54 protein-coding genes and 3 tRNA genes (1 of these 57 only partly in view) are annotated in these 54,619 nt (G+C 68.3%); 25 read left to right on the top strand and 32 right to left on the bottom strand.

The features are described from left to right. The 3 genes in view from dacB to trmB are tightly spaced (at most 58 nt apart) and all read right to left on the bottom strand, a layout consistent with a single transcriptional unit that may run on beyond the window. Positions 1-998, bottom strand: partial view of a D-alanyl-D-alanine carboxypeptidase/D-alanyl-D-alanine endopeptidase gene (dacB, locus tag CR157_RS19585; RefSeq protein WP_110285227.1) — the 5' portion only. The gene continues 442 nt to the left of window position 1, outside the view; 998 of the gene's 1,440 nt are visible here — the first part of the coding sequence; its start codon is at positions 996-998; the stop codon falls past the left edge of the window. A gap of 58 nt (positions 999-1,056) precedes the next feature. Continuing rightward, on the bottom strand, positions 1,057-1,386 hold the full coding sequence (locus tag CR157_RS19580) for a DMT family transporter (protein WP_110285226.1): 330 nt from the start codon (positions 1,384-1,386) through the stop codon (positions 1,057-1,059). Then, positions 1,386-2,120: a tRNA (guanine(46)-N(7))-methyltransferase TrmB gene (gene trmB, locus CR157_RS19575; RefSeq protein ID WP_110285225.1), complete on the bottom strand. Its 735-nt coding sequence runs from the start codon at positions 2,118-2,120 to the stop codon at positions 1,386-1,388. Before trmB ends, CR157_RS19580 begins: the two co-directional genes overlap by 1 nt. Before the next feature lie 329 nt (positions 2,121-2,449). Here trmB and CR157_RS19570 point away from each other — a divergent pair, with 329 nt between their 5' ends. The 3 genes from CR157_RS19570 to CR157_RS19560 are packed head-to-tail and all read left to right on the top strand — an operon-like array spanning position 2,450 to position 5,110. Then, positions 2,450-4,342 carry a beta-ketoacyl synthase gene (locus CR157_RS19570; RefSeq protein WP_110285300.1) on the top strand — a complete coding sequence of 631 codons (1,893 nt, stop codon included), beginning with the start codon at positions 2,450-2,452 and terminating at the stop codon, positions 4,340-4,342. Next, positions 4,339-4,818: a pantetheine-phosphate adenylyltransferase gene (gene coaD / locus CR157_RS19565; RefSeq protein WP_110285224.1), complete on the top strand. Its 480-nt coding sequence runs from the start codon at positions 4,339-4,341 to the stop codon at positions 4,816-4,818. The genes CR157_RS19570 and coaD overlap by 4 nt, the downstream gene beginning before the upstream one ends. Positions 4,819-4,861: 43 nt before the next feature. After that, positions 4,862-5,110, top strand: coding sequence for a YfhL family 4Fe-4S dicluster ferredoxin (locus tag CR157_RS19560; protein WP_110285223.1), 249 nt, complete (start codon positions 4,862-4,864; stop codon positions 5,108-5,110). A 110-nt stretch (positions 5,111-5,220) separates the two neighbouring features. Here CR157_RS19560 and CR157_RS19555 read toward each other — a convergent pair whose 3' ends face one another. Next, positions 5,221-5,535 carry a hypothetical protein gene (locus tag CR157_RS19555; protein WP_181422121.1) on the bottom strand — a complete coding sequence of 105 codons (315 nt, stop codon included), beginning with the start codon at positions 5,533-5,535 and terminating at the stop codon, positions 5,221-5,223. Between the two features lie 232 nt (positions 5,536-5,767). On the opposite strand from CR157_RS19555, the gene CR157_RS19550 reads away from it, so the two are divergent. The 4 genes from CR157_RS19550 to CR157_RS19535 all read left to right on the top strand — a co-directional run bounded on the left by CR157_RS19550 (position 5,768) and on the right by CR157_RS19535 (position 10,267). Beyond that, a complete protein-coding gene (locus CR157_RS19550) occupies positions 5,768-7,123 on the top strand; it encodes an MATE family efflux transporter (protein ID WP_110285222.1) in 1,356 nt (451 codons plus the stop codon). Positions 7,124-7,231: 108 nt separating this feature from the next. Continuing rightward, the gene (locus tag CR157_RS19545; RefSeq protein ID WP_110285221.1) at positions 7,232-8,542 is read left to right on the top strand and encodes a short-chain fatty acid transporter; all 1,311 of its coding nucleotides are present in this window, start codon (positions 7,232-7,234) and stop codon (positions 8,540-8,542) included. Positions 8,543-8,645: 103 nt separating this feature from the next. Next, positions 8,646-9,194: an acyl-CoA thioesterase gene (locus tag CR157_RS19540; protein ID WP_110285220.1), complete on the top strand. Its 549-nt coding sequence runs from the start codon at positions 8,646-8,648 to the stop codon at positions 9,192-9,194. Positions 9,195-9,259: 65 nt separating this feature from the next. Continuing rightward, positions 9,260-10,267, top strand: a complete 1,008-nt coding sequence (locus tag CR157_RS19535; protein ID WP_110285219.1) for an ion transporter — start codon at positions 9,260-9,262, stop codon at positions 10,265-10,267. A 17-nt stretch (positions 10,268-10,284) separates the two neighbouring features. On the opposite strand, the gene CR157_RS19530 is transcribed toward CR157_RS19535, so the two are convergent. The 3 genes from CR157_RS19530 to CR157_RS19520 form a co-directional block, all read right to left on the bottom strand. Then, positions 10,285-10,608, bottom strand: a complete 324-nt coding sequence (locus CR157_RS19530; protein WP_258364239.1) for an I78 family peptidase inhibitor — start codon at positions 10,606-10,608, stop codon at positions 10,285-10,287. Positions 10,609-10,670: 62 nt separating this feature from the next. Further along, complete coding sequence (locus tag CR157_RS19525; protein ID WP_110285218.1) at positions 10,671-10,802, bottom strand: entericidin A/B family lipoprotein; 132 nt, start codon at positions 10,800-10,802, stop codon at positions 10,671-10,673. Between the two features lie 89 nt (positions 10,803-10,891). Next, positions 10,892-11,638, bottom strand: coding sequence for a sulfite exporter TauE/SafE family protein (locus tag CR157_RS19520; protein ID WP_110285217.1), 747 nt, complete (start codon positions 11,636-11,638; stop codon positions 10,892-10,894). Positions 11,639-11,785: 147 nt separating this feature from the next. Between CR157_RS19520 and CR157_RS19515 the strand changes: the two genes are divergently transcribed. After that, positions 11,786-12,208 carry an HIT family protein gene (locus CR157_RS19515; RefSeq protein WP_110285216.1) on the top strand — a complete coding sequence of 141 codons (423 nt, stop codon included), beginning with the start codon at positions 11,786-11,788 and terminating at the stop codon, positions 12,206-12,208. 3 nt (positions 12,209-12,211) lie between these two features. On the opposite strand, the gene CR157_RS19510 is transcribed toward CR157_RS19515, so the two are convergent. Genes CR157_RS19510 through CR157_RS19495 form a run of 4 tightly spaced genes read right to left on the bottom strand, consistent with a single transcriptional unit; the run spans position 12,212 to position 14,854 of the window. Further along, the gene (locus CR157_RS19510; RefSeq protein ID WP_110285215.1) at positions 12,212-13,237 is read right to left on the bottom strand and encodes a nickel/cobalt transporter; all 1,026 of its coding nucleotides are present in this window, start codon (positions 13,235-13,237) and stop codon (positions 12,212-12,214) included. Next, a complete protein-coding gene (locus CR157_RS19505) occupies positions 13,228-13,914 on the bottom strand; it encodes a DUF1007 family protein (RefSeq protein WP_373681029.1) in 687 nt (228 codons plus the stop codon). Before CR157_RS19505 ends, CR157_RS19510 begins: the two co-directional genes overlap by 10 nt. A 29-nt stretch (positions 13,915-13,943) precedes the next feature. Further along, on the bottom strand, positions 13,944-14,303 hold the full coding sequence (locus CR157_RS19500) for a hypothetical protein (protein WP_110285213.1): 360 nt from the start codon (positions 14,301-14,303) through the stop codon (positions 13,944-13,946). Continuing rightward, positions 14,300-14,854, bottom strand: coding sequence for a hypothetical protein (locus CR157_RS19495; RefSeq protein WP_110285212.1), 555 nt, complete (start codon positions 14,852-14,854; stop codon positions 14,300-14,302). Before CR157_RS19495 ends, CR157_RS19500 begins: the two co-directional genes overlap by 4 nt. 128 nt (positions 14,855-14,982) lie before the next feature. Between CR157_RS19495 and CR157_RS19490 the strand changes: the two genes are divergently transcribed. Beyond that, the gene (locus tag CR157_RS19490; protein ID WP_110285211.1) at positions 14,983-16,122 is read left to right on the top strand and encodes a glycerate kinase; all 1,140 of its coding nucleotides are present in this window, start codon (positions 14,983-14,985) and stop codon (positions 16,120-16,122) included. A gap of 44 nt (positions 16,123-16,166) precedes the next feature. Here CR157_RS19490 and rmuC read toward each other — a convergent pair whose 3' ends face one another. Next, positions 16,167-17,558, bottom strand: coding sequence for a DNA recombination protein RmuC (rmuC, locus tag CR157_RS19485; RefSeq protein WP_110285210.1), 1,392 nt, complete (start codon positions 17,556-17,558; stop codon positions 16,167-16,169). A gap of 147 nt (positions 17,559-17,705) precedes the next feature. On the opposite strand from rmuC, the gene CR157_RS19480 reads away from it, so the two are divergent. After that, positions 17,706-18,041: a hypothetical protein gene (locus tag CR157_RS19480; RefSeq protein ID WP_110285209.1), complete on the top strand. Its 336-nt coding sequence runs from the start codon at positions 17,706-17,708 to the stop codon at positions 18,039-18,041. A 48-nt stretch (positions 18,042-18,089) separates the two neighbouring features. Here CR157_RS19480 and CR157_RS19475 read toward each other — a convergent pair whose 3' ends face one another. Continuing rightward, positions 18,090-19,559 (bottom strand): aminoacyl-histidine dipeptidase, encoded by a 1,470-nt coding sequence (locus tag CR157_RS19475; RefSeq protein WP_110285208.1) that lies wholly within the window; start codon positions 19,557-19,559, stop codon positions 18,090-18,092. 61 nt (positions 19,560-19,620) lie between these two features. Continuing rightward, entirely contained in the window at positions 19,621-21,777 is a 2,157-nt protein-coding gene (locus tag CR157_RS19470) for a tRNA(Met) cytidine acetyltransferase TmcA (RefSeq protein ID WP_110285207.1), read from the bottom strand. 355 nt (positions 21,778-22,132) lie between these two features. Between CR157_RS19470 and dctP the strand changes: the two genes are divergently transcribed. From dctP to CR157_RS19450, 4 genes are all read left to right on the top strand, one after another. Further along, entirely contained in the window at positions 22,133-23,236 is a 1,104-nt protein-coding gene (dctP, locus tag CR157_RS19465) for a TRAP transporter substrate-binding protein DctP (RefSeq protein ID WP_110285206.1), read from the top strand. Between the two features lie 132 nt (positions 23,237-23,368). Next, entirely contained in the window at positions 23,369-23,872 is a 504-nt protein-coding gene (locus CR157_RS19460) for a TRAP transporter small permease subunit (RefSeq protein ID WP_110285205.1), read from the top strand. Then, complete coding sequence (locus CR157_RS19455) at positions 23,869-25,197, top strand: TRAP transporter large permease (protein WP_110285204.1); 1,329 nt, start codon at positions 23,869-23,871, stop codon at positions 25,195-25,197. The genes CR157_RS19460 and CR157_RS19455 overlap by 4 nt, the downstream gene beginning before the upstream one ends. 169 nt (positions 25,198-25,366) lie before the next feature. Beyond that, positions 25,367-27,076 carry an ABC transporter permease gene (locus CR157_RS19450; RefSeq protein ID WP_110285203.1) on the top strand — a complete coding sequence of 570 codons (1,710 nt, stop codon included), beginning with the start codon at positions 25,367-25,369 and terminating at the stop codon, positions 27,074-27,076. Here CR157_RS19450 and CR157_RS19445 read toward each other — a convergent pair. After that, positions 26,966-28,159: an ABC transporter ATP-binding protein gene (locus CR157_RS19445; protein WP_110285202.1), complete on the bottom strand. Its 1,194-nt coding sequence runs from the start codon at positions 28,157-28,159 to the stop codon at positions 26,966-26,968. The two genes, CR157_RS19450 and CR157_RS19445, sit on opposite strands and share 111 nt — an antisense overlap. A 268-nt stretch (positions 28,160-28,427) precedes the next feature. Between CR157_RS19445 and CR157_RS19440 the strand changes: the two genes are divergently transcribed. Continuing rightward, positions 28,428-29,456, top strand: a complete 1,029-nt coding sequence (locus tag CR157_RS19440; RefSeq protein ID WP_110285201.1) for a Fe(3+) ABC transporter substrate-binding protein — start codon at positions 28,428-28,430, stop codon at positions 29,454-29,456. Positions 29,457-29,639: 183 nt separating this feature from the next. Here the strand turns inward: CR157_RS19440 and polA are convergent, their stop codons facing one another. Next, positions 29,640-32,408, bottom strand: a complete 2,769-nt coding sequence (gene polA, locus CR157_RS19435; protein WP_110285200.1) for a DNA polymerase I — start codon at positions 32,406-32,408, stop codon at positions 29,640-29,642. Positions 32,409-32,567: 159 nt separating this feature from the next. Here polA and CR157_RS19430 point away from each other — a divergent pair, with 159 nt between their 5' ends. From CR157_RS19430 to speA, 3 genes are all read left to right on the top strand, one after another. Then, positions 32,568-32,864, top strand: a complete 297-nt coding sequence (locus CR157_RS19430; RefSeq protein WP_110285199.1) for a DUF2782 domain-containing protein — start codon at positions 32,568-32,570, stop codon at positions 32,862-32,864. 130 nt (positions 32,865-32,994) lie between these two features. After that, positions 32,995-33,954: a homoserine kinase gene (locus tag CR157_RS19425; protein WP_110285198.1), complete on the top strand. Its 960-nt coding sequence runs from the start codon at positions 32,995-32,997 to the stop codon at positions 33,952-33,954. Next, positions 33,951-35,873, top strand: a complete 1,923-nt coding sequence (gene speA / locus CR157_RS19420; RefSeq protein ID WP_110285197.1) for a biosynthetic arginine decarboxylase — start codon at positions 33,951-33,953, stop codon at positions 35,871-35,873. The genes CR157_RS19425 and speA overlap by 4 nt, the downstream gene beginning before the upstream one ends. A 78-nt stretch (positions 35,874-35,951) precedes the next feature. Here speA and CR157_RS19415 read toward each other — a convergent pair whose 3' ends face one another. The 9 genes from CR157_RS19415 to CR157_RS19375 form a co-directional block, all read right to left on the bottom strand. After that, positions 35,952-36,617 (bottom strand): fumarylacetoacetate hydrolase family protein, encoded by a 666-nt coding sequence (locus CR157_RS19415; RefSeq protein ID WP_110285196.1) that lies wholly within the window; start codon positions 36,615-36,617, stop codon positions 35,952-35,954. Positions 36,618-36,722: 105 nt separating this feature from the next. After that, positions 36,723-37,709, bottom strand: a complete 987-nt coding sequence (gene thpD, locus CR157_RS19410) for an ectoine hydroxylase (protein WP_110285195.1) — start codon at positions 37,707-37,709, stop codon at positions 36,723-36,725. 228 nt (positions 37,710-37,937) lie between these two features. After that, positions 37,938-38,013: transfer RNA gene (locus CR157_RS19405), tRNA-Thr, on the bottom strand. Between the two features lie 45 nt (positions 38,014-38,058). Continuing rightward, positions 38,059-38,133: transfer RNA gene (locus tag CR157_RS19400), tRNA-Gln, on the bottom strand. 6 nt (positions 38,134-38,139) lie between these two features. Beyond that, positions 38,140-38,215: transfer RNA gene (locus CR157_RS19395), tRNA-Phe, on the bottom strand. Positions 38,216-38,307: 92 nt separating this feature from the next. Further along, positions 38,308-38,580, bottom strand: coding sequence for an oxidative damage protection protein (locus CR157_RS19390; protein WP_102629661.1), 273 nt, complete (start codon positions 38,578-38,580; stop codon positions 38,308-38,310). A 41-nt stretch (positions 38,581-38,621) separates the two neighbouring features. After that, positions 38,622-39,710: an A/G-specific adenine glycosylase gene (mutY, locus tag CR157_RS19385; protein ID WP_110285194.1), complete on the bottom strand. Its 1,089-nt coding sequence runs from the start codon at positions 39,708-39,710 to the stop codon at positions 38,622-38,624. An 82-nt stretch (positions 39,711-39,792) separates the two neighbouring features. Then, a complete protein-coding gene (locus CR157_RS19380) occupies positions 39,793-42,171 on the bottom strand; it encodes an AsmA family protein (protein WP_110285193.1) in 2,379 nt (792 codons plus the stop codon). After that, positions 42,168-42,620, bottom strand: coding sequence for an acetyl-CoA sensor PanZ family protein (locus CR157_RS19375; RefSeq protein WP_110285192.1), 453 nt, complete (start codon positions 42,618-42,620; stop codon positions 42,168-42,170). Before CR157_RS19375 ends, CR157_RS19380 begins: the two co-directional genes overlap by 4 nt. Before the next feature lie 195 nt (positions 42,621-42,815). On the opposite strand from CR157_RS19375, the gene hisB reads away from it, so the two are divergent. From hisB to CR157_RS19350, 5 genes are all read left to right on the top strand, one after another. Next, positions 42,816-43,409 (top strand): imidazoleglycerol-phosphate dehydratase HisB, encoded by a 594-nt coding sequence (gene hisB / locus CR157_RS19370; protein ID WP_110285191.1) that lies wholly within the window; start codon positions 42,816-42,818, stop codon positions 43,407-43,409. A gap of 31 nt (positions 43,410-43,440) precedes the next feature. Continuing rightward, on the top strand, positions 43,441-44,082 hold the full coding sequence (hisH, locus tag CR157_RS19365; protein WP_110285190.1) for an imidazole glycerol phosphate synthase subunit HisH: 642 nt from the start codon (positions 43,441-43,443) through the stop codon (positions 44,080-44,082). Positions 44,083-44,177: 95 nt separating this feature from the next. Further along, positions 44,178-44,936 carry a 1-(5-phosphoribosyl)-5-[(5-phosphoribosylamino)methylideneamino]imidazole-4-carboxamide isomerase gene (gene hisA, locus CR157_RS19360; RefSeq protein WP_110285189.1) on the top strand — a complete coding sequence of 253 codons (759 nt, stop codon included), beginning with the start codon at positions 44,178-44,180 and terminating at the stop codon, positions 44,934-44,936. Positions 44,937-44,939: 3 nt separating this feature from the next. Then, entirely contained in the window at positions 44,940-45,713 is a 774-nt protein-coding gene (gene hisF, locus CR157_RS19355; protein ID WP_110285188.1) for an imidazole glycerol phosphate synthase subunit HisF, read from the top strand. 25 nt (positions 45,714-45,738) lie between these two features. Beyond that, positions 45,739-46,257 (top strand): hypothetical protein, encoded by a 519-nt coding sequence (locus tag CR157_RS19350; protein ID WP_258364238.1) that lies wholly within the window; start codon positions 45,739-45,741, stop codon positions 46,255-46,257. 3 nt (positions 46,258-46,260) lie between these two features. On the opposite strand, the gene CR157_RS19345 is transcribed toward CR157_RS19350, so the two are convergent. Together CR157_RS19345 and CR157_RS19340 are read right to left on the bottom strand one after the other, a co-directional pair. After that, positions 46,261-46,839: a YjaG family protein gene (locus tag CR157_RS19345; protein ID WP_110285186.1), complete on the bottom strand. Its 579-nt coding sequence runs from the start codon at positions 46,837-46,839 to the stop codon at positions 46,261-46,263. A gap of 203 nt (positions 46,840-47,042) precedes the next feature. Then, positions 47,043-47,336: an MGMT family protein gene (locus CR157_RS19340; RefSeq protein ID WP_110285185.1), complete on the bottom strand. Its 294-nt coding sequence runs from the start codon at positions 47,334-47,336 to the stop codon at positions 47,043-47,045. Between the two features lie 47 nt (positions 47,337-47,383). Here CR157_RS19340 and CR157_RS19335 point away from each other — a divergent pair, with 47 nt between their 5' ends. Continuing rightward, on the top strand, positions 47,384-48,079 hold the full coding sequence (locus tag CR157_RS19335) for a type 1 glutamine amidotransferase (protein WP_110285184.1): 696 nt from the start codon (positions 47,384-47,386) through the stop codon (positions 48,077-48,079). Positions 48,080-48,092: 13 nt separating this feature from the next. On the opposite strand, the gene mnmH is transcribed toward CR157_RS19335, so the two are convergent. The 5 genes from mnmH to CR157_RS19310 all read right to left on the bottom strand — a co-directional run bounded on the left by mnmH (position 48,093) and on the right by CR157_RS19310 (position 53,228). After that, positions 48,093-49,208, bottom strand: coding sequence for a tRNA 2-selenouridine(34) synthase MnmH (gene mnmH / locus CR157_RS19330; RefSeq protein WP_110285183.1), 1,116 nt, complete (start codon positions 49,206-49,208; stop codon positions 48,093-48,095). Next, the gene (gene selD / locus CR157_RS19325; protein ID WP_110285182.1) at positions 49,205-50,242 is read right to left on the bottom strand and encodes a selenide, water dikinase SelD; all 1,038 of its coding nucleotides are present in this window, start codon (positions 50,240-50,242) and stop codon (positions 49,205-49,207) included. The genes mnmH and selD overlap by 4 nt, the downstream gene beginning before the upstream one ends. Positions 50,243-50,307: 65 nt before the next feature. After that, positions 50,308-51,684, bottom strand: a complete 1,377-nt coding sequence (gene radA / locus CR157_RS19320; RefSeq protein ID WP_110285181.1) for a DNA repair protein RadA — start codon at positions 51,682-51,684, stop codon at positions 50,308-50,310. An 85-nt stretch (positions 51,685-51,769) separates the two neighbouring features. Then, positions 51,770-52,222, bottom strand: a complete 453-nt coding sequence (locus tag CR157_RS19315; RefSeq protein ID WP_110285180.1) for a copper resistance protein NlpE N-terminal domain-containing protein — start codon at positions 52,220-52,222, stop codon at positions 51,770-51,772. 109 nt (positions 52,223-52,331) lie between these two features. Then, on the bottom strand, positions 52,332-53,228 hold the full coding sequence (locus CR157_RS19310) for an AEC family transporter (protein WP_110285179.1): 897 nt from the start codon (positions 53,226-53,228) through the stop codon (positions 52,332-52,334). Between the two features lie 129 nt (positions 53,229-53,357). On the opposite strand from CR157_RS19310, the gene hisC reads away from it, so the two are divergent. Next, positions 53,358-54,413, top strand: coding sequence for a histidinol-phosphate transaminase (gene hisC, locus CR157_RS19305; protein ID WP_110285178.1), 1,056 nt, complete (start codon positions 53,358-53,360; stop codon positions 54,411-54,413). Positions 54,414-54,619: the final 206 nt, after the last annotated feature.

Here is a 54,619-nt window from a genome sequence, read left to right as displayed (position 1 = left end):
TCGGCCCGGGGCGTCTCCACCAGGTTGAGGGCGAGCTGGTCGGCCATGAAGTTGTTGGAGTGGTGCATGGTGCGCAGCAGCAGCTCCTGGAGCGGCAGGCCCTCCACCTCGGCGAGCCGCCGCGCCGTGGCCGGCGGTTCGGCGATGCTGGTCGTGGCCCCCTTGCGCACCCTGACGCCGGCCTGCTCGAGCATGGCTAGCAGGGTGCGGGCGGTCTGCAGCGCCGGGTCCGAACTGGCGCGGTAGATATCCCGCGGGGTGGCGTTGAGCGAGATCTGGCCGCTCACCACCATGACGTCGCCTTCGCTGCGCAGGACACGCTCGGCGTTGAGCCGGGTGCCGCTGTCGTCGGCCCGGGTCGCGACCCGGTTGTCGATGCCGACGATCGCCGCCTGACTGTCACAGCTGGTGACCCGTGCCGGCTCGCCAGCGGCGGGGCCCGGGGCCACGGTGACGCACCAGCTGCCATGGTTCACCCCCGCCGAGGAGAGCAGTGCACTGTAGGCGTTGGCCACCCGGGAGTGGGCCTGGCAGCGGTCGGTGGTGATGCACTCCACCGGCCCGAACCGCCATTGACTGACGACCAGTTGGCCGTCGACGCTGCGCACCCCGCGCTGGTGGAGCCGCTGGGTGAGTCGCCACAGGTCCTCGGTGGAGAGCGCCGGATCACCGCCGCCGTCCAGCACAAGATCGCCATGCAGGACGCCGTGCGCGTCGAGCTCGGCATCACTGACCAGGCGCGTGGTGAAGCGGTGCTGGGGGCCCCAGTGGTCCAGTGCCGCCGCCGCCAGGTAGGCCTTGGTCACCGAGGCCGGCGACAGCTGGCGCTGCGGCTCGATGGCGCCGAGCACTTCACGGCTGTCGAGCAAGCGGGCCTCGGCACCGATCAGAAACCCCCGCTCGCCCAGTTCGGCCAGGCGCGCGAAGCCGTCGGCCTGCAGCAGCGGCGACACTGGCAGCAAGCAAAGCAATGAGATGGAAAGCAGTCGTCGGAGCATCACGGACGGTCATCATCGAGAAAAGGAATGGCGACGTGCGCCGCTCACGGGGTTCAGCTTAATGGGCCGAGACCGAGGAGAAAACCTGGATCACCACCACACCGCCAACGATCATGGCGAGACCCAGCAGGGCCGGCGGGTCCGGTCGCTCGCCGTAGACCACCAGCCCCACCAGGGTGATCAGCACGATGCCCAGCCCCGCCCAGAAGGCATAGGCGATACCCACCGGCACACTGCGCAGCACCAGGGCGAGCAGATAGAAGGCCAGGCCGTAACCGACCACCACGGTGACGCTGGGCCACAGGCGGGTGAAGCCATCCGACGCCTTGAGCGCGCTGGTGGCGATCACCTCGGCGATGATCGCCAGGGCCAGGTAGACGAACGCCATCACTCCCCCTCCCCGGCCGGCCGGACCGGGCCGGCCGGCACCAGGACGGCGTCAGGGGGCAGCCCGACCACCAGCCGCCAGAGGGGCTGGCCGCTGGCATGGTACTTCTGCTCGAAGGGCGTGAGGTATTCGACGGGCAACCGGCCGGCTGCAGCGGGTACGTAGGGTTCCACCGCCGCCGTCACGCCGGCCGCCAGCTCCAGCGCCAGGGCAAACTCCTCCACGTAGAGCTTCCAGTTGGAGCGCAGCTCGAGTCGCCCCCCCAGCGCCAGGATGGCCGGGAACACCGGGTGACCGTGCCAGCGCATCTTGAGATGGGCCGCCTTGGGATAAGGGTTGGGGTAGAGCAGATAGTGGCGCACCGGCTGCCAGCCGGCTGCCAGCGCCAGGCGCCAGAAATCCACCAGATCGGCACGCACCAGCAGGGCGTTGTCGGGGAGCGGTCCATGATCCCGGGAGAGACGGGCGGCACTGCGATCGACCCCGATCACCGCATGGTCGGCAAAGCGCTCGGCCAGCCGCCGGGTCGAGAGGCCGACGCCGCAGCCTGCATCGAGGATCAGCGGCATATCGCCGCGAGCTTCTCGCCAGCAACGGGCCCTCGTGAAGGCGTCACGGGTATGCTCGGCCACCGGCTTGCGCAACGGGTGGGCGAGCGAGCGCATCACGCGCCGCGACAGGTCCTCATGGGGACCAGGCTGGTTGGAGACAATCGCACGGGAGGGAGCTTGCATGACGAACGACCCGAGACGGCTTGGAGGAGGGCCATTCTAGCAGCCTGTCGAGGGCGGCGCTGATACCCAGCCAAACGAAAAAACGGCGCCGCCGGGGAGGTGCGCCCACGGCCAGCTCACATGACTCGAACCGCCGTTTGATGACAACCGGGACGGCGGCCATCATCAAACACTCGTTTCAGCACACCCCCTTCAAACCCCGCTGGCCGCGGCATGACGCCGTGCCGGGCCGAGTGCTATGATCCATGGCCTGATACACACGATCGGCTCGTAGACATCAACAGCACAACGAGGAACCCGGCTTGTCACATTTACCGGTGATCGTCGGCATGGGCGGCGTGAATCCCGCCGGCAGAACCTCGGGCCACCAGGCGTTTCGCCGCACCGTGCTCGGCGCCCTGCCCGACGACGACCAGGCCCAGACCCTGCTGGGCCTGGCGGCAATGATGCGCCTGGCCAGCGGTCAGGACGATGGCGGCTGGCGGGACGCCGAAGGCCACTCCCTCGAGGCCGCCGCCATCGTCGAGCAGACCCGCCAGCGGGTGCTCGACCACACCCTGATCCGGCGCATCGAGGATCCCCGCTTCAACGACGAGGGCCTGCCCGCCAACCGCCGGGCGAGCCTCGCCCTGGACACGCCGCTGACCTTCCGGATCCGCCGTCGCCAGTTGCCGGATGACCTGCCGCCCACCTGGCAGGTGCACGGGATCGACCGCCACACCCTCGAGGTCACCGTGCCCGCCGGGCAGATGGACGTGATGCTGCCCGAGACCCGCCAGGCCCAGGTGCGCGCCGCCGGCCAGTTGCCCACCGGCTTCGAGCCCAGCCGCTTCTACCGCAGCGTGCACCACCCTCGCGGGCTCTCCATGACGATCTTCGCCGCCAGCGACTGCCTGGGGGCTAGCGGCCTGGAATGGGACGAGCTGCGTGACCGCCTCGACCCCGACGAGGTGGCGGTGTATGCCGGCAACTCCATCGGCCAGCTCGACGACGAGGGCTGGGGCGGGCTGCTCAAGAGCTTCGTCTCCGGCAACCGGGCCACCTCCAAGCAGATGCCGCTGGGCTATGGCCAGATGCCCGCCGACTTCCTCAATGCCTATGTGCTGGGCAGCGTGGGCGGTACCGGCGCGATGCTCGGTGCCTGTGCCAGCTTCCTCTACAACCTGCGGCTCGGCGTGGAGGATATCCGCGCCGGCCGGCGCCGGGTGGTGATGGTGGGCACCGCCGATGCCCCGGTCACCCCCGAGATCATCGAGGGCTTCCGGGCCATGGGCGCCCTGGCCGACGACGACAGCCTCAGGGCACTGGACGCCCTGGAGCTGCTCACCGATGCCGACTACCAGAAGGCCTGTCGGCCCTTTGCCCGCAACTGCGGCTTCACCATCGCCGAGTCCAGCCAGTTCATCATGCTGATGGACGATGCCCTGGCCCTGGAGACCGGCGCCGAGATCCTCGGCAGCGTGCCGGCGGTATTCGTCAATGCCGACGGCTGGAAGCGCTCCATCTCGGCCCCCGGCATCGGCAACTACATCACCCTGGGCAAGGCCGCTGCGCTCGTGCGTGACATGCTCGGCGAGGCGGCGCTCCGCGAGCGCAGCTTCCTCCACGCCCATGGCACCAGCACGCCCAAGAACCGGGTGACCGAGTCCCATGTCTTCGACCTGGTCGCCCGCGCCTACGGCATCGAGGCCTGGCCGGTGGTGGCGGTCAAGGCCTTCGTCGGTCACTCCCAGGGCAGCGCCGCCGGCGACCAGCTCGCCAGCGCCCTGGGCAGCTTCGCCCACGCCCTGCTGCCGGGCATCCCGACCCTGGACGCGGTGGCCGACGACGTCTACGCCGAGCGGCTGCGCTTCTCGAGCACACCGCTCCCCTTCGCCGCCGACGCCGCCTTCATCAATGCCAAGGGCTTCGGCGGTAACAACGCCACCGGGGTGGTGCTCTCGCCCGGGGTCACCGAACGGTTGCTGATGCAGCGTCACGGGAAGGGTGCCGTGGCCGCCTGGCAGGCTCGCCGCGAGGCCACCCGAGCGGCCGCCGCCGCCTACCTGCAGCAGGCCGACCGTGGCCACTTCCAGGCCCGCTACCGCTTCGGCGAGGGCGTGCTGGAAGGACCGGAACTCGAGGTCAGCGACCGGAGCATCCGCATCCCCGGCTATGCCCGGCCGGTATCGCTGGTGGTGGACAACCCCTTTGGACGACTCGAGGATGGAGAGCACGGATGAACATCGCGGTCTACCCCGGTACCTTCGATCCCATCACCAACGGCCACTTCGACCTGATCGAGCGCGCCTCGCGGCTGTTCGACAAGGTGGTGGTGGCGATCGCCGACAGCCGCGACAAGGGGCCGACCCTGGATCTCGACACCCGCATCGCCCTGGCCCGGGAGGTGGTGGCGCATCTCGACAACGTCGAGGTGATCGGCTTCGCCGGCCTGCTCACCGAGCTGATGAAACAGCAGCGGGCGCGCATCATCCTGCGCGGCCTGCGCGCCGTGTCGGACTTCGAGTACGAGCTGCAGCTGGCCAACATGAATCGTGCCCAGATGCCCGAACTGGAAAGCGTCTTTCTCACTCCGGCGGTAGAGAACTCCTATATCTCCTCCACCATCGTGCGCGAGATCGCCAAGCTCGGCGGCGACATCAGCAAGCTGGTGCATCCCAGGGTCGCCGAAACGCTGGGCAGCCAGTACAATGCTTGACTAGATTACTCGGACAAGCGCTGCCCTGCGTGAGGTACCCCCCATGGCCCTGATGATCACCGACGAGTGCATCAACTGTGACGTCTGCGAACCCGAATGCCCCAATGGCGCCATCTCGCCGGGGGAAGAGATCTACGTCATCGACCCCAACCTGTGCACCGAGTGCGTCGGCCACTACGACGAGCCCCAGTGCCAGCAGGTCTGCCCGGTGGACTGCATCCCGCTCGACCCGGCCCACGAGGAGAGCCGCGACGAACTGATGGAGAAGTACCACATCATCACCGCGGCCTGATTCGCTCCGCACGCGCCAGATACCCATGCACATCGCCATCGCCCCGCTAACCAGGCGGGGCGATGGCGTTCCAGGGGCCGTGGGCCGCGCTCTCCTGCGACTAGCCGCCTCTACAGCTCGTCGGCGCGCCGGCTGACGGTACACCCCAGGCAGCGCCGGAAGGTGGCCTCCGCCGGCGTCTTGATCAGCGCTTCCGCTGCGGCATCCACGTTCCCCCCCAACGCCGAGAACGGCAGCGAGACCAGGAACACCGCCGTGCCCCCCAGGGTCGCCACGAACAGCAACGGCCGGGCGAGCAGCGCATCCGCCACCATGGCGCCACCGCTGGGTTGCGCCTCCAGCCGCTGCTGCGCCTGGGCCATGGACTGCGAACCACCCAGGACCATCACCAGCATCAACACGGCGCAGGCCATGCTCTTGCCCATTCGCTCCATTCCCCGGCTCCCTGCAGCCTGTGCTGCCGTTGTCGCCGATCCGACCAGCCACCGGACCCTGCGTTGACGTCTTCGCTTCTTGAACCGCCAAATGTTACTTCTTTTCACTCCAATCTTATGTACAAGGTAGCCGGCTTTGGCCAGTTGCCCAAACCGTCGAGGTAGTTGCGCTGAGGTCCGGCAACGGCCATGCTGCGCGGTTTCACCGTCAGCGGAAGTCGCCGTGTCATCGCCTCCTGCCACCCCCGATGCCTGCCCCCGGCGCATCTGGTCGCTCGCCTGGCCGATCATCCTGTCGAACGTCACCGTGCCGCTGCTGGGACTGGTGGACACCGCCGTGGTGGGCCACCTGCCGGATTCGCGCTACCTGGCCGCGGTGACCCTGGGCGCCACCCTGTTCAGCTTCCTCTACTGGGGCTTCGGCTTCCTGCGCATGGGCACCACCGGCCTCACCTCCCAGGCGGTGGGGCGCGAGAACGACAGCGAGGTACGCAACCTGCTGGGTCAGTCGCTGCTGCTGGCGGCCGGCATCGGTGCGCTGCTGATCCTCTGCTCGCGACCGCTGATCACCCTCGGCCTGTGGCTGCTCGACGGCAGCGAGATCGCCACCGACCTGGCCACCGAGTACGCCCGGATCCGCATCCTCTCGGCCCCGGCGGTGCTCGCCAACTACGCCATCCTCGGCTGGTTCCTGGGCCAGCAGAACTCCCGGGTGACGCTGGCCATCCTGGTGCTCACCAATGGCGTCAACATCGCGCTGGACCTACTGTTCGTGGTCGGCCTCGGCATGACCAGCGACGGGGTGGCCTGGGCCACGGTGATCGCCGACTACACGGCGCTGGCCTTCGGCGGCTGGCTGGTCTCGCGCCAGCTCGGCCTGCTGGAGGGGCGCTTCCTCCGCGAGCGCCTGGGACGGATCACGGCCTACGCCGAGCTGTTCCGGGTCAATGCCAACCTCTTCGTGCGCACCCTAGGGCTGCTGTTCGCCATGGCCTTCTTCACGTCCCGGGGCGCCGTGCAGGGCGATACCGTGCTGGCCGCCAACGCCGTGCTGCTGCAGTTCATCATGCTGACCAGCTACGCCCTGGACGGCTTCGCCCATGCCGCCGAGGCGATCACCGGGCGCGCCGTGGGACGCCGGCGCTGGGACGAGTTCGGCCGGGCCGTGAAGAGTGCGGCGCTCTTCTCGCTGGCCACCGCCACCGCCGCCTCGCTGGCCTTCGCCCTGGGGGGCCACCTGTTGATCGCCCTGCTCACCGGCCTCCCGGAAGTCCGGGACACCGCGGGCACCTACCTCCCCTGGATGGTGGCAATGCCGCTGATCACCGTGTGGGGCTACCTGTTCGATGGCGTCTTCATCGGCGCCACGGCGATCCGCGAGATGCGCAACAGCATCTTCGCCGGCCTCACCGTCTATCTGCCGACCTGGTGGCTGACCCAGGGGCTGGGCAACCACGGGCTCTGGTTGGCCTTCCTCGGTTTCGCCCTGGTGCGCTCGGCGGTGCTGACGGCCTACTATCGGCACCACCGGCGCACCCGCTGGCACGACTCGGCCCGACCAGCATGCACCCTGCTTTGACACGCCGTTGCCTTGCCGGCATCGTTGACCCACCGGATGGCGCAACTTCCTGAGATTGCGCTACTTTTCCTGTGACGCCCACCACACCAAAGAAGAAGCGACATCGCCATGCTCAAGTTCCTGTCGAGGCCGGCCGTCAAGTTGGTAGACCGCTACCTTCCGGATCCCTACATCTTCGTACTGCTGCTGACCCTCATCGCCGCCGCCGCCGCCATCGCCGTGGAGCGCCAGACCCCGCTGGCGGTGATGCGCATGTGGGGCGACGGCTTCTGGAACCTGCTGACCTTCTCCATGCAGATGCTGCTGGTGCTGGTGACCGGCTTCATGCTGGCCAGTTCGCCGCCGGTCAAGCGGCGGCTGCAGAAGCTCGCCTGCCTGGCCAAGAACGCCGGCGGCGCCGTCATTCTCGTGACCCTGGTCTCGCTGGCGGCCAGCTGGATCAACTGGGGCTTCGGCCTGGTGGTGGGTGCGCTGTTTGCCAAGGAGCTGGCGCGGCTGGTCAGGGTCGATTACCGCCTGCTGGTGGCCAGCGCCTACTCCGGCTTCATGGTCTGGCACGGCGGGCTCGCCGGCTCGATACCGCTGACCATCGCCACCGAGGACCACTTCACCGCCGACCAGATCGGCGTGATCGGTACCGGCTCGACCATCTTCGCCTTCTTCAACCTGGCCCTGGTGGCCTGCCTGGCCATCTCCATTCCACTGGTCAACCGCCTGATGCTCCCCGACGACAAGGAGAGCGTCTACATCGACCCGCAGCTACTCGGCGACGACACGCCGCCCCGGGTACGCATCACCCGCCCCGCCGAACACTTGGAGAACAGCTCGACCCTGGCCTGGCTGGTGGGCATCCCCGGGGTGATCTTCCTGCTCGACTACGTCATCCTGCGCGGCGGCGGCCTGAACCTGAACATCGTCAACTTCATGTTTCTGTCCCTGGCCATCGTGCTGCACCGCACGCCACGCAGCCTGCTGACGAGCCTGAACGAGGCGATCAAGGGTGGCGCCGGCATCGTCGTCCAGTTTCCCTTCTATGCCGGGATCATGGCCATCATGACCCAGTCGGGCCTGGCCGTGACCCTGTCCGAGTCGTTGATCTCGTTTGCTACCGAGACTTCACTGCCATTCTGGTCATTCATCAGCGCCGGCATCGTCAACCTCTTCGTGCCTTCCGGTGGCGGCCAGTGGGCGGTGCAGGCCCCGGTGATGCTGCCCGCCGCCGAGGCGCTGGGCGTGGACATCCCCCGGGTCGCCATGGCCGTGGCCTGGGGCGACGCCTGGACCAACCTGCTGCAGCCCTTCTGGGCCCTGCCGCTGCTTGGCATCGCCGGGCTGAAGGCCAAGGACATCATGGGCTTCTGCCTGGTCCAGCTGCTCATCACCGGCGTCATCCTCTCCGTGGGCCTGACCTGGTTCTGACCCATTGCCCACGCCCGTGCGATTACCATCGTACCGGCGCCTTGCCCCCCTCTCGCGGGCAAGGCGTTATGCTGTGGTAAACCCAACAAAGGAAAGTGCCCCGATGGACGAACATGCCCTGCCCGGCCAGCACGAGCTGACCATGACCGTGCTGATGACCCCCGACATGGCCAACTTCAGTGGCAAGGTGCACGGCGGCGCCATCCTCAAGAAGCTCGATGAGGTGGCCTATGCCTGCGCCAGCCGCTACTCCGGCCACTATGTGGTGACCCTCTCGGTGGACCAGGTCCTGTTCAAGCAACCGATCCACGTCGGCGAGCTGGTCACCTTCCTGGCCAGCGTCAACCATGTGGGCCGCTCCTCCATGGAGATCGGCATCAAGGTGGTCGCCGAGGACATCCAGCAGAAGATGATCCGCCACACCAACAGCTGCTACCTGACCATGGTGGCGGTAGACGGCGACGGCAAGCCGGCCCGGGTGCCGCCGCTGACGCTCGAGACGCCGCAGCAGAAGCTGCGCTTCGAGAAGGCCGCCCTGCGCAAGAAGCTGCGCAAGCAGGCCGAGGAGGAGGAGCGCCGCACCCAGCAGGACCACGATGCCGGCCAGGCCCGGGCCGCCGGCCCTCATGAGGGTGAGGCGGTGCCACGCTGAGCCACGCATCGGCAGCGACTCCCTTTTTGCAGGGCACTCACTTCAACGAGGCACAAGGAGGCGCCATGTCCCGCCCTCTACCGGACCGAGCTCCACCGCCTGCCTTGCTGGAGCGCACCCACCTGGCCTGGGACCTGCTCATCATCGTGCTGGTCATCGCCAACCTGGCGCTGCTGCTGTTCGACGGCCTGTTCCTGCTGTCGCCGCTGAATGCCGCCTTCGAGGCCGTGGCGCCGGGGCTGCATGACGCCTACGACCGCCATGTCCATGCCAACTTCGTCGCCATCGACCTGGCCTTCGTGGCGGTCTTCGTGATCGACGTCCTGCTGGGCTGGGCCGCGGCCATCCTCGAGCGCCGTTACCATCGCTGGTTCTTCTACCCCTTCGTGCACTGGTACGACGTGCTGGGCTGCATTCCGGTGGGGGGGTTCCGGCTGTTGCGGGTGCTGCGCGTCGTCTCGCTGCTGCACCGACTGCAGCGGCTGGGGCTGATCGATATCCGCCGGTGGCGACTGTATGGCGTCTACGCCAAGTACTACGACATCCTGATGGAGGAGCTCTCGGACCGTATCGCCGTGCGCCTGCTGGACAACATCCAGGACCAGGTCCGCGGTAGCGATTCCCTGTCGACGCGCCTCGCCGAGGACGTGGTGATGCCGCGCAAGCAGCAGTTGATCCGCGAGATCAGCCGGCGCCTGGAGGAGATGGTCGACAGCGCCTACCGGACCAACCGCAGCGAGTTGATGCGATACATCAGCGCCCTGGTCGGACGGACCCTCGCGGAGAGCCCCGAGATCAAGCGCCTCAGGCGCCTGCCGTTGGGCGGCCAGGTCGCCCGAGCCCTGGACGACTCGCTGAGCGATATCGCCTGCCGCCTGGTGCACGAAGCCATCGGGAGCCTGCGCTCGCCGGAATTCAACCTGCTGGTGGAGCACCTCGCCGACAGCGGCTTCGAGGCCTGGCTACGGGTCGACGACCATACCGACCGGGTCACCGAACAGGTGCTCGTCGACATGCTGGAGGTGATCAAGGAGCAGGTCAGCCGACAGCGCTGGAAGCAGCGCTACGAGTGAGCCCGTCGGGCGAGGCCTCAGCCGCAGCCGATAGCGGTGATCACGCCGTCCTCGTCCAGGCGGACATTGAGCCGGTCGCCACGGTACTCGAGGGTATGGGCCTCGCCGGGACGCATCACACGAAAGGCGCCGGCTCCGCTTTCACGGCGGATCGCTTCGCCCAGTGACTCGCCATAGTGGCGGCCCACGCGGTCCTGGACAGGACCGGCACCGCAGCCGTCGCCGCCTTCGCTCACGGTGGGAGGCCGCGGCGCGGGATCACGGGGCGGGGGCGACGACATGGAGGCGCAGGCGGCCACCACCAGGCCGATGACCAAGGGGCCGGCGATCTTCAAGCGCATGGCATTCTCCTCTTCCCTGACGAGAAGGCCGGCACGGGTGTCCCGTTCCGGTCCGCAAAACCTCAATAAGTGGAGCGCTGGATCGCCTCGCCACCCTCTTCGATGTCCTCACCCGCCCCGCGCATGGTGTTGCAGCCGGAAAGCAGCGACAGCGTGAACAGTGACAGCATCACAACCGCCAGAATGCGTTTCATCTCGAACTCCTTTCCCATGACCGGGCCCGACATCGCTGCCCGTACGCTTTCACTCTAGCACCGTCCGGCGGGAAGAACAGGGCGCCTTCTCAACCCAGCAGCAGCCGCAGGATGATGGCGGCGATCACGGCGATAGTCAGCCACTTGACCCACAGGGCGCCGCGCGGGCTGACATTCACCATCACGCCCAGCCAGGCGCCACCCATGCTGCCGGCGGCCAGCACCAGGCCATAGCCCCAGCGCACCTGGTCGTGATAGAGGAACACCGCCAGCGCCGGCAGGGTATAGACCAGGATGATCAGCACCTTGAAGGCGTTCACCTGGCCCAGGTCGATCCTGAGCATGCGATAGAGCACCACGATGAACAGGACGCCCACGCCCACCTGGATGAAGCCACCGTAGAGCCCGATGGCGAACATCGCCAGGTAGACCACCGGGGTGAGGCGATCGGCGGTCAGCGGTCGAGTGTCCAGGCGTGGCTGGGGCAGCAGCATCAGCACCGCCGAGCCGGCCATCACGACGATCAGCAGGGTCTCGAAGAGGGCATCGCTGACCCTGAGCGCCAGCCAGGCGCCGAGCAACGAGCCGGCCACCGCCGGCACCGAGAGCCGCAGGCTCAATTCGACGTGACGGGCACCGGCGCGCAGGAAGCTGACCACCGCCGAGACACTCTGCAGCACGATGGAGACCCGGTTGGTGCCGTTGGCGACCTGGGGCGAGAGACCGAGAAACATCAGCAACGGCAGGGTCAGCATCGAGCCACCCGCCGAGAGCACGTTGATGAAGCCGGCCACCACGCCGATCACCAGCAGGGCCAGCACCTCGAGAAGCGTCATGCAGGATTCCTTTCCGCGTCGGTTCGAAAGCGCCGCCCAGCATAGCCGGCGCAGGCGCCCGGGGGAAATCGAGGCGTCGAGCGCCACGGCCTGTGTCATGATGCCCACAGGCAAGGAGAGACACCCGACAATTCAAGGAGGCCAGCGATGTCCGATTTCGAACCGGATGCCCGTCTGGTGGAGGACAGCTACCCGGTGACGGAGCTGCCGCTATGCCAGCTGCGGCTGATGAACGACGCCCGCTATCCCTGGCTGGTGCTGGTGCCGCGTCGCCCAGGCGTCAGCGAGGTGTACCAGCTCGACGACGCCGAGCAACAGCAACTCTGGCGCGAGGCCACCGCGGTGGGTCGCGCTCTCAAGGAAAGCCTCCGGGGCGACAAGCTCAACATCGCCAGCCTCGGCAACGTGGTCGCCCAGCTGCATGTCCATGTCATCGTCCGACGCCATGGCGATGCGGCCTGGCCGGCACCGGTATGGGGTCGGGGCGAGCCCGAACCCTACAACCTGGAGGCCCTGGCCGCCATGCGCGGTCAGCTACTCGCCCAGATCGAGGGGCTGGCGCTCGAGTGATGCTCAACCGCCGAAGGGGGGGCGGGATGCCCCTTCGCCGGCGCCACGGCTGGGCGGTTCGCCCAGTAGCGGTGCGGTCGTCGGCTGGCTGACGCCGGTCATCGACAGCGATACCCCCAGCACCACGATGGCCAGCCCGCCGCCCAGCGCCGCCCAGCTCAGCAGCCGACCGACACGGTGAGCACTGCCCTGGCGGGCCAGGCGGCGCTCGGCCCAACCCCGTGCCATCACGCTGGCCAGCGCCAGCCCCGAGACCGTCAGGGCGGTGCCCAGCGACATCACCAGCACCGCCGCCACCCCGACCGGGAACTGCCCCAGCAGGGTCGCGGCCCCCAACAGCAGCACGCCACCGCTACAGGGACGGATGCCGATGGCCACCACCGTGGCCAGGGCGGTACGCCAGTCGCTCGCCTGCCGGGGGGCGACATGGTGCACGCCGCCACAGCAGTGTGGAGAGTGATCATGGTGGTGATGGTCGTGCCCATGCCCATCTGCCTGGCGCTCTCCCGCCACCGCCGGTAGCGGGCGACGCAGCTGGCGGATGGCGCGCAGGCAGAGCCAGGCCCCCAGCAGTGCCACCATCAGGAAGCTCGCCTGCTCCACCCAGGCCACGCTGCCCATGGCCTGCCGGGTCAGCCAGCCCAGGCCATGGACCAGCACCACGACCAGGGTGATGGCTACCAGCCCCTGCAGCAGGGAAGCGGTGCAGGAGAGCGCCAGGGCACGACGCTTGGCGCCACCCTGGGAGAGCAGATAGGTGGTCAGCACCGCCTTGCCGTGGCCCGGCCCCGCGGCATGGAAGACCCCGTAGCCGAAGCTGATCCCGAGCAGGGTCACCCAGGTGGCCGGCGAAGGGGTGCCGGAAAGTTCGGTGATGGCCAGGGTCAGGGCACGGTGGAAGTCGCGCTGCCAGGCCACCAGTTGCAGGGTCAGCGACGGGAAGCCGCCCTGAAGGAACAATTGGTACAAGCCGGCCACCAGCAGCAGGATGCCGAGCCCCGTCAGCAGCCGCCTGGTGTTCAGCCGCATGTCACCTCCCCGGTCTCGGCGAAGTAGCGGCCGAGCCCCGGCTCGGCCTCATCGGTGACATCCAGCATTGAGGCCTCCATCACCCGCTCCGGGTCCGGGTCGGCAGGAAGGATACCCGTGGTGCACTCCCGTCCGCTCACCACCAGGGCATCGTCGCGCGGCGTGCCGTCATCATCCTCGTGCACCACCTCGATGTAGTAGCTCGGATCGAACACCTGGTAGCGCAGCGTCTCCCCGCCCAGCACCAGCGGCTCGGCCAGGGGCAGCAGGAAGACGAACTCGACCCGCCCGCCTCGCTCCATCACGGTGTACTCGTTGACCTCGCCGAGGGCCACCACCTCGCCGTCCAGGCGCAGTTCGGTGAAATACCCCTGGGGCGCCAGGTTGTCGCGAATCTCCACCCCCAACCGGTCGAGGCCTGCCTCGAGGCCACCCTCGCCCTCCGCCTGGCCGAGCTCCTCGAGCACCACCAGGCTGTAGAAGGGATCCATGCGCCAGGATTGATAGAGCGCCTCGAGTCGCCCTTCGTCGTCGAACATGAGCCGCATGCGCAGATCGATCCAGCCATGGGGGTGGGCCTGTGCCAGGCCCGGCAGCGACAATCCGAGAGTCAAGAGGGCCACACCGACGAGGCGATGCCGGAGAGAAACAGAGGTCATGGACGAGCTTGCCTTCATGGTGACGAACGTTGGGGGTGAGTGAGACGTCAAGGTAAGAGCCCCAGCCGATCCTGGAGTTCCACCAGCAGGGGGTCGAGGGTGTGAGGCGCCATGGGTCGACCGCCCCGGGTGGCCGTGACGCTGACTCGACTGTCATCGCCCTGCGCGCCGACCTGCAGCTGGACCCGATAGCCGGGCCAGCGGGCCAGTGCCGCCTCCACACGGGCCAGATCGCCGTCGGCATGGCGAATCACATAGCCGCGATCCATCAGCACCGCCATGGCCGCCGCCAGGGTGGCGTCCGGCGAGGCGGCAACGTTCAGCTCCCGCGGCTCGGGAGCCGGCGCCGGCGTGGCACAGCCCGCCAGCCAGAGCATGAGCAGCACAGCGGGCAGTCGGAACATCATGGCGCCTCCTCGGCCGGCATGGCCTCGATGGCGCTGCGCAGGTGGCCGCAGAAGTCACTGTTGCTGGCGCTGCGCGACTGTCGTAGCCCACCCCGCCAGTCGAACACCTGGATGTCCCGGGACACGCGAACCTCCTCGGCCCCTGCCGCCAGCGAGACCCGTTCCAGCTCGGTGGCGTCACGGTTAATGCTGCTGAAACCACCAAAGCCCACTATCACCCCCACACCGCTGGATAAGCCACCGCGGCGGCCCAGCCCATGGTGACCGAAGAAGCCGCTACGCCCCCAGGGGTCATGGAAATCGCCATAGCCGGGTAGTATCCGGGTGCGTTCGGCACCGACCAGCCCCAGTGACAGGTCGGTATGACTGATCAGGAAGCCATCGGCCTCCAGCGCCGACACGGCCCGGCGCAGCAGGGAGTCAGGCGAGTCACCGGCGACCGGCCAGCGGCACTCGGCGGCCGGCCGAGGGTCGGCCATCGGCAAGACAGAGGGACTGGTCTGGCAGCCTGCCAGCACCGACAGCAGCAGGAGCAACAACCAGAGGCGCATGGACAGTCTCCCGGTCATGGATGCGGGCAGTGTACGCGCGGCGCCGGCGGAGTGAAAACGTTCCGGAGCTTCAGCACAACGCCGACGCCCGCTAAGCTGGGTCGAGATTCCGTGACGCGAGTACCCCCATGAAGATTCTCATCTGCCCGGATAGTTTCAAGGATGCCCTGCCGGCCGCCGAGGCCGCTCGAGCCATCGCCTGCGGCATCGTCCGTGCCGGGAACGATATCGTACCCCTCGAATGCCCGCTTGCCGACGGCGGCGAAGGCAGCCTGGACGCCCTGATCGCCGCCACCGGCGCCGAGCGGCACACGGCCGAGGTCCACGACGCCCTGGGCCGCCCGAGCCAGGCGGACTGGGGCTGGCACCCGGCCAGTCGCACCGCCTACGTGGAGCTGGCCGAGGCCAGCGGCCTGCAGCAGTTGACCCCGAGCGAACGCACCGCCCTGCACAGCACCACGCGCGGCGTCGGCGAACTGATCCGTGCCGCGCTCGATGCCGGTGCCGAGCACCTGCTGCTGACCCTGGGTGGCAGCGCCACCAACGATGGCGGTGCCGGAATGCTCGTCGCCCTGGGGGCCCGGCTGCTGGACGCCCAGGGCCACGAGCTCGCCCCCGGCGGCGCGGCGCTCGAGCGACTCGCCGAGCTCGACCTGTCGGGGCTCGACCCACGCCTGAGCGGAGTGGCCGTGGAAGCCGCGGTGGATGTGGACAATCCGCTGCTCGGCAGCCACGGCGCCAGTGCGGTGTTCGGCCCCCAGAAGGGCGCCACGGCGGCCGACATCGAGCGCCTGGATGCGGCGCTGGGGCGCTTCGCCGACCTCGCCGCCAAGGCGCTGGGCGAGGATCACCGTGACCTGGCCGGTGCCGGCGCCGCCGGCGGCATGGGCTTCGCCGCCCGGGCCTTCCTCGGGGCCGAGCTGCGCCCGGGCATCGAGCTGGTGATGGCCCAGGCCGGCTTCGCTGCCCTGCTCGACGACGCCGACCTGGTGATCACCGGCGAAGGCCAGCTCGACGGCCAGAGCCTGGCCGGCAAGACCCCGGTCGGGGTATCGCGGGCAGCTCGGCGTCGGGGGGTCCCGGTGGTGGTACTGGCCGGGCGCCTGGCACCGGGCTGGCAGGCAGCCTTCGACGAGGGGGTCACCGCCGCCTTCGCCCTGGCCGATGGCCCCATGGCACTCGACGAGGCCCTCGAGCGCTGCGCCGAGCTGCTGGCCGACCGCGCCGAGAGCCTGGTGCGGCTGCTGAGGGCGATGCCCGGGGCGTGACAGGGCTATCGCAGATGGCGGTAGCGCTCGGGGCTGGTCCGGCGTCATGTCTCGTCGTCGGCGCCATCCGCCATCGCTTCGGCGGCGGCGCGACGCAGGTGGGCCGGCAGCGGCTTTTTCATGCGCACCCCCAGCCGCTGCAGCTCTCCGGCCTGGGCCACCAGGCTGCCCTGGCCGGTGGAAAGCCGTCCCATCGCCTGGCGATGGCTCTCCCGGGCCCGCTCCAGATGGCGGCCCATGTCCTCCAGGCTCTCGACGAAGCCGCTGAACTTGGTCAACAACCGCTCGGCTCGCGCGCCGATCAGCCGCGCGTTGTCGTTCTGGCGCTCCAGGCTCCACAGCCCGGCCACGGTGCGCAGGCTGGCCAGCAGGGTCGTGGGAGTGACCAGCACCACCTGGCGGGCGAAGGCATCCTGGAAGAGCTCGGGGTCGCGCTCGAAGGCGGCGGCGAAGGCCGGCTCCACCGGTATGAAGAGGAACACGAAATCCGGTGAATTGAGCCCCGGTAGATCGGGGTAGGCCTTGGCCGACAGGCCGCCGACATGGTCGCGCAGCGACTGCAGGTGAGCCTTCAGCGCCGTCTCGCGCTCGGCGTCGTCGTCGGCATTGACCACCCGCGTCCAGGCGGTCAGCGAGACCTTGGCGTCGATGATCAGGTGGCGCTCCTCGGGCAGGTAGATCACCGCATCGGGCCGCTGGCGGCCCTGCTCGCCGTGCAGCGAGACCTCGCGGCGATACTCGATGTCGCGACGCAGGCCGCTGCGCTCGAGCACCGTCTCGAGCATCAGTTCGCCCCAGTTGCCCTGCATCTTGCGATCGCCCTTGAGGGCCCGCGCCAGTTCACCGGCCTCGTCGCCCAGACGGGCGTTGAGCCCGGCCAGCTGCTCGAGCTGGGCCTTGAGCGAGCCGCGCTCACGCTGCTCCTGGCCGTGCAGCTCCTCGACCCGGCGACGAAACTGGTCAACCTGTTCGCGGAAGGGCCGCAACAGCGCCTCCAGGCTGTCACGGCTCTGCACGCTGAAGGCGCGCTGGCGATCCTCGAAGATGCGCCCGGCGAGCTGGTGGAACTCCTCCTTGAGCCCGGCCCTCGCCTCCTCCAGCAGGGCCAGTTGCTCGCGGTGGCGACAGGCCAGCTGTTCCCGTTCGGCCTCGAGCCAGGCACAGCGTTCACGCCGCTCGGCCAGCTGCTCTCGGGCCGCGGCCAGCGCCGTCTCGGTGGCCGCGAGCCGTTCACGGCTGGCGTCGAGCTGGGCATCGCTGTGGACCAGCTCCTGCTCGAGGCGCCGGGCGGCGACCTCGCCTTCGGCCCGGGCCGCCTCAAGCGCCTTCAGTCGCCGCCGCCAGGCCAGCGCCAGCCCGGTCAGCGTCACCAGCAGCGCCCCCAGTACCGTCGCCACCAGCCAGCCCAGGCCGGCCTCTTGCAGCTGCTCGATCATCGCATCCTCGAATGTGGAGAGAATCGGGAAAAGCCTGCCATATCAGTGAACACCGTGCGATAGCTGGCCCGCCGGCGGCTATAATCCGGACAGGGAACGCAGGGGTGAATCACCAACGCCACCGGCACATCCTCGGAGGACACCCCCATGAAACGACTCTTGATGGCTGCCGCGATCGCGGCCTTGACCCTGGCCATGGGCCTGCCGGCGATGGCCGACCGGCCACACCACGGCGGCTACTACGGGCCACAGGTGCACCACCACTACCACCGGCACGACTATCGTGCCGATCGCGGCAGGCACCATCACAAGCACAGAGCGTACCGCTACCACCGCGCGGGGCCGCCACGCCACGTGGTCGAGCACCACTACTACTCGGAGCGGCCGCGCCGACACTACTACCGTGACTACCGTGGCCATACCGATATCCCGCTGGTGACGGTGGATGGCTATCCGCTGCTGCGTATCCAGGTCAACCACTGACCCTTCCGCGACGGTGGCGCCGGGCCCCTTCGGCCCCGACGCCTTCCGTCAGGCCGAGTCTCGCAGGGCAAGGTCCTCCACCAGCGCCCTGAGCAGCCCCCAGAACTCCTCCACCGAGGCCAGCTCCACCCGCTCGTCGGGGGAGTGGGCGCCGCGGATCAGCGGGCCGAAGGAGATCATCTCCAGGTGCGGGTACTTGCCACCCAGGATGCCGCACTCGAGTCCGGCATGGATCACCAGCACCTCGGGGTCGCTTCCCAGGCGCGCCTGGTGCAGGCGGCGGAAACGCGCCAGCAGCGCGCTCTCGGGGGCCGGGGTCCAGCCCGGATAGGCGTTCTCGACCCGGGTGCGGGCACCGATCAGGTCGAACAGGGCACGGAAGCGGTCAGACAGGTCCGCGGTGGCGCTGTCGCGCAGCGAGCGCACCAAGGCACAGAGCTGAAAGCGCCCGTTCGCCAGGCTGACCACGCCCAGGTTGTTGGACGTCTCCACCACGCCGGGCATCTCGCAGCTCATGCGCTCGACGCCACAAGGCGCCACGTGCAGCGCCCCGATCAGCATGCGGCTGGCATGGCCGGTGAGGGCCTCGGCGGGCCGCTCGTCCAGCGGCTCGAGTGCCAGCGACAGCCCCTCGTCTACCCCGGCCAGCTCGTCGCGCAGCTCGGCCTCGAGCGCCGCCACGCGCTCGCGGGCGTCATCGAGCTCAGCGGCCGGCAGCGCCAGGCTGGCGAAGGCCTCCCGCGGCAAGGCATTGCGCAGGGTGCCACCGTGGTAGTCGATCAGGCGCGCATCGAAGGCCTCGAGCGAACGCAGCACCCGCACCAGCAGGCGATTGGCATTGCCGCGCCCCTTGTGGATGTCGATCCCCGAGTGTCCGCCGACCAGGCCGGTCAGCGACAGGCGCACGGCGACCTCGTCCCCGCCCAGGGCAGCGGTGGGCAACTGGGCCTCGACGACCACATCGGCGCCGCCGGCGCAACCGATGAACACCTGGCCACGGTCCTCGGAGTCCAGGTTCAGCAGCACCCGTCCTTCCAGCCAGCCCTCGGCCAGGTTCAGGGCGCCCCCCATGCCGGACTCCTCCTCCAGGGTGAACAGCGCCTCGAGCGGGCCGTGCACCAGGGTCTCGTCCTCGAGGATCGCCAGCGCCGCCGCCACGCCCAGGCCGTTGTCGGCCCCCAGGGTGGTATCGCGGGCGTGCAGCCAGCCGTCCGCCACATAGGTGTCGATGGGGTCGCGGGTGAAGTCATGGGGATGGTCGGCGTTGGCCTGGGCCACCATGTCCAGGTGGCCCTGCAGGATCACGCCGGGTGAGCGCTCATGGCCGGGGGTGGCGGCCTTGCGGAGGCGCAGGTTGCCGAAGGCGTCGCGGTCATGGGCGAGGCCCCGCGCCTCGGCCCACTCCTCGAGGCGGGCCACCAGGGCCGCCTCCTGACCGGAGGGCCGCGGCGTGTTGCACAGGGTACGGAAGTGGCGCCATAGCGGCTGCGGCGAGAGTTGCTCGAGATGTGCGTTCATGCGAATTCTTCTTCGGCGTCTACCTGGCTACCTTACCCACCGCCCCGAGGCATGGAAAGCCTCAGGCGATCCGCTCGCGCAGGGCCGCCACCGCCTGGCGCAACCGAGTGGTGACCGCCCGCTGCCCCGACACCCCCAGCCGGGCCGCCAGCCGGGCCGTACCGTGCCCCTGGAAGGCCCAGGCCACCAGCAGGCAGAGGTCCGGGGCAGCAGGGGACAGGCCGGTGGCCAGGGCCCGGCGCGCCAGGGCCTGCAGCGCCGGTCGGACCAGGGCCGGCTCGCGATGGCCGAAGGCCACGTCATCGATGTCACGCAGGTCGCCGGGGGCCGGCATCGGGCCGTCCCCCTCGGCGAGCAGGGCCGCGGCCACCTCGGGCTCCAGCCCAGCGAGCTCGAAGGCCAGCAGCCCCGGCAGCTGGCGGTGAAAGCGGGTCTCGAGCTCGACGGCCAGTCCCTCGCCCCGGGCGCTGACCGGCGCCACCACCATCAGGGCGTGTTCGCCGGTGGCCGTCTCACGGGTCAGCCCGAGTCGCACGGCACGAAAGCCAAGCGCCTGCCAGAAGGCGATCAGCCCCGGCTCGGCACCGAAGCTCGCCCCCAGCAGGTCGATCGAGTCGCGGCGGGCCCGCTGCCGTTCGGCCTCGAGCAGGCGTCGACCGAGCCCACGGCGCCGCTGGCCGGGGTGCACGGCGATCCGCAGCACCCGGCGCAGCCGTCCCGACAGGGCGTCGCGGCAACCGGCGTGGGCGGCCAGCGACTGGGCCATCAGATGGCCTCGCGGCCGCCGCTCCCCACGGGCGACCCGCTCGGCCAGCTCGGCATCGAAGCCGCCCTCGTCGGTGGTGACCAGCACCGCCTGGGGGCTAGCCCCCGCCTCGAGGGTGGTGATGGCCACGCCCGGCCCGTCCAGCAGGCGGCGCAGGTCGCTCGGGGTGGTGCGGTAATGGGCCTGGACCAGCAGCCCGAACAGCTCACCCAGACGCCGCTCGTCGTCGGCCAGCTCGGCACGCCGAACGCGCCGCATCGTCACCGGGGCCTCCCTGGCATCGCCGGACTCGGCATCGAGCAGCAACAGGCGAGTGACCAGGGCCTCCAGGGGGTCCCCGGCGGCCCAGCGGATGGGCGCGTTCAGGTGATAGTCGTGCCACTCGGGGGTGCGACGCTCGAGGCGCTGGCGAAAGCGCAGGGCGAAGCCGCGCCCCGAGCCCTCGTAGCCGTGCACGGTGGTGGCGAAGGCAATGCGCGGGAAGGCCTCGAGCCACTCGCCGAGCAAGGTGGCCGGAATCGCCGCCGCCTCGTCCACCAGCAACCATTGGCCGGGGCCGCCCGCCTCGCCCCGCCGGGTCAGTGCCGAGAGTTCGTCGGGAGGGAGGAAGGCGACCCGACCCGAGCCGAGCACGAAGGCATGGCCCTGTCGGCTACCCCCGGGGCAGAGCGCCTCGAGGCGCTCGAACAACGCCGCCACGGCCGATGGACGCGGCGCCGTCACCAGGATCCGGGGCTCACCGGCGGCGAGGAGCCGGGCACAGGCGATGCCCAGCGCGGCACTCTTGCCGCGGCCGCGATCGGCGGTGAGCACCAGCGGGCGACGGCGACGCAGCCGGATGAGCCGCGCCACCGCCTCGGCCTGGTCGCGGGTCAGGCAGTCGGGATCTTCGGGAGGCAGGGAGGCCGCCATGGAGGCAGGCAGTGGTGGCAGCTGCGGCTCACCAGCGGCCGGCCAGTGCACGACGCCGGGAGCCAGGCAGAGCTGCCGCGCCAGGCGTTGCAGGTAATGCGCCGTCAGCTCCTCGGCCCGGTGGGGGTGTTCCGCCAGCCGCGCGTAGTCGGCATCGGGACGCGCGCCCCAATCGGGAGGGGTCATCAGCACCAGCAGGCTCCCCGCCCGCAGGGTGCCGGAAAGCGCCCCGAAGGCCTCGGGGTCGAAGCCGGCATCATCGGACACCGCATCGATCACCAGCAGCCCCAGCTCGCCGCCCAGCCGGGTGCGAGCCTTCGCGGGAGCCAGCCAGTGCCGGGCCTCGACTCCGCCGGATGGCCGCGGCGCCACCCAGAGCGGCGAGCCCCAGTCACCGGCCCGCCATAGCGCCAGGGCTCGCGAGCGACACTCCTCGGGCTCGCCGGTCAGCCAGACCAGGCCACGCCAGTGCCGCCCGGCCAGGGTGCGGGCATGGCCGATCAGCACCTCGATGGCCGCCGTCTGGCACTCGTCATGCATGGAAAGGCGCCTCCCTTCGGCTGAACTTTAGTCTTGTCTTTGCACGGTATTCAACGCAGCGGGTGACATCTACTATGCTAATTGAGGTTACGCCGAACCATTCAATCCCTTGATTGAAAAACTCTTTCAACTGAGCGTCCGGGCCTTCCGCGCCCTCTCACGGCCATGCGGTCGCCCTCGGCGCGCCCTATCGATTGTGACAGTCGCCCCATGCTAGCTTGTCTTGCATGCCGACCTGCCCACCCGGTCAAGCCGCGGGCAGGCGGTGCCGCCACCGGTCAGGGACTACAACGGATGCGGCCTCGGCGTTTCTGCTTCTTCTCGACAACAGAAAAACCCATCAGGGAGCGCATCAATGAAGAAGATGACCCAGTTTGCCCTCACCGGCCTTGCCGCCGGCGTTGCCCTCGCGGCCCTCTCCTCCACCGCCCAGGCCCAGGAACAGTGGACCATGACCACCACCTGGCCGGACAACCTTGACCTGATCCAGATCGACCAGCACTGGGCCGAACTGGTCAACAAGCTGGCCGGCGACGAGCTGCAGATCGAGTTCCGCGCCGGCGGCACCCTGATGCCCGGCACCGAGGTCTTCGATGCCACCCAGACCGGCAGCATCGAGGCCGCCGGCGACTGGCCCGGCTACTGGGCCGGCTACAGCCCGGCCTTCTCGCCGCTGGCCACCACCACCAGCCTGTTCAACGGCGTGGACTACCTGAACTGGATCATGCAGTGGGGGGGCTGGGATCTCTACCAGGAGGTCTACGGCCAGTACAACATGGTCTACCTGCCCTACGGTATCACCAACAACGAGTCAGGTTTCCGTGGTGGCACGCCCATCGAGAGCCTGGCCGACCTGGAGGGCAAGCGCGTACGCCTGTCGGGCCGTGACCAGGGACGTGTGCTCGAGCAGCTCGGCGGCTCCCAGGTCACCCTGGCCGGCGGCGAGATCTACCAGGCGATCGAGCGCGGTGTGGTCGATGGTGCCGAATTCTCCACACCGGGGGTCGACTACAACGCCGGCTTCTCCGAGGTGGCCGACTACTGGTCCGTTCCGGGCTGGCACCAGTCCGCCAGCGTATTCGGCGTGATGATCAACAAGGACGCCTGGGACGCCCTCTCCGAGGAGACCCAGGAGAAACTGAAGATCGCCGCCGAGGCCACCATGGCCTGGTCACTCGCCTGGTCCGAGCGCGAGTCCACCGATGGCACGGTCAAGTTCCTCGAGGACGGCACCGAGATCAACCAGCTCGCCGAAGAGGACCTCGCGCGCATCCAGGAGATCACCAACGAGGTGATCCTCCAGGGGGCCTGCGAGGATCCGATGCACGCCAAGGTCTACCACTCCATGATCAGCTACCTTGAGCACTATGCCAACTGGCGCGACATTTCGGTGCCTTACAACATGAGCCGGGTCACCGACAACCTGCCGTCGCTGGAGGAACTCGAGGCCTGCCTGTAAAGGTGCCCCTTGCCCACCCGCAACGCCGGGTGGGCCCGACTGGAGCGCCGCCGCTGGTTCGCCATCGGCGGCGCTCGTCGTGCCGTGCTCGATACGATTGCGAATCCACCCCGATTCCCGAGATCCACGACCATGAATGCCATCGCCAAGGCAATCGATACCTTCAACGAGTGCTTCGGGCGCCTGGTCGCCCCGCTCCTCGCCGTGATCACCCTGATCGTGATCTACGACATCGCCATGCGCTTCTTCTTCGGTCGCCCGAGTGACTGGGCCTTCGATGTCACCAAGATGCTGTTCGGCGCCCATTTCATGCTGATGGCGGCCTATGGGCTGCGCCACCACGCCCATGTCGAGGTCGACGTGCTCAAGCGTCTGCTCTCGCGACGCAAGCGGGCCGCCGTCGAGATCCTCGGCTACCTGATCTTCTTCGTACCTTTCATCTGGATGCTGCTGACCTACGGCTGGAGCTTCTTCGAACGCTCCTTCAGCCGCAGCGAGACCACCTACGGCATGGTCGCCATCCCCGTCTACCCGGTGAAGGCGGTGATCGTCGTCACCGCGGCGCTGATACTGCTGCAGGCCATCGCCATCGTCATCCGCGCCATCCAGGAACTGCGCCAGGAGGCCTCGGCATGAGTGCGGAACTGCTTACCCTGTTCATGTTCGGTGGCCTGCTGATCGGCCTGTTCATGGGCCATCCGCTGGCCTTCGTGCTCGGCGGCGTCGCCGTGCTGGGCGCCGTGCTGGGCCCGGGCGTCAAGGTGCTCGGCACCCTGATCAACAACATCTACGGCAACGCCATGGACAACTATGTCCTGGTGGCCATCCCGCTGTTCGTGCTGATGGCGCGCTTCCTCAACGATTCCGGGGTCACCGAGCGCATGTTCGACGCCATGCGTCTGCTGCTGGCCAACCTGCGCGGCGGCCTGGCGCTGACGGTGGTCATCGTCTCGGTACTGCTCGCCGCCACCACCGGTATCGTCGGCGCCTCCATCGCGGTGATGGGCATGATCGCCCTGGTGCCGATGCTCAAGTACCACTACAACAAGGAGCTCAGCACCGGGGTGATCATGGCCAGCGGCTGCCTGGGCATCCTGATCCCGCCCAGCATCATGCTGATCCTGATGGCCAGCTACTCGCCGGTCTCGGTGGGCGCGCTGTTCGCCGGCGCGCTGGTGCCCGGGCTGATGCTGGGCGTGATGTACGCCCTGTACGTGCTGGTGATCTGCTGGATCAAGCCCTCCTATGGCCCGCCGGTGCCGGCGGCAGAACGTGCCGAGACCAGTACCCGCGAGCTGCTGATCATGCTGGCCAAGTACGTGGTGCCGCCCATGGGCCTGATCCTCGGGGTGCTGGGCTCGCTGTTCACCGGCATCGCCACCGCCACCGAGGCCTCGGCCATCGGGGTGTCCATCGCCTTCCTGCTGTTCCTGATCTTCGGCGACCGCAAGGCCAGTACCTGCTACCGCACCCTGATCGACGCCAGCAAGACCACCACCATGGTGATGCTGGTGCTGGTGGGGGCCACCGCCTTCACCGGGGTGTTCTCCCGAGGCGGGGGCATGAGCGTGATCCACGACGTGGTGATGGCGATGCCCGGGGGCACCATCGGCGCCCTGATCCTGATGCTGTTCCTGGTATTCATCCTGGGCATGTTTCTCGACTGGACCGGCATCGTGCTGCTCAGCTTCCCGATCATGCTGCCCATCGTCGAGAACATGGGGGTGGACGTGCTGTGGTTCGTGGTGATGGTCGCGGTGGTGCTGCAGACCTCCTTCCTCACCCCGCCCTTCGGCTATGCGCTGTTCTATCTCAAGGGCGTGGCACCCAAGGGGGTCGAGATCGTCGACCTCTACAAGGCGGTGATCCCGTTCTGTGCGCTGATCGTCCTGGCCTGTGTGCTGATGGCGTTCTTCCCGGCCCTGGTCACCGGTTTGCCATCGATGCTGCTCGGCTACTGACCCGACAGCCCGCCCCCATGACGAGGCGCCCGCCGTCACCCGACGGCGGGCGCCTTCGTCTGAGGGCGGGTTGCCGAGGCTGCAGACACATGCCCTAGCTGATAATATTTGCAGCCGCCATGGTCTCGCATTTGCGGCCCGAGACCCTGCCATCGCAAGGAGTCCTCGCTTGTCTAGATCCTCCAGCACAGGGTTGTCCGCCATTGCGCACCGGCTATCGAATCTCTTCAGACCCTGGACCATCCTGACACTCGCCATTGCCACCGTCGTGGCCTTGCCGGTACTGGTCATCCTTGCCCATATCGCCATGCCCACGGACGGCGTCTGGCAACACCTCTCCAGCACCGTGCTGGGACGCTATCTCGCCAACACCCTGTTTCTGACCATCGCGGTAGGAATCGGCACCCTGGTGATCGGGACCGGCACCGCCTGGCTGGTGGTCATGTGCCGCTTTCCGGGGCGACGGTTCTTCGAGTGGGCCCTGCTACTGCCACTGGCGGTACCCACCTATGTGATCGCCTACGCGTATACCGATTTTCTGCAGTTTGCCGGCCCGCTGCAGACCTGGCTGCGTGACCTGTTCGGCTGGAGCCATGGCGACTACTACTTTCCCGACATCCGCTCCCTCGGCGGCGCCGCCACCCTGATCACCCTGGTGCTCTACCCTTATGTCTACCTGCTGACGCGGGCGGCCTTCATCGAGCAGTCGGTCTGCGTGCTGGATGTGGGGCGCACCCTGGGCAGGGGCCCCTGGAACCTGTTCGCCAGCGTGGCCGTACCGCTGGCACGGCCCGCCATCATCGGCGGTGTCTCGCTGGCCTTGATGGAAACCCTGAACGAATTCGGCGCCGTGCAGTTCTTCGGCGTCGACACCTTCACCACCGGCATCTACCGCACCTGGTTCGGCATGGGCGAGCAGGTCGCCGCCGCCCAGCTCGCCGCCTGCCTGTTGGTCTTCGTCATCGCACTGGTGTTGCTCGAGCGCTGGTCACGCGGCAAGCGGAAATATTTCCACACCACGAATCGCTATCAGCAACTGCCCGAGTACCGCCTGCGCGGCTGGCATGCCAGCGGCGCTTTCGCCGCCTGCGCAATACCGGTGCTGATCGGCTTCCTGCTGCCCTGCGGCCTGCTGTTGCAGCTCGCCATCCAGAAGGGAGATGCGCTGTTCGGTACGCGCTTTCTCGACTTCGCCTGGAACAGCCTGCTGCTGGCCACGGTCGCCGCGCTGATTGCCGTCGGACTGGCGGTGATCCTCAGCTACGGCGCACGCATCAACAACAGCCCGGTCACTCGGACGGCCACGCGCATCGCCTCCCTGGGCTATGCCATTCCCGGCTCGGTCATCGCCGTGGGCATCCTGATCCCCTTCGCCTGGCTGGACAACACCATCAACGACTGGCTGCACGAGCACCACGGCGTGATCATCGGGTTGATCTTCAGCGGCTCGGCCTTCATCCTCGTCTACGCCTATGTGGTGCGCTTCCTGGCCGTCTCGTTCAATGCCGTCGAGGCCAGCCTCGGCAAGGTCACACCCAGCATGGATGCGGCGGCCCGGACCCTCGGCGAGACCGCCACCGGTACGCTGCGGCGGATTCACACCCCCATCATGCGCGGCAGCCTGCTGGCCGCCGGTATCCTGGTGTTCGTCGATGTCATGAAGGAACTGCCCGCCACCATCATCCTGCGCCCCTTCAACTTCGATACGCTGGCCGTGCGGGCGCACAGCCTGGCATCGGACGAGCGCCTGGCCGAGGCGTCCACCGCCTCACTGGCTATCGTGGCTGTGGGCATAATCCCGGTGATCCTGCTCAGCATGGCCCTGCGCCGCTCCCGCCCCGGCCAGACCGGCTTCGGAGGGAAAGACAAAGACCTGTGACGGGTCGAGATGGATATCCACCGGCTGCCCCTCGGCGGGCAGGAAGACGCCGGGCACCCGAGCATGCAGGTGAGCTTCACGGCCATCCACGCCATGGGCACAGATATGCAGCAGGCTGCTGCGCCCCAGCAGCTTGGCCATGATCACGTGACTGTAGCGATGTCCCTCGGGCGGCTCATCGCGCGCGGTGAGTCGCAAGGCTTCCGGACGCACCATCACCTGGGCCTGCGCCCCCTCTGCCAGCCAGCCGGCGGCCACCGGCCCCAACGGCGTCTGCACGCAGCCATCGCGCACCTCGCCACTCAGCTCGTTCACTTCGCCGAAGAAGGTGACGACGAAGGGGTCGCAGGGATGGCAGTAGAGCTCGCGCGGGGTGCCCATCTGAACGATGCGGCCATCGCGCATCAGGGCGATGCGGTCGGCCATGAACATGGCCTCCTCCGGGTCATGGGTGACCAGCAGCGTGCCGGCGCCCACCTTCTTGAGGACATGCAGCGTATCGTCCCGAATGCGGTCTCGCAGCCTGGCGTCCAGGCTGGAGAACGGTTCGTCGAGCAGCATCAGTTGCGGCGCCGGCGCCAGCGCCCGGGCCAGGGCCACGCGTTGCTGCTGCCCCCCCGAGAGCATGTGCGGATAGACATCGGCATAGGCCGCCATGCCCAGCTGCTCGAGCAACCCCAGCGCGCGCTTGCGCCGCTGCGGCAATGGCTCGCCCTTCAGGCCGAAGGTCACGTTCTCGAGCACGGAGAGGTGCGGGAAGAGCGCCGAATCCTGGAACGCCAGGCCCACGTTACGCTTCTCCGGGGGCAGATGCCGGCCATGGGGTACCGCGATGGCACCCCCGTTGAGGGACACGCGGCCCTGCTGCAGCACTTCCAGCCCGGCGGCAATGCGCAGCAGGGTCGTCTTGCCACAGCCGGAGGGCCCCAGCAGGCAGACGACCTCGCCGGGCGCGACGTCCAGATCGACCCCCTGTACGGCGGCAAGACGACCGAAGGAATGGTGCACCCCCTTCATCGACAACACGGGTGGCTGGCGACTCGGGGCCTGTCCGGCTTCCACTTGGTTCTGTTGGCTGGTCATGGCATCAGGGCAGCTTGGTCGGAATGGCAAGAACGGCCCTCATCGTAACCGAAATGTCCAGTAAATACGTTTGAAATGTACTCGCATTCGCAATATTTTCCACCGCTTCATGCTTTCCGTCATGGCATCAGCCACTTAACTGACCAGGCCAGCATCACCAGGGCTTGACGACAGGCAGGCGAAAGCGTTCAATGGCGATTGCGCTAATGCAACGTATTATCATTCAAGGGCAATGCCTTCACTCCAGCAGGCTCATGAGGTGCACACAATGATCAACCGCCACCGTCTCGCCGTTCCATTCGCCGCCGTACTGGCCGGTTCGGCTTTCGCCACCAGCGCCACTGCCGATGAGGTCAACCTCTACTCGGCACGCCACTATGATTCGGACGAGCGGTTGTACGAGGCCTTCACCGAGCAGACCGGCATCAAGGTCAACGTCCTGGAAGGCGACTCAGACCAACTGATCGAGCGCATCCAGCGCGAGGGCGTGGCGAGCCCCGCCGACGTCATGATGACCGTCGATGCCGGCCGCCTGTGGCGCGCGGAGCAGGAAGGCATCTTCCAGGGCATCGAGTCCGAGGTGCTGGCCGAGCGCCTGCCGGAGGCCATGCGTCACCCGGAAGGCAAGTGGTTCGGCTTCAGCCAGCGGGCCCGCGCCATCTTCTACAACCGCGACAACTTCGACCCGAGCGAGATCAGCAGTTACGAAGACCTGGCCGACCCGCGCTTCGAGGGCAAGGTCTGCATCCGCTCGTCCAACAACATCTACAACCAGTCGCTGCTGGCCTCGATGATCGAGCACCATGGCGTGGAAGGCGCCGAGGAGTGGGCCCAGGGCGTGGTCAACAACTTCGCCCGCCAGCCCGAAGGTGGCGACACCGACCAGATCAAGGGCGTCGCCAGCGGTGAGTGCGACCTGGCCGTGGCCAACCACTACTACTATGTCCGCCTGCTCGACTCCGAGGACCCGGCGGATCGCGAAGCGGCGGACAAGGTCGGCATCCTCTTCCCCAACCAGAATGGCCGCGGCACCCACGTCAACGTCGGCGGCGCCGGTGTCGTCGAGGGCTCCCAGAACCGCGACAACGCCATCCGTTTCCTGGAGTTCCTCGCCTCCGACGAGGCCCAGGCCATCTTCGCCTCCGGCAACAACGAGTTCCCGGTGGTGGAAGGCATCGAGAAGGCGCCGACCCTGGAGTCCTGGGGCGACTTCAAGAAGGATGACCTCAACATCAGCATCCTGGGCGAGAACAACCCCGAGGCGGTTCGCATCTTCGATCGCGTCGGCTGGCGCTGATAGCGCTCGAGGCTAACCTGGCGGCAGGCCTACGAGGAGGCGCTGTGAACCCCTCCATGGGCGCTACCGACGCCATCCCTGGCGTAGGAGCTCCTCTTCGGCCTGCCCCCAGCGCCCCTCACTTTGCTCTGTTCTTCCAAGGCCCGCGGCATCCGCCGCGGGCCTTGTCGTCGGTGGGTCGCCTCAGTGGGCCTCGTCCCAGTTGGCGCCCGACTCGGCCTCGACGATCAACGGCACGCCGAGCTCGGCGGCACCCTGCATGCGGCCCTTCACCTCCTCGATGAAGGCGTCCACCTGCGCCTCGGCCACCTCGAACACCAGCTCGTCGTGGACCTGCATCACCATCACGGCATCGAAGGCCTCGCCCGCCAGCCAGGCGTCGACATCGATCATGGCGCGCTTGATGATGTCCGCCGCGGTGCCCTGCATCGGAGCATTGATGGCGGTGCGCTCGGCACCCTGGCGGCGGGCCCGGTTCTGGGAGTGGATCTCCGGCAGGTAGAGGCGCCGGCCGAAGACGGTCTCCACGTAGCCGTCATCGGCGGCCTGGGAGCGGATGCGCTCCATGTAGCGGGCCACGCCCGGGTAGCGGTCGAAGTAGCGGTCGATGTAGGTCTGGGCCTGGTTGCGCTCGATGTGCAGCTGGCGGCCCAGCCCCCAGGCGCTCATGCCGTAGATCAGCCCGAAGTTGATCGCCTTGGCGCTGCGCCGCTGGTCGCCCGAGACCTTGTCGAGCGGCACGCCGAATACCTCGGCGGCGGTGGCGGCGTGGATGTCGCGGCCCTCGGCGAAGGCCTCGAGCAGGCCCTTGTCCGCGGAGAGGTGCGCCATGATGCGCAGCTCGATCTGCGAGTAGTCGGCGGCGACGATGCGGTAGCCCGGCCGGGCGATAAAGGCCTGCCGGATGCGCCTCCCCTCCTCGGTACGAATGGGAATGTTCTGCAGATTAGGATCGCTGGAGGATAGCCGCCCGGTGGCGGTGACCGCCTGGTGATAGCTGGTATGCAGCCGCCCGGTGGCCCTGTTGACCAGCCTGGGCAGCTTGTCGGTGTAGGTGGACTTCAGCTTGGCGAGCCCCCGGTGTTCCATGATCACCTTGGGCAGCGGATAGTCCAGCGCCAGCTCCTCGAGCACGGCTTCCGCGGTGGAGGGCGCCCCCTTGGGGGTCTTCTTGATCACCGGGATCTGCTGCTCCTCGAAGAGGATCTGGCCGAGCTGCTTGGGCGAGCCGAGGTTGAACTCGCGCCCGGCGAGCTCATAGGCCCTGGCCTCGAGCTCGCGGATGCGGGTCTCGAGTTCGCGGCTCTGGGTGTGCAGCCGCTCGGGATCGAGCGCCACGCCGGTGCGCTCCATGCGCGAGAGTACCGGCACCAGCGGCAGCTCGATCTCCTCGAGCACGCTGGCCAGCCGCCCCTCGGCCTCGACGCGCGGGCGCAGCTCGCGATGCAGCCTCAGGGTAATGTCGACGTCCTCGCAGGCGTAGGGCGCGGCCTGCTCCAGGGCGATCTGGTTGAAGGTGAGCTGCTTGGCCCCCTTGCCGGCGACCTCCTCGAAGGAGATGGTCTTCTCGCCCAGGTACTTTAGCGCCAGCGAATCCATGTCGTGGCGGGTCGCCGTGGAGTCGAGCACGTAGGACTCGAGCATGGTGTCCTCCAGCGGCCCGGCGACACGGATGCCGTAGTTGGCCAGCACCGAGATGTCGTACTTGAGGTTCTGGCCGATCCGGGTCTTGTCCGGATCTTCCCACAGCGGCGTCAGGGCCTCGAGCACGGCCTGGCGATCGAGCTGCGCCGGAGCGTCCAGGTAGTCGTGGGCCAGCGGGATATAGGCCGCCTCGCCCGGCTCGAGCGCCAGGCCCACCCCAACGATCTCCGCCTCCATGTAGTCGAGGCTGGTGGTCTCCAGGTCGAAACAGAAGGCATCGGCCTCCTTCAGGCGCTCGAGCCAGGCATCGAAATCGGCCTGGGCGAGGATGACGTGATCCTCGCGCCCGGCAGCATGGCCCGTACCACCCTCCTCGTCCTCCCCGACCGGCGTCGGCTTGCCGCCTTCCACGTCATCCACGCCCTCGTCCCTGCCTTCCAGCAGCTCGGCAAGCCAGGCCTTGAACTCCAGCTCGCGATAGAGCTCGAGCAGCGCCTCACGGTCCGGGTGGGCGATGCCCAGGTCGTCGAGCCCCACCGGCAGCTCGCAGTCGGTCTTGATGGTGGCGAGCCGGTAGGAGAGGAACGCCTGGTCGCGATGCTCGTCGAGCTTCTTCGGCAGGGTCTTGGCGCCGCGGAAGTCGAGGCTCTTGACCTTGTCGAGGTCGGCGTAGATGGCCTCCAGGCCGCCGCCCATCCCCTGCAGCAGGCCGAGCGCCGTCTTCTCGCCGACCCCCGGCACGCCTGGGATGTTGTCGACCTTGTCGCCCATCAACGCCAGGAAGTCGATGATCAGCTCCGGCGGCAGCCCGAACTTCTCCTTCACGCCGTCGACGTCCAGGGTCTCGTCCTTCATGGTGTTGACCAGGGTGATGTGGGCGTTGACCAGTTGGGCCATGTCCTTGTCGCCGGTGGAGATCACCGCGTCGCGGCCGGCCTCGGTGGCCCGGCGGGCCAGGGTGCCGATGACGTCGTCGGCCTCGACCCCCTCGATGCACAGCAGCGGCAGGCCCAGCGCCCGCACGCAGGCGTGCAGCGGCTCCACCTGGGAGCGCAGCTCATCGGGCATCGGCGGGCGGTGCGCCTTGTACTGTTCGAACAGCTCGTCGCGGAAGGTCTTGCCCTTGGCGTCGAAGACCACCGCCATGGGGCTGTCCGGGTAGTCCTTGATCAGCCGCTTGAGCATGTTGAGGACGCCCTTGATGGCACCGGTGGGCTGGCCGCGGGAGGTGGTCAGCGGCGGCAGGGCGTGAAAGGCGCGGTAGAGATAGGAAGAACCGTCGACGAGAACGATGGGCGTGTCGGCCATGTATCGGCATCCATTGAGTCTGTGCTGGGAAAGCGTGATCCTGGGCATCCATGATACGCATTGCGCGCCCCTTTTGCCGCGAGTGATAGGCCGACAGGCGGCAACGTCTTACACTGGGGGTATCGTCACTCCCTGCCGCACGCGGCCCCGGAGGTCATCATGAAGCTACTGCAACACTCGCCCCTCGCCCTGCTGCTGGCCCTGGGCCTCTCGCTCAGCCTCGCGGGCCCGGCCCTGGCCCAGTCTGCCTCCGAGGTGGAGCCGGACATCACCATCCGCCAGGAGGAGGATCGCACCATCCGCGAATACCGGATCAACGGCGAGCTCTACGCCATCGAGATCCGCCCCTCTCGCGGCCCCTCCTACTACCTGGTGGACCACGACGGCGACGGCAACTTCGAACGCCAGGACGGCGACCGGATCGCCGTCCCCCAGTGGATACTGCACACCTTCTGATCCTTTCCCGCCGGGCGCGGGGCTCCCGGCGGATGCCGGCGCTAGCGACCATGATCTGCTACTCTCGGGTGCGTGCATCGCACTGCCAAGTCGCTACAATAGGCGGCTTGGCAACCCGGGTGAGAGACACATGGCCGTATTCACACCACTTGGCGACGCACAGGTCGCGGAATTCCTGAACCGCTTCGATGCCGGCTCGCTGGTCTCCCTGGAAGGCGTCCCCGCCGGCACCGAGAACACCACCTTCTTCGTCACCACCGACCGCCGCGAGCTGGTCCTGACCCTGTTCGAGCAGGGCGAACACGAGGAGCTACCGTTCTTCGTCGAGCTGCTCGACTACCTCGACGAGCACCGCCTGCCGGTCCCCGGCCCGGTGCACGATCGCGACGGCATCGCCCTGCATAGCCTCGCCGACAAGCCAGCGCTGCTGTTCCCTCGCCTGCCCGGGAAGCACCCCAAGGCCCCCAACCCGGTGCAGTGCCAGGCACTGGGTGACGCCCTGGGGCGCATGCATCGGGTATCACAGCACTTCCCCGGGCACCGCCCCAACCCGCGCGACCTGCACTGGCTGCTGCCGATGCACCACCGCGTGCTGGTCTACCTGTCGCCTGAAGACCAGACCCTGATGAAGGACGAGGTGGAGATCTACCAGGGCTTCTTCGGCAGCGCCCTGGAGTTGCCCCAGGGGGCCCTGCACGGCGACCTGTTCCGCGACAACACCCTGTTCGAGGGCGACCGCCTGGGCGGCATCATCGACTTCTACAACGGCTGCACCGGGGACCTGCTGTTCGACCTGGCCATCGTCATCAACGACTGGGCCACCGAAGCGGACGGCCGGCTGAATGCCGAGCGTCACGACGCCATCCTGCGCGCCTACCAGGCATGCCGCCCGCTCACCTGCGTGGAGCGCGACGCCTGGCCGATGATGCTGCGCCTGACCGCCCTGCGCTACTGGCTGTCACGGCTGCTGGTGGTCTATGTGGACCCGCCGGCCCACGACCTCACGCCCCACGACCCGGAGCAGTTCCGCACCATCCTGCTGGCGCGCCTCGAACATGGCGCCCTGCCGCTACCGGAGGTGAATGCATGAGCCTGTCCAAGAGCAGTGCCGCAGGCCCGGCACAGCGCGCCCGGCGCACCTGGAACATCGACCAGTGGGGCAGCGGCTACTTCGACGTCGACGACACCGGCCACGCCCTGGTGCGCCCGCTGGGCAGCGAGGCCGAGGGCCCGGCCCTGCCGCTGGACGACCTGGTGACCGAGCTCCGCCAGGCCGGGCTGCGCCTGCCGGTGCTGGTGCGCTTCACCGACATCCTGCACGACCGGGTCGAGCAGCTCTGCGCCGCCTTCGATACCGCCATGCAGGAGGAGGAGTTCGGCGGCGGCTACACCGCGGTCTACCCGATCAAGGTCAACCAGCAGCGCCGGGTGGTGGAGGAGATCCTCGGCACCCAGGAGCGCGGCCATGGCCGGGTGGGGCTCGAGGCCGGCAGCAAGCCGGAGCTGCTCGCCGTGCTCGCGCTCTCCGGCGACGGCCCCTCGCTGATCGTCTGCAACGGCTACAAGGACCGCGAGTACGTGCGCCTGGCGCTGATGGGCGAGAAGCTCGGCCACCGGGTCTACCTGGTGGTGGAGAAGCTCTCGGAGCTGCCGCTGATCCTCGAAGAGGCCGAGCGCATCGGCGTCACGCCACGCATCGGCCTGCGCGCCCGCCTGGCCACCGTGGGGCGCGGCCGCTGGCAGAACACCGGCGGCGAGAAGTCCAAGTTCGGCCTCACCGCCAGCCAGGTGCTGGCCGTGGTGGAGCAGCTGCGCGAGGCCGACGCCCTGGCCAGCCTGCAGCTGGTGCACTTCCACCTGGGCTCGCAGATCGCCAATATCCGCGACATCCAGCGTGGCCTGCGCGAGTGCGCGCGCTTCTACCAGAGCCTGGTGGAACTGGGCGCCCCGGTGGACACCGTGGACGTGGGCGGCGGCCTCGGCGTCGACTACGAGGGCACCCGCTCGCGCAGCTTCTGCTCCGCCAACTACTCCATGCTGGAGTACGCGCGCAACGTGGTGTACGCCTTCCGCCTGGCCTGCCAGGAGCACGGCCTGCCCCAACCCCACCTGATCAGCGAGTCGGGCCGGGCGCTCACCGCCCACCACGCGGTGCTGATCACCAACGTGATCGGCGAGGAGCGCATCGGCGACGAGGCGCCCCCGCGCCGGGTCGAGGGCGACCCCCAGGTCGACGAGCTGTGGCGCGTCCACGACCTGCTGCACGAGCAGGCCGAGCCGCGCGGCCTGGTCGAGGCCTGGCACGACCTGGTGCAGGCCATGGGCGAGCTCCACGAGCGCTTCGTGATGGGCCTCACCGACATCACCGCCCGGGCCGAGGGCGAGGGCGTCTACTTCGCCGCCTGCGCCCGGCTGCGTGCGCGGCTCGATACCCGCAACCGCGCCCATCGTGAGATCGACGACGAACTGGCCGAGAAGCTCGCCGACAAGCTGTTCGTCAACTTCTCACTGTTCCAGTCGGTACCGGACGTCTGGGGCATCCAGCAGATCTTCCCGGTGCTGCCGCTCACCGGCCTGGACCACGCGCCGGTGCGCCGCGGGGTGATCCAGGACATCACCTGCGACAGCGACGGCCGCATCGACGGCTACGTCGACGGCCAGGGGGTCGAGACCACCCTGCCGCTGCCGGAATGGCAGGAGGGCGAGGAGAAGCTGCTGGGCTTCTTCATGGTCGGCGCCTACCAGGAGATCCTCGGCGACCTGCACAACCTGTTCGGCGACACCGACTCGGCGGACGCCGCCCTGGACGGCAACGGCCGCTGGTCGATCAGTCAGATCCAGCAGGGGGACCGGGTCGCCGACGTGCTCGGCTACGTCAACTTTGACGTCGCCGCCCTGCGCGAGCGGCTGGCCGAGCAGCTCGCGCGCAGCGGCCTGGAGCAGGCCGAACAGCAGGCCTTCCTCGACGACCTCTCGGATGGCCTGGACGGCTACACCTATCTGGAGTGAGCGCACGCCGCCTGGAACGTGAAGACGCCCTGCAGCCTTTGAACTGCGGGGCGTCCTGCGCCTCGGCGCTCGGAGTGCTCAGTCGATGACGCGCGTGGCCACCTCCAGCCCCCCGGTCAGGGTGAAGCGAAGCTCGGCGCCACGGGGCAGCGGCCCTACGCCGGCCGGGGTGCCGGTCAGCACCACGTCGCCGGCCTGCAGGGTGAAATGGCGACTCATCTCCGCCACCAGCATCGCCACCGGGAAGAGCATGTCGGAGCCCTCGCCGTGCTGGCGCAGTTCCCCGTCGATCTCCAGGGTGAAGGTCAGGGCGCTCCAGTTGGGCACCTGGGTGAGCGGCAGGAACACCGACAACGGGCAGGCACCATCGAAGGCCTTGGCGATTTCCCAGGGATGGCCCTTCTCCTTGAGGCGGGCCTGAATGTCGCGCAGCGTCAGGTCCAGCGCCAGCCCGATACCGACCACCGCCCGCTCGGCCTCGTCCACGCCGGCATGGGACAACTCCTCGCCGATCAGCAGCGCCATCTCCGTCTCGTAGTGCACTTCGCCGCGGGAAAAAGGCGCGTCCACCGGCTCCTCGAGGGCCACCGCACTGGTCGCCGGCTTGATGAACAGCAGCGGCTCGCTGGGCACCGGGTTGCCCAGTTCCTTGGCGTGATCGGCGTAGTTGCGGCCGACACAGACGATCTTGCCGAGCGCATGGGGAAATTCCTGGCCATCGGTGAAACGTGGAACAAAGCGCATGGCGGGCCTTCTCCTTCTCGTTATGCGTGACGCTTCTCGACGACAAGCGTCACAGTCTACCCCACCTGCGGCGCGGGTCCACACTCCGGGGCCGGACAGATGGCCTCAGCTCTGTGGCGACCATGCCTCGTCCGGTGCATGGGCCAGGAAGCCCGGCCGCCGCCGGCGTGCCGCAAAGGGTTCCACACAGCGATTGTCGCGACGATTGTAGACGAAGAAGACGTTGCTGCGCGGGTCCGGCGACATGTTGGCGTTGGAGCCGTGCAGGGTGTTGCAGTCGAACAGCAGCAGCTCGCCGGCGGACCCGGTGGGCGCCTCGATGCCGTGGTGCGCGATCAGCCTGGTCAGCACCTCGCGGCTCGGCACGCCGATCTCCTGGGTCTTGAGCGACTGCTTGTGGTGGTCGTCCGGCGTCTCGCCCAGGCAGGGCACGAAGACCCGGTGCGAACCGGGGATCAGCATCAGCGGCCCGTTGAAGTGGTGGTTGTCGGTGAGCACGATGGAGGCGCTCACCGCATGCATGGCCGGCATGCCGTCCTCGGCGTGCCAGGTCTCGAAGTCGGAGTGCCAGTTGAAGCCCTTGCCCTCGAAGCCGGGCTTGTAGTTGATCCGCGACTGGTGCACATAGGCCTCGCCGCCGAGGATCTGACGCGCGCGACCCATCAGCCGCTCGTCGTGGGCCAGGCGCGAGAACAGCCGGGAGAGGAAGTGCACCGCGAACAGCGAGCGGATCTCCCGGCCCTGGGGCTCGGTGATGCTGAAGTCGCGGCCACGGAAGTCGTCACGGGCCAGCAACGCCTTCAGCTCCCGACGCAGCTCGGCGAGCTCGTCGCCGCCGATGAAACCGGGCTCGAAGAGAAAGCCCTGGCGGTCGAACGCATCGAGCTGCGCCTGGCTCAGGGGACCGTCCTCGGCACGCCCCTTGACCACCGCCTCGCGACGGCTCAGCCAGGGCATGTCCAGCGGCTCGGCGAGCCGGGTGGGATAAGGGTCCTGTCCCGTGCGCGGTGCGCCCTTCACCTGGCTGGTGGGCTCGGGAGCGTCGCCGATGGCGTGGAAGCGGGTCTGGCTGAACGATGTCTGCACCGGCATCTGAATCACCTCCTGTGGTTCCGTGATCAGTCTCAGTTCGAACTCGTTGTGACGACGGGGCCGCTGCGGGGACCCCGGCAAGGGATCTGCGTGTAGTGTTGTGGTGGTGCCCGACAGGGGTTTCAAGGCCAGGAACGCCCCTGTGGATGCCCTGTGGACAAAGACGAAAAAACCGCCTCAGGGGCGGTTATCATATGCTGCAACTCGTTGATTGTCCCGACGTCTGGATGGTGCCGGCACCAGGAGTCGAACCCGGGACCTACTGATTACAAGTCAGTTGCTCTACCAACTGAGCTATGCCGGCTCGGGACCGACTCACACGAACTGCAGAATCGAAATAGGGTTGGCGTGGCTGGGGTACCAGGATTCGAACCTGGGAATGCCGATACCAAAAACCGGTGCCTTACCACTTGGCTATACCCCAGCAGTGTGGTGGCCAGAGACGGAATCGAACCGCCGACACGGGGATTTTCAATCCCCTGCTCTACCGACTGAGCTATCTGGCCGCTGCCAACGGGGCGTATTAAACCCCAAGGGGCCGTTTGCGTCAACCCCTTCCGTTTCAAAAAGATGGCGTACGGGGCGTCGGCCGCGAGGGTCACTCCCCGCGTGGCACATAGCCTTCCGCCTGGTCGGTCTCGCGGTTGTCGAGGAAGCGCTCCATCTGCTCCATCAGGTACTCCCGGGAGGCCGGATCGAGCATGTTGAGGTGCTTCTCGTTGATCAGCCGGGTCTGCAGCGCCTGCCACTCCTCCCAGGCCTGCTTCGACACACTGGCCTGGATCTCCTGGCCCTTCTTGCCAGGCAGCGGCGGAAACGGCAGGGCCTCGAGCTCCTGCTGATACTTGCGACAGAACACGGTCTGGCTCATCGGACATTCTCCTCGTGACGGCTATCGTGCGGCTTGGGTGTTCAGGGGCCGGTGGGCGCCGTGAGCGCAAAGGGCGCCAGCGACGCCAGCAGCGACTTCACCGGGGCCGCCAGGCCGATGCTGTCGGGCTCCCGGGGATCGTACCAGCGACGGGCCTCTCCCACCGAATCGATGGCGGCGATCCGCGCCGGCTGCGGGGTGATCTCCAGGCGAAAGTGGCTGAAGACATGGGTGAAGGGCGCCCAGCCAGGCTCGAGCTCGGCACCGGGGGCGTGGACATCGAGCCAGGCCCGCAGGGAGATGCCTTCGTCGAACTGGGGCAGGCTCCAGAGCCCGCCCCACAGCCCACTGGAGGGACGCTGCTCGAGCAGCACCCGGCCGTGCTCATCGCGCAGCAGCAGCATGACGGTGACTCGCGTGGGCAGCGCCTTCTTCGGCTTCGACTCGGGAAAGCGCCGCTCCTCGCCCCGGGCATGGGCCACGCAGACATCATTGAAGGGGCAGCGCTCGCAGTCCGGGCGACCACGGCGGCAGAGGGTCGCTCCCAGATCCATCATCGCCTGGGTGTAGTCGGCCAACCGCGTCTCGGGCGTGTAGTGCTCGGCCAGGGCCCAGAGGCGGCGCTCCACCGCCGGGCGGCCCGGCCAGCCCGCCACCGCATGCAGCCGGGTCAGGCTGCGCTTGACGTTGCCGTCGAGGATCACCGCCCGCCGGCCGCTGCTCTGGCTGATGATGGCACCGGCCGTGGAACGGCCGATGCCGGGCAGCGCGGCCAGCGCCTCGAGCTCCAGCGGCAGCTCGCCGCCATGCGCCTCCACCACCACCCGGGCGGCCTTGTGCAGATTGCGTCCGCGGGCGTAGTAGCCCAGCCCCGTCCACAGATGCAGCACCTCGTCCTGCTCGGCCGCGGCCAGCGAGGCGATGTCGGGGAAGCGCGCCATGAAGCGCTCGAAATAGGGGATCACCGTGGTGACCTGGGTCTGCTGCAGCATGATCTCCGAGACCCAGACCCGGTAGGGCGTCCGCTCCTGCTGCCAGGGCAGGTCGTGGCGGCCATGGTCGTCGAACCACCCCAGCAGGCGCCGCTGGAAGACCTCGGCGGGAAGCACGGGGGGCGGCAACTCCTTCATGGCGACTCCTTGCCGGTAACGTGGAAGCTGGCGAAAAAAAGCGCCGACCCGGGGTCGGCGCAGGGACTGACTTGCTTGATGCTCAATCGAACAGACCGCGCAGGGCGTCACGAAGTTCCTCGCCCGAGCCTCCGCCGAGGCTCTCATCGAGATCCTCGATGGCACCCTCGAGCCGCTGCTCGACCTCCTCACCGGCGCGCCGGCTTGCCTCGTCACGCAGCAGTTCGGCCACCGTGCCCCGGAAGGCCTCGCGGTCGAAGCGGCACCAGTCGCTGCTGTCATCGCCGAGGCTGCCCTCGCAGCGCACCGGGAAGGGTACCCGCTCGAGCCGGGGATTGACGTTGCAGGCCGCATCGGCAGTGTCGACGAAGCGTGCCGCGGCGCGCAGGTCGAAGCGTTCGCTGACCAGGTCGAGCTGGCCCTCGCCCCCCAGCTCGATGCCCGGGATGGTGACCAGCAGGTCGTCGCTGTGGACGGTGCCGTCGCGCAGCTCGAAGGTCGCGTCGGCGCGGTCGAAGCGGGTGTCGGGGTGCCAGTCGCGGGTACTCTCCTCGCCTTCCAGGGCGGCCACCGCGGTGCACAGCTCGCGGGAGACGTTGACCTCGAGGATCGCCCCCTCCTCGAGGCGTGCGGCGAAAGGACCGCTGAGCTGGCGCTTCAGCTCCGGCCAGGTATTGCCACGGGAGGTCAGCTCCCCTTCACCACTGAGCCGCCCGCGCAGCGGCGCCGGCTCCTCGCCGAGCGCCTCCAGCAGGGAGTCGATACGCACCCGGGAGAGTTGCGGCGCCAGGGCCCAGCTCAGCGGCTCGTCACGCAGCCCGAGCTCGCCGCTGGCCGCCAGGGTGCCCTCCTGGAAGCCCGATTCGAAGGAGACGAGGCGCAGCCGACCGTCACCGCCGGCGAGCGCGAGGCTCACATCGCTGAAGTCGAGCTCCATCAGGCGCAGCTCGCCGAGGGTGAGCTGGCCGTCGAGGGCGAGCTCCGCCAGCCACTCGGCCGGCACCAGGGGGCGGGGCTCGTCGGCACGCGCCCGCCCGATGCCCGGCAGGCTGCGCAGCGCGGTACTCTCGTCCGCCGTCTTCGACGCCGTCTCCGACGCCGGTTCCGCCGGCGGCAGATAGGCATCCAGGTCCAGGCTGTCGCCCTGCAGGTCGAAGTCGAGCAGCCGGCCATCGAGCCCGGCCGCCAGGCGCCCGGTGAAGGTGCTGTCGTCCAGCACCAGGGTCAGGCCGGTCAACTCGAGGCGCTCCCGGTTGCCCTCCAGAGGACTCGTCAGGGCCACGTCGGCGAGCGCCGAGTCGCCGGCCATGGTCGGCATCATCTCCAGCCGCGTGAGCCAGGGGCGCAGCGACAGCGGCGCCAGGCTCAGCTGGCCAGTGTAGGCGGGATCCGTGAGCAGCCGGCTCAGGTTCAGGTTGCCACTGAGCCGCAGGCCGTCCTCGCCGGTCAGCTCCAGCTCGCGCAGCTGGGCGGTCTGCTCGGCGAGGTCGGCGTCCAGGTTGAAGGCCAGCGATAGCGGCAAGGTCTTCTCGCCGAGGCTCGGGTGCAGCAGGCTGGCGTCGAGCTTGCCCTCGTCCAGGCGCAGGCGCCGATCCTCCGCGTCGACCACCAGCTCGCCACCCTGCAGATTGGCCTTCTGCTCCCCCTCGACGCCGGCCAGTCGGCTGGTGGTGTTCAGCATCAGCCCCTCCAGCACATAGCGTCCGTCGGCCAGCCCCAGGCTGACCCGGCTCTCGAGGGAGATGTCGCTGGCCAGCCAGGGCGAGCGCTCCAGCTCGCGCCAGTCCAGGGCATCGTGGGTGGCGAGCCGAAATGTCGCCTTGAGCGAGAAGGGCCGGTTGGGGTTGACGTTGCTGCCGGTGATGCCGACCCCCTCGAACAGCATCTCCCGGTCGGCCTGGAGATCGCGGAAGCGGATCTCGCCCTCGCGCAGCTGCACGCTGGCAATGTTCAGGGCCACGCTCAGCTTGCCGGTATCGGCACTGCCGGGGCTGGGGCCGGCACTGGCCGGGGCCAGCGCCCCCTCGGCGGCTTCGCGATCCTGGGCGAGGCGTTCGAGCAGTACCTCCCAGTTGCCGCGCCCCTCCTCGTCGCGCTCCAGATTGAGCCGCATGCCGTCCAGGGTCAGGCCATCGATGGCGATCTCGCCACGCAGCAGGGGGGCGAAGGAGAGGCTCACCTCGGCACGGCTGAAGGCGGCGAAGGAGGCCTCCTCCTCGACCTCCTGGTCGGGCAGCCAGGCCTCGGCCTTCTCGACGCTCACCCCGAGCCGCGGGTAGAAAGACCAGGTCAATGGCCCCTCCAGCGACAGCTCGAGGCCGCTCTGCTCGCGCACCACCTCGATCAGGCGCGGCTTGAGGTCATCGGGATCGAAGAAGGTGGTGACGTAGACCACCGCCCCGACCAGCACCAGCGCGAGGATACCAATGGCCGCCAGCAAGGTGCGCAACAGCCGCTTCATTGCTCGCCTCCCCGTCCTGGAAGGTTGAGTTCGAAATAGTCGCCGGCCTGAGTCAGGCGATAGCCGAGCCGGGCGAGCAGCATCTGGTCGGCCACCGGCAACTGTGACGAGGGCGCGCGCAGCTTGCGTCCCTCGACCAGTGCCGACTCTCCGACCAGCGCCAGCAGCCGTGACCCGACGCCGCGCCGGCGGGTGGTCTTGCGCACGCAGCAGTGCGACAGCCACCAGGCCTCGCCGTCATCTTCCACCGCCACGGCACCGAGCAGGCGATCATTGAAGCGCGCACAGAAGAAGAAGTGGCTGGCCGCCAGGTGCTCGCGAATGAAATCGTTCACGGGCAGCGGCAGACGCTCGGCAGGGGCATCGGCGTAGATACGGGCGAGGTCGAATCGCGCCTGGGCATCCGCTTCCCAGGCGGCCCAGTCGACGGGGTGGAGTGTCACCGGCATGCTTGGATCTCCCTGAGCCGGGGTGGCGAGGCTCGCCACCGCTGAATTGGGCATATTGTAGCGGATGGGGGGGGCAATTCTCTATAATGGCAGGCTCGCGGCGACCGGCACAGCAGTGCGTTCGCCCATTCGCCTCACGGCCCGGTGTCTGGCACCGGCCCTATCCGATATGCGCCCCGGCGCTGGAGATCCGACATGTCCGAGCGTATCGCCACGGTCACCCGGCACACCCGGGAAACCCAGATCACCGTCACCGTCAATCTCGACGGCGAGGGGCGCCTGGCCTGCGAAACCGGCGTGCCCTTCCTCGACCACATGCTCGACCAGGTGGCCCGCCACGGCCTGATCGACCTCGATATCGAGGCGGTGGGCGACCTGCATATTGATGACCACCATACCGTCGAGGACCTCGGCATCACCCTGGGCCAGGCCTTCCACCAGGCGATCGGCGACAAGCGCGGCATCCACCGCTACGGCCATGCCTACGTGCCCCTGGACGAGGCCCTGTCGCGAGTGGTGGTGGACTTCTCCGGCCGCCCGGGGCTGTTCATGAACGTCGAGTTCACCCGTGCCAGCATCGGCCGCCTCGATACTCAGCTGTTCTGGGAGTTCTTCCAGGGCTTCGTCAATCATGCCCGGATGACCCTGCACATCGATAACCTCAAGGGCTTCAACGCCCACCACCAGGCGGAAACCATCTTCAAGGCCTTTGGCCGCGCGCTGCGCATGGCCGTGGAGCCGGACCCGCGCATGGCCGGCCAGATGCCTTCCACCAAGGGCAGCCTCTGAGGCCGCCGAACGATCACACGAGGAGCGCTCCATGACCATTGCCGTCATCGACTACGGGATGGGCAACCTGCATTCCGTCGCCAAGGCACTGGAACACGTCACCCACGAGAACGTGATCGTGACGCGGGATGCCCGTCGCATCCGCGGCGCCACGCGCCTGGTGCTGCCCGGCCAGGGCGCCATTCGCGACTGCATGGGCGAGCTCGAGCGCACCGAACTGCGCGGGCTGGTGGAAGAGCTGCTCGCCCAGCAGGCCAAGCCGCTGTTGGGCATCTGTGTCGGCCAGCAGATGCTGCTCGACCACAGCGAGGAGAACAACGGCATCCACTGCCTGGGGTTCCTGCACGGCGAGGTGAAACGCTTCCCCACCGACATGCGGGACGACCTCGGGCAACGCCTCAAGGTGCCCCACATGGGCTGGAACCTGGTGCGCCAGCACCACGATCATCCACTGTGGGCCGGCATCGACCAGGACGAGCACTTCTATTTCGTGCACAGCTACTATGCCGAGGCGAGAGATGACGCCGCTGTGTTCGGCACCACCGACTACGGCCGGGTCAGCGCCCATGTCGCCATCGGCCGCGATGCCACCTTCGCCGTGCAGTTCCACCCCGAGAAGAGTTCACGCGCCGGCCTCAGGCTGTTGGAAAACTTCGTGCAGTGGAACCCTTGAGCCAACTCGACCCGCCTGATCGGCCATTCACAGGCCCCCCGCTACTGCACCACTCTTTACAGGCGCCCGAGGCCGCGCCAACCGAGGACACTGACATGCTGGTAATTCCCGCCATCGATCTCAAGGACGGCAATTGCGTCCGCCTCAAGCAGGGCCGGATGGACGACGCCACCACCTACGGCGACGACCCGGTGGCCATGGCCGCCCGCTGGGTCGAGGCCGGTGCCCGCCGCCTGCACCTGGTCGACCTCAACGGCGCCTTCGAAGGTTCCCCGGTCAACGGCGAGGCGGTCACCGCCATCGCCCGGGCCTGGCCGAACCTGCCGATCCAGATCGGCGGCGGCATCCGCGAGGCCTCCACCATCGAGCACTATCTCGCCGCCGGCGTGTCCTATGTGATCATCGGCACCAAGGCGGTGAAGGAGCCGGCCTTCGTCGGCGAGATGTGTCGCGCCTTCCCCGGGCACGTGATCGTCGGCCTCGACGCCCGCGACGGCTACGTGGCCACCGACGGCTGGGCCGAGGTCTCTTCGGTGAAGGCCACCGCCCTGGCCAAGCGTTTCGCCGACGACGGCGTCTCCAGCATCGTCTACACCGATATCGCCCGTGACGGCATGATGTCCGGTGTCAACATCGAGGCCACCGCTCAGCTTGCCCGCGAGGGGGGGCTGCCGGTGATCGCCTCGGGGGGCGTGACCGACCTCGACGACCTGCGCGCGCTGATCGAAGCCGGCGAGCCCGGCATTCTCGGCGCCATCACCGGCCGCGCCATCTACGAAGGCTCACTGGACGTGGCCGAGGGCCAACGACTGTGCGACGAACTCACTGCAGGGCTCAAGCGAGCCGGGAGCTGAATCATGGGACTGGCCAAGCGCATCATTCCCTGTCTGGACGTGGACGCCGGCCGCGTGGTCAAGGGCGTCAACTTCATCGGCATCCGCGACGCCGGTGACCCCGTGGAGATCGCCCAGCGCTACAACCAGCAGGGTGCCGACGAGATCACCTTCCTCGATATCACGGCGAGCCACGAGGACCGCGACACCACGGTGGAGATGGTCGAGCGCATCGCCGGCGAGGTGTTCATCCCGCTGACCGTGGGCGGTGGCATTCGTACCTGTGACGACATCCGCACCATGCTCAATGCCGGCGCCGACAAGGTGTCCATCAACACCGCCGCGGTGAACAATCCCGACTTCGTGCGCGAGGCCGCCGAACGCTTCGGCAGCCAGTGCATCGTGGTGGCCATCGACGCCAAGCGGGTGTCCGGTGAGGGCGAGCCGTCACGCTGGGAGATCTTCACCCATGGCGGACGCCGACCGACCGGGCTCGATGCCGTTGAGTGGGCGAAGAAGATGGTGGAATTCGGCGCCGGGGAGTTGCTGCTCACCAGCATGGACCGTGACGGCACCAAGGCCGGCTTCGACCTGGGCGTGACCCACGCCATCAGCGAGGCGGTGACCGTGCCGGTGATCGCCTCCGGCGGGGTCGGCAACCTCGACCACCTGGTCGAGGGCGTGCTCGAGGGCGGCGCCGATGCGGTACTGGCGGCCAGCATCTTCCACTTCGGCGAATACACCATCCCCGAGGCCAAGCGCTACATGGCCGAACGCGGTATCGAGATGCGGCTCTGAGGGGCATCCGGGAGACACGGACACGATGCAGTCACCATGGAAGGCGGCGGCAGGTGCCCTGGCCATGCCCCTGCTGCTGGCAGTCGCTGGCCCGGTCACGGCCGAGGCAGGGCCAATCTGGCCCCCCAAGCCGAAGCTGGACCATGTGCTGGTGCAGACCAGCCTCTATACCGACCACTTCAGCTCCGACCCGGAACATACCAACCAGCAGAAGCTGGCCAGCGTGGAGTTGCACAATCCGCAGCGCTGGCTGGTCGGTGCCGCCGGGTTCAAGAACTCCTTCGACCAGGACTCCCTCTATCTCTATGTGGGACGGGAGTTTCCCTTCTGGGAACCCGCCGAGTCGGTCACTTTTCGCACCAAGCTCACCGCCGGTGCCCTCCACGGCTACCGCGGCGAGTACCGCGACAAGATCCCCTTCAATCGCTACGAGATCGCCCCGGCGGCACTGCCTAGCGTCGGCGTGCAGTGGGGGCGCGTCGAGTCCGACCTGATCGTGTTCGGCACCGCCGGCCTGTTGGTGACCGCCGGCGTGCGCTTCTAGTGCCTAGTCCATCGACAGGCCCAGATTGCTGACCCCATCGTTGCGGCCAAGCCGGCGCAGCGCCTTGAGGGCGTCGCGGTCGAGCCGACCCTCGACCGCCTCGAGCACCGCATCCTGGAAATCGTTCTCGTCGGCCATCAGCGGGTGGTCACGCACCAGCACGGCCAGCCGCCCGGCATCCTCCTCACCCTCGGTGAGCTCGATATAGGCGCGCACGCCACCCTTCGAGGCACGACTGACCTCGAGCACCGCCTCCGGGGCCTCGCCGCGCAGGGTGTCGAGCAGCGCCGAGAGGGCCACCACCGCCTCCAGGGCCCGCCGGGCACCGAAGCTGTCGTCCTCGGCGGGTGGCTCCAGCTCGGCGAGCTTCTCGGCCTGACGCTCGAAGTCGATCTTCGCGTCACGCACCGCCAGCCGCTCCCAGACCAGGTCGAGGATCACCCTGAGCCCATGGGGGTCGCCGTGGCCGGCGGTCTCGGCGTAGAGGGCATAGTTGGGCAGCAGGCGCTCGCACAGCGCCGCCATGAAGGCCTGCTGGCGGCGCGGGTCGAGCTGCTGCAGGCGCTGGAAGAAGCCGCTCATGGAGTCTCCTTGGTATGTCGTTGTCTCAATGCTTGGCGTTACCCGGCCGATGTGGCCAGAGAGAATCGGCGAGGGCGCCGGGGACAGGGCGTAGAGGGGGCCTGCGCCAGGGAAGGCGTCGGTAGCGTCCAGGGGGGGGGGGGGGGCACAGCGCCCCCTCGAAGGCCTGTCGCCGGATCAGCCCGAGCGGTGTCGGACAACCTTCAGGGCCACATAAGCGAGGCCGGGGCCCGGCCGCGGGCATCCAGCACCACCCCCTCGGCGGCGAGCCGCGCGCGCTGCTCTGCGGCGCCGGGATGATCGGCCAGCTTGCGAGAGGCGGTGATGACTCGGAACCAGGGCAGGTCGTGGCCGGCGGGCAGTTCGCGCAGGGCCCGGGCCACCAGGCGCGGCGTGGCGCCCTCGGTCATCGCGGCGATGCACCCGTAGGTGGTCACCCGGCCGGGGGGTATCTCGGCCAGGATGGTCAGTATCTGTTCCCGCAGCTCCCGCTTCATGTACCCTTGCGCTCCCACCCTGTCCACCCATCGATGGCGAGGCTCCCATGCACCTTCACCTGCTCCAGCACAGCCCCCACCACGGTCCGGCCCGGCTGGCCGACTGGCTGACCAGCATGGGCCACAGCTATACGGTCTTCCACCTCGATGCCGGCGAACTCCCGCCCCGGCTGGCCGACTGCGACGCCCTGGTCGTGCTCGACGGCCCCATGGGCAGCGCCGACGATGACGAGCATCCCTGGCTGCGGCGAGAACGCAAGTTGATCGAGCAGGCCCTCGATGGCAACAAGCCGCTGCTGGGCATCGGCCTGGGCGCGAAGCTGATCGCCTCGGCGCTGGGCGCCGTGGTCTCGGCGGGCACCTTCGCCGAGACCGGCTGGCACCGGGTCGACCTGGCCCCCGGCAGCCCCTTCGACCTGCCGGAGCAGTTCGACGCCTTCATGTGGCACCGCGACGTCTTCGGGCTACCCGACGACAGCCAGCCCCTGGGCGGCAGCGCGGCGAGCCCGGTACAGGGGTTCGCCTGGGATGCCGGCCGGGTGGTGGGCCTGCTGTGTCACCTGGAGGCGACCCGAGACAGCGTGACCGCGCTGCTCGACCACCAGGCCCCGCCCAGTGGCGGCGACACCAGCCCCCATACCCAGCCACGCGACGCCATGCTCGACGAGTCGAAGCGGTTCGACCTGCTCGCCCCACTGCTCGATCGTGTGCTCAGCCAGTGGCTGCGCAGCGTCCCGGCCTGATATGGCCTCGGCCTCAGGCCGGCTGGCCTGGCGCCGGGTGCATGGCCTCGGCCGACCACGCCCTGGCCGCCGCGAGGCAGCTCTCCCAGTCCCCCACGTGGAGAAAGCGCCGCTCCGGGTGCTTCTCCAGCTGGTGGCGGTACATGGGGTCGTAGTATTCGGTGAGCAGAGGGGCCAGCCAGGCCTCGTGGGCCTGGCGATTGCCGCGCTCGTGCTCGCGGAAGGCCAGGGCCTGCAGCCGCTGCAGCCGCGCCAACCGGGCACTGCCCAGGCGTTTCCTGAGCCGAGCCAGGGAGCCGGCGAGTTGCTTGCGCATCAGCGCCCAGCCCAGCCAGTCGCCGAACTGCGCCCGATGGACCTCCCAGAGGTCGTCGATGTAGTCCTTGTGGATCTGCGCCAGTCGCCAGTCCAGGGGCATCTCCACCCGCAGCCGCGGGGCACGCTCCATGGCCCGCCAGAAAGTCAGCGGAATGTTCGCGGCCCCGATATGGCGGGACTCGTCCTCGACGACCAGGGGGCCCGGCAGATCCAGCAGGCGTCGCCCCATGGCGTGCTCGAAGTCGATCTGCGAGGGCGCCGGCAGTGGGTGCCGGCCGAACGCGGAGCCCTTGTGGCGAGCACAGCCCTCCAGGTCGAGCCCGTTGGGAAGCCGCCGGATCAGTGCGGTCTTGGCACAACCGGTCAGCCCGCCCACTACCAGCAGTGGCTGCTCGGCGGCGGCGTCGATGCGCTCGCACAATGCCTGACGCATTGCCTTCCAGCCCCCGCGGATACGCGGGCGCTCGAGGCCGGCTTCCATCAGCCACTGCTGGGCGACCTGCGAGCGCAACCCGCCACGGAAGCAGTAGATGACGGCGTCGGGATGGGACTCGAGCAGTCGTCGCCAGGCGGCGACCCTGGCCGCCTTGATCCCGTCGCGAACCAGCCGCTCGCCGAGCTCGATGGCGGCCTGCTGACCGCGCTGCTTGTATTCGATCCCGACCCGGTGGCGCTCCTCGTCGTCCATCAGCGGCAGGTTGACGGCACCGGGCAGCGCCCCTTGGGCGAACTCGACCGGGGCACGCACGTCGATCAGCACGCGCCCTTCCTGCAGTAGCCCAAGGTCAGGCTCGACCAGCGGCAAGCTCATCCACGCACCTCGATCAGCGCTTCTCCCGTGGCGGCGATGATCTCGCCGAAGGGCACGAGCTCGATACCGTGGGCGCGGCCGATGCGCTCGACGTCGTCCTCCCAGGAGGGATGCACCGAGAGCAGCAGGCCCCCCGAGGTCTGGGGATCACAGAGCCACTGCCAGTGCGCCTCGTCCATGGCCGGCAGCGAGGCACCCAGCGCCTCGCGGTTACGCCGGGTACCACCCGGCACCGCGCCCTGGCGGCGGTAGGCCTCGGCCTCGGCCAGGCGCGGCAGGCGACGGAAATCGACCCGTGCGGCCACGCCGCTGGCCGCGCACACCTCGGCCAGGTGGCCCGCCAGGCCGAAGCCGGTGACGTCGGTCATGGCGTTCACGCCCTTGACCGTTGCCAGCTCGACGCCAATCCGGTTGGACGCGAGCATGGTCTCCCGGGCCAGGCCCTGGTGGCCGGCCTCGAGCAGGCCCTGCTTCTCGGCGGTGGTGAGCAGGCCCACCCCCAGTGGCTTGGTCAGGAACAGCAGGTCGCCGACCTGGGCCCCCTTGTTGAGCTTGAGGTGGGCGAGGTCCACCAGGCCGTTGACTGCCAGGCCGAAGATCGGCTCCGGGGCATCGATGGAGTGACCACCGGCCAGCGCCAGGCCCAGCTCGCGGCAGACCGCCTGGGCGCCGGCCACCACATCGCCGGCGACCTCGGGCCCCAGCTTGTCCAGCGGCCAGCCGAGGATGCCGAGTGCCAGCACCGGTTTGCCGCCCATGGCATAGACGTCGCTGATGGCATTGGTCGCGGCGATACGGCCGAAGTCGAAGGGGTCATCGACGATGGGCATGAAGAAGTCGGTGGTGGCGATCATGCCGCGCCCGTCGCCCAGGTCATAGACGGCGGCATCCTCGCGCCCCTGGTTGCCGACGATCAACCGCGAATGACTGGCGCCCGGCCCGGCCTTGGCCAGGATGCCGTCGAGCACGTCGGGGGCGATCTTGCAGCCACAGCCGGCCCCGTGGCTGTACTGAGTCAGGCGGATGGCGGTCATCTCGTTCTCCTTGGCAATCGTTACCGGCATTCTACAACATGCGGGCGCTTCGTTCGGGACTCACCTCACAACACCTCCAGGGCATCGGCCAACTTGTCCACCGCCACCACCTCCATGCCCTCGGGGTCACGCTTGGGGGCATTGGCGCGGGGCACGATGGCCCGCTTGAAGCCATGCTTGGCCGCCTCGACGATGCGCTCCTGCCCACTGGGCACCGGGCGGATCTCGCCGGAGAGCCCCACCTCGCCGAACACCACCAGCTCGCGGGCCAGGGGCCGGTTCTGCAGGCTGGAGACCACCGCCAGCAGCACGGCGAGGTCGGCACTGGTCTCCAGTACCTTGACCCCACCGACCACGTTGAGGAAGACGTCCTGGTCACCGGTGAACAGGCCGCCGTGCCGATGCAGCACCGCCAGCAGCATGGCCAGGCGGTTCTGGTCGAGGCCCACGGCGACCCGGCGCGGGTTACCGAGCGCCGAGTCGTCGAGCAGCGCCTGCACCTCCACCAGGATCGGCCGGGTGCCCTCCCAGACCACCATCACCAGGCTGCCGGAAGCTTGCTCTTCGCCCCGCGACAGGAAGATGGCGCTGGGATTCTTCACCTCCTTGAGACCGTGCTCGAGCATGGCGAACACCCCCAGCTCGTTGACCGCCCCGAAGCGGTTCTTCTGGCCCCGCAGGGTACGGAAGCGCGAGTCGGCCCCGCCCTCGAGCAGCAGCGAGGCATCGATCATGTGCTCGAGTACCTTGGGGCCGGCCAGGGTGCCATCCTTGGTCACATGGCCCACCAGCAGCAGCACGGTATTCGACTGCTTGGCGAAGCGCGTCAGGGCCGCAGCGGACTCGCGCACCTGGGCTACGCCGCCGGGCGCCGAGGCGATGTCCTCCAGGTGCATGGTCTGGATGGAGTCGATCACCAGGATCTCCGGACGCTCGCGCTCGGCCACGGCGAGGATGGTCTCGACACTGGTCTCGGCCAGCATCTTGAGCCCCCGGGTGGGCAGCTGCAGGCGGTGCGCGCGCATCGCCACCTGGGAGAGCGACTCCTCGCCGGTGACATAGAGCACGCCGCACCCCTGGGCCAGCTTGCAGGCGGTCTGCAGCAGCAGGGTCGACTTGCCGGCCCCGGGATTGCCCCCCAGCAGCACCGCCGACCCCGGCACCAGGCCGCCCCCCAGCACCCGGTCGAACTCCTCGAAGGTCGAGGAGAGCCGCGGCACTTCGGCGAGGTCGACGTTGGCCAGGTCGACCACCTCCCGCGACAGGTCGCCGGCATAGCCGCCGCGAGCGGCCCCATTGGCCGCGCCGGCGCCGGGCCGCGCCGCCGCCAGCCTCACTTCGCTCAGGGTGTTCCACTCCTGGCAGCTGCTGCACTGCCCCTGCCACTTGCGGTATTCGGCACCGCACTCGGTGCAGACGAAGGCGCTTTTCGCTTTGGCCATGCGGTGCTCTCTATGGTCGTATGGCGCCCATTCCAACGTGGGAGGGCGGCCCGCAGGCCGCCCTCCCGAGTCGCCGCTCGGCCGATCACTGGCGCTGCAGTTGCAGCATCTCGTTGTTCTGGAAGCGACGGCGCTGGGGATCGATCAGCTCCAGGGTCCGGTCGTCGACACGCAGGAAATAGTAGATCTGGCCCTCTCCGTCCGGGGTGAGCTCGTAGACGGTGGCATCCGGGTCCGAGGCCGTTCCGCCGAGCACTTCCCAGTTGCCGGCATAGTGCTCGTCCGGCGGGTTCTGTGGGTGCTCCCGGTAGGTGGCCTGGAGAGAGAAGGTGCGCTCCTCCGATGCGGATTCTTCGTCGCCGGTCAGTCGCACGTCGAGATCGATTCCGTCACAGTTGCGGCACGGCAGGGTGCCCTGATAGACCACCTCGGTGCCGTCCATTTCGGGTGCCACGGCACGATCATCGGTCGGGCCGGCCGCACAGCCGGCCAGCAGGGCGAGCAAGGCCGAGCCAGCCAGCAAGGTCCTGATTTGCATTTTAGTCCTCCTAACCAAAGGGCATGACGCCGTGAGCCACGGCAGCCTGGGTGATAGCATAACCTCTCATGTCCTCAGCGGACAGCCTCCGACGCCGAGGGAGGGCCGGTCATGACACGCCCGAATGCACGTAGGCGAATACCGCGGCCAGCACCACCGGCATCACCACCAGGCTGCCCAGGTTGCCGATCAGCACGAGCGAGGCCACCTTGTGCGGCTCCTGCCGGTACTGTTCGGCCACCAGATAGTTGAGCACCGCCGGTGGCAGCGCGGCGAACACCCACAGCGCCGCGGCCTGCAGTCCGCCGAGGCCGAGCAGCCATACCAGTGGCGCGGCCAGCACCAGGCCGGAAAGCGGACAGAGCAATGCCCCCAGCAGTCCGGTCTTCCAGTCACCGAAGTCGATGTCCAGCATCCTCACCCCCAGGGCGAAGAGCAGCAGCGGGATGCAGACTCCGCCCAGCATGTGCAGCGCCTCCAGTAGCCAGTCCGGCAGCGGCACGCCCCCCAGGTTGACACCCAGGCCGGCGATGCTGGACAGCACGATGGGCATGCGCAGCAACCGCCACAGCGGCGTCCGCGGGCTGAGCATGTAGAGCCCCACCGAAAAGTGCAGCAGCATCTCGACAATGAACAGCACCACCGCCGCCGGCAGCGCCGCCTCGCCGAAGGCCAGCAGCAGGAGCGGAATCCCCATGTTGCCCGAGTTGTTGAACATCATCGGCGGCAGGAAGGTCTTCGGCTCCAGCTTCAGCCACTTCACCACAGGCCACAGCAGCAATCCCGACCCCAGCACCACCACGACTCCTGCCAGCGCCAGGCCGACATACTCCTCCAGGGGGGCCTGCCCATCGGCGAGCACGGCGAACACCAGCATGGGCACGAACAGCTCCATGTTGAGGGTGTTCATGCCGCGGATGTCGGGTGTGCGGTAGCGACCATAGAGGGTTCCACAGCCGGCGATCAGGAACACCGGCAGCAGGGTCGCGAGGATCTGTGCGGTCATGATGGGATCCAGTGGATTCGGATGCGCGCAAATGGGCACCAGCCTAGCATGCTGGCGGCTTGCGCGGTCAGGCCGCGCACGTCACCATGATCGGAGTCCACCCAACCCGAGCCACCCGAGCGAGTGACCATGAGCAAGTTCTGGAGCCCCGTGGTTCGCGAACTGACGCCCTATGTACCCGGCGAGCAGCCCCGTGAACGCCTCATCAAGCTGAATACCAACGAGAACCCCTACCCCCCGGCGCCAGGCGTCGAGACGGTGCTGCGCGACTTCCCCGCCGACCACCTGCGGCTCTACCCCGACCCGGAGTCCCGTGCCCTGCGCGAGGCGCTCGCCCGTGAGCTCGGCGTGACGATGCAGGAAGTGTTCGTCGGCAACGGCTCCGACGAGGTGCTGGCGCTGGCCTTCCAGGCCTTCTTCTGCCAGGAGCGGCCACTGGCGATGCCTGCCATCACCTACAGCTTCTATCCTGTCTACTGCAAGCTGTATGGTGTCGAGCGCCGTACCCATGTCTTGACCGACCAGTGGCAGGTGGACCTGGATGCCTTCGGCCCCGACTGCGGCGGCGTGGTCTTCGCCAACCCCAATGCCCCCACCGGCCATGGCCATGGTCGCGAGGCCATTGCCGGCCTGCTCGAGCGTGTCACCGAGTCGGTGGTCCTGGTGGACGAGGCCTACGTGGATTTCGGCGGTGAAAGCGCCGTGCCCCTGGTCGCTCGTTACCCCAACCTGCTGGTCACCGGCACCTTCTCCAAGTCGCGCAGCCTGGCCGGGCTACGCCTGGGCTACGCCGTGGGCTCACGAGAGCTGATCGAGGGGCTCGAGCGGGTCAAGAACTCCTTCAACTCCTACCCCATCGACAGCTTGGCCAGCGCTGCCGGCGTCGCGGCCCTGGAGGACAGGGAGCACTTCGATGCATGCCGAGAGAAGGTGATCACCACCCGGGAGCGGACCCGACGGCGCCTGGCAGACCTCGGCTTCGAGGTGCTGCCCTCGCAGACCAACTTCGTGCTCACCCGCCACCCCGAGTTCGATGCCGCCCAGCTGTTCGTCGGGCTGCGCGAGCGCGGCATCCTGGTGCGCCACTTCAATACCGAGGCGCTGCGTGACTTCCTGCGTATCACCATCGGCACCGAGGACGAGATGGATAGCCTGATCGAGACCCTCGAGACCCTCTGCCGCTGACTCCAGTCGCCAGGAATACGAACGCCAGCTCCATGATGGAAGCTGGCGTTTTCATATTGGCTTCGGCCACAAGTGAAAAAACCCCGGACACGGATGTGCTCGGGGTTTTCTCAGAAGAAGTGCCTGACGATGACCTACTCTCGCATGGGGGTGAGACCGCCCGGCCCTTCGCGGCACCGCCGCGAGGGCGGTCGAACGCCCCGAGT

It is taken from the genome of Halomonas sp. LBP4 (assembly GCF_003202205.1).
Lineage (GTDB): Bacteria > Pseudomonadota > Gammaproteobacteria > Pseudomonadales > Halomonadaceae > Halomonas > Halomonas flagellata.
Note: the sequence above shows the minus strand (reverse complement) of the source record. Positions and strands in the feature narration are given on the sequence as shown.

Bases quoted from the DNA above. Each gene is read 5' to 3' on its own strand.
- CR157_RS19480 (WP_110285209.1), top strand. From the start codon at position 17,706: ATGAAACGACTCTTGATGGCTGCCGCGATCGCGGCCTTGACCCTGGCC.
- mnmH (WP_110285183.1), bottom strand. From the start codon at position 49,208: ATGAGCTTGCCGCTGGTCGAGCCTGACCTTGGGCTACTGCAGGAAGGG.
- CR157_RS19440 (WP_110285201.1), top strand. From the start codon at position 28,428: ATGATCAACCGCCACCGTCTCGCCGTTCCATTCGCCGCCGTACTGGCC.
- CR157_RS19545 (WP_110285221.1), top strand. From the start codon at position 7,232: ATGCTCAAGTTCCTGTCGAGGCCGGCCGTCAAGTTGGTAGACCGCTAC.
- CR157_RS19520 (WP_110285217.1), bottom strand. From the start codon at position 11,638: ATGACGCTTCTCGAGGTGCTGGCCCTGCTGGTGATCGGCGTGGTGGCC.
- CR157_RS19460 (WP_110285205.1), top strand. From the start codon at position 23,369: ATGAATGCCATCGCCAAGGCAATCGATACCTTCAACGAGTGCTTCGGG.
- hisA (WP_110285189.1), top strand. From the start codon at position 44,178: ATGCTGGTAATTCCCGCCATCGATCTCAAGGACGGCAATTGCGTCCGC.
- CR157_RS19310 (WP_110285179.1), bottom strand. From the start codon at position 53,228: ATGACCGCACAGATCCTCGCGACCCTGCTGCCGGTGTTCCTGATCGCC.
- CR157_RS19525 (WP_110285218.1), bottom strand. From the start codon at position 10,802: ATGAAACGCATTCTGGCGGTTGTGATGCTGTCACTGTTCACGCTGTCG.
- CR157_RS19455 (WP_110285204.1), top strand. From the start codon at position 23,869: ATGAGTGCGGAACTGCTTACCCTGTTCATGTTCGGTGGCCTGCTGATC.
- CR157_RS19555 (WP_181422121.1), bottom strand. From the start codon at position 5,535: ATGGGCAAGAGCATGGCCTGCGCCGTGTTGATGCTGGTGATGGTCCTG.
- CR157_RS19340 (WP_110285185.1), bottom strand. From the start codon at position 47,336: ATGAAGCGGGAGCTGCGGGAACAGATACTGACCATCCTGGCCGAGATA.
- CR157_RS19380 (WP_110285193.1), bottom strand. From the start codon at position 42,171: ATGAAGCGGCTGTTGCGCACCTTGCTGGCGGCCATTGGTATCCTCGCG.
- mutY (WP_110285194.1), bottom strand. From the start codon at position 39,710: ATGAAGGAGTTGCCGCCCCCCGTGCTTCCCGCCGAGGTCTTCCAGCGG.
- polA (WP_110285200.1), bottom strand. From the start codon at position 32,408: ATGGCCGACACGCCCATCGTTCTCGTCGACGGTTCTTCCTATCTCTAC.
- CR157_RS19425 (WP_110285198.1), top strand. From the start codon at position 32,995: ATGGCCGTATTCACACCACTTGGCGACGCACAGGTCGCGGAATTCCTG.
- CR157_RS19505 (WP_373681029.1), bottom strand. From the start codon at position 13,914: ATGAAGGCAAGCTCGTCCATGACCTCTGTTTCTCTCCGGCATCGCCTC.
- CR157_RS19530 (WP_258364239.1), bottom strand. From the start codon at position 10,608: ATGCGCTTGAAGATCGCCGGCCCCTTGGTCATCGGCCTGGTGGTGGCC.
- CR157_RS19375 (WP_110285192.1), bottom strand. From the start codon at position 42,620: ATGCCGGTGACACTCCACCCCGTCGACTGGGCCGCCTGGGAAGCGGAT.
- CR157_RS19580 (WP_110285226.1), bottom strand. From the start codon at position 1,386: ATGGCGTTCGTCTACCTGGCCCTGGCGATCATCGCCGAGGTGATCGCC.
- dctP (WP_110285206.1), top strand. From the start codon at position 22,133: ATGAAGAAGATGACCCAGTTTGCCCTCACCGGCCTTGCCGCCGGCGTT.
- CR157_RS19430 (WP_110285199.1), top strand. From the start codon at position 32,568: ATGAAGCTACTGCAACACTCGCCCCTCGCCCTGCTGCTGGCCCTGGGC.
- rmuC (WP_110285210.1), bottom strand. From the start codon at position 17,558: ATGATCGAGCAGCTGCAAGAGGCCGGCCTGGGCTGGCTGGTGGCGACG.
- radA (WP_110285181.1), bottom strand. From the start codon at position 51,684: ATGGCCAAAGCGAAAAGCGCCTTCGTCTGCACCGAGTGCGGTGCCGAA.
- CR157_RS19495 (WP_110285212.1), bottom strand. From the start codon at position 14,854: ATGCGCCTCTGGTTGTTGCTCCTGCTGCTGTCGGTGCTGGCAGGCTGC.
- CR157_RS19515 (WP_110285216.1), top strand. From the start codon at position 11,786: ATGTCCGATTTCGAACCGGATGCCCGTCTGGTGGAGGACAGCTACCCG.
- CR157_RS19560 (WP_110285223.1), top strand. From the start codon at position 4,862: ATGGCCCTGATGATCACCGACGAGTGCATCAACTGTGACGTCTGCGAA.
- speA (WP_110285197.1), top strand. From the start codon at position 33,951: ATGAGCCTGTCCAAGAGCAGTGCCGCAGGCCCGGCACAGCGCGCCCGG.
- CR157_RS19510 (WP_110285215.1), bottom strand. From the start codon at position 13,237: ATGCGGCTGAACACCAGGCGGCTGCTGACGGGGCTCGGCATCCTGCTG.
- trmB (WP_110285225.1), bottom strand. From the start codon at position 2,120: ATGCAAGCTCCCTCCCGTGCGATTGTCTCCAACCAGCCTGGTCCCCAT.
- CR157_RS19350 (WP_258364238.1), top strand. From the start codon at position 45,739: ATGCAGTCACCATGGAAGGCGGCGGCAGGTGCCCTGGCCATGCCCCTG.
- CR157_RS19415 (WP_110285196.1), bottom strand. From the start codon at position 36,617: ATGCGCTTTGTTCCACGTTTCACCGATGGCCAGGAATTTCCCCATGCG.
- CR157_RS19490 (WP_110285211.1), top strand. From the start codon at position 14,983: ATGAAGATTCTCATCTGCCCGGATAGTTTCAAGGATGCCCTGCCGGCC.
- CR157_RS19535 (WP_110285219.1), top strand. From the start codon at position 9,260: ATGTCCCGCCCTCTACCGGACCGAGCTCCACCGCCTGCCTTGCTGGAG.
- coaD (WP_110285224.1), top strand. From the start codon at position 4,339: ATGAACATCGCGGTCTACCCCGGTACCTTCGATCCCATCACCAACGGC.
- CR157_RS19335 (WP_110285184.1), top strand. From the start codon at position 47,384: ATGCACCTTCACCTGCTCCAGCACAGCCCCCACCACGGTCCGGCCCGG.
- hisF (WP_110285188.1), top strand. From the start codon at position 44,940: ATGGGACTGGCCAAGCGCATCATTCCCTGTCTGGACGTGGACGCCGGC.
- CR157_RS19390 (WP_102629661.1), bottom strand. From the start codon at position 38,580: ATGAGCCAGACCGTGTTCTGTCGCAAGTATCAGCAGGAGCTCGAGGCC.
- selD (WP_110285182.1), bottom strand. From the start codon at position 50,242: ATGACCGCCATCCGCCTGACTCAGTACAGCCACGGGGCCGGCTGTGGC.
- CR157_RS19345 (WP_110285186.1), bottom strand. From the start codon at position 46,839: ATGAGCGGCTTCTTCCAGCGCCTGCAGCAGCTCGACCCGCGCCGCCAG.
- CR157_RS19470 (WP_110285207.1), bottom strand. From the start codon at position 21,777: ATGCATGACGAGTGCCAGACGGCGGCCATCGAGGTGCTGATCGGCCAT.
- hisC (WP_110285178.1), top strand. From the start codon at position 53,358: ATGAGCAAGTTCTGGAGCCCCGTGGTTCGCGAACTGACGCCCTATGTA.
- hisB (WP_110285191.1), top strand. From the start codon at position 42,816: ATGTCCGAGCGTATCGCCACGGTCACCCGGCACACCCGGGAAACCCAG.
- thpD (WP_110285195.1), bottom strand. From the start codon at position 37,709: ATGCCGGTGCAGACATCGTTCAGCCAGACCCGCTTCCACGCCATCGGC.
- CR157_RS19445 (WP_110285202.1), bottom strand. From the start codon at position 28,159: ATGACCAGCCAACAGAACCAAGTGGAAGCCGGACAGGCCCCGAGTCGC.
- CR157_RS19570 (WP_110285300.1), top strand. From the start codon at position 2,450: ATGGGCGGCGTGAATCCCGCCGGCAGAACCTCGGGCCACCAGGCGTTT.
- CR157_RS19315 (WP_110285180.1), bottom strand. From the start codon at position 52,222: ATGCAAATCAGGACCTTGCTGGCTGGCTCGGCCTTGCTCGCCCTGCTG.
- CR157_RS19475 (WP_110285208.1), bottom strand. From the start codon at position 19,559: ATGAACGCACATCTCGAGCAACTCTCGCCGCAGCCGCTATGGCGCCAC.
- CR157_RS19500 (WP_110285213.1), bottom strand. From the start codon at position 14,303: ATGATGTTCCGACTGCCCGCTGTGCTGCTCATGCTCTGGCTGGCGGGC.
- hisH (WP_110285190.1), top strand. From the start codon at position 43,441: ATGACCATTGCCGTCATCGACTACGGGATGGGCAACCTGCATTCCGTC.
- CR157_RS19540 (WP_110285220.1), top strand. From the start codon at position 8,646: ATGGACGAACATGCCCTGCCCGGCCAGCACGAGCTGACCATGACCGTG.